The organism is Peribacillus sp. FSL H8-0477, from assembly GCF_038002765.1.
In the GTDB taxonomy this organism is placed as follows: Bacteria; Bacillota; Bacilli; order Bacillales; family DSM-1321; genus Peribacillus.
Map to the genome: position 1 here is coordinate 689,872 of NZ_JBBODE010000001.1, position 57,671 is coordinate 747,542.

Consider the following 57,671-nt stretch of genomic DNA (forward strand, 5'->3'; position numbering starts at 1 on the left):
AGAGCAGTTACTTATTTGGGCACTCGAGGATAATACTTACCGATTGTTTTACGAACAAATCGGCGGCAGTATAATTGAAACAACAACCATAGAAATCGATAAAAAAAGGTATATAGAAATCGGGTATGGCTGGGATTCTATTAAGGACTTACGTTCACAGTTATAAAAAAAACCGTATGATTGGTCATCATACGGACGTCACTTAGTTAGTGAAGTAAGAAATCTTCTTTACTGGAGCCATAGAAAAATAGTTGATGCAGCGGTCGTGTCATGACTACATACAAAAGTTTAATGTCTAATTCATTTTGCGAATCATATATCTCATCAAGGGATAACGCATACACAACATCAAATTCAAGCCCCTTTGCCAAATATGAAGGCAGGATCACAATGCTGTCCCTTGGAATTGAAGCATGCTCACCAAGCAGACAAAACCGCTTATCAAGCGGTCCAAGAAGTGAATACGCTTTTTCGCAATCAGCCAACGTCTTTGTGATAATCGCAAAGGTACGGAAACCTTTTTGATACTGCTCTTTGACTTGCTGCATTAATTCCTTTGGCCAACCAATCCTTGCTGTTGAATAAAAGCCGGGTTTTTCTCCGTGCCGGACCACCGGTTCTACCTGTGGAAAGTCGTATGGTAATTTTTTTAATAGCTTATTTGCTTCATTCATAATTTCGACTGTGGTCCGATAGCTTTTTTTCAATTCGGCATACGTTGCTCTTGGAAAAATCCCTTGCCTCACTTCATCCCAGGTTTCTAACCCCCGATAAGAATGAATCCCCTGAGCTAGATCACCAACAAGCGTAAACATATCTGTTTCGAGTGCTGTTTTTAACGCATACAAGGACAGAAAACTATAGTCCTGGGCTTCATCAATAATAATATTTTTAGCTCGTCTTTCCTTCATTACCCCAAAAAGCTTTGAATATAGATACAAAATCGGTCCCATATCCTCCACTTCATAGCTTTTATTGCTTTTGAGTTTACTTTGATAGAAACATATACGTTCAGCTTCCACTAGTGTAAGCCTTTCTCCGCTAAATGCTGCCAGCTTTTCAGGATCCTGAAAGAGTTCATCGTAGTACTCTAAAAGATTTTTAAGTTTGAATGGCTTAAAATACCCAGGTACTGCTTGACGAATCGCTTTCTTTATCTCTGCCTGCCTCTCTGTTTTCCGATCAAGGAATTTGGTTACATATTCTTTCCGGGTATCAGGATCAAGCCTCTTATTTAAAGCCTTCTCAATTTTTTGATCATAGAAATCTGTCACTCTATCTGTCATGTATTGTTTCTTAGAACTCACTTGTTTTTGCAAGAGATTTTTTAATTTGTCTATACGAGCACTTAGAGGTAAATACCAATAATCATTTTCGAGTAATTTTATAAATTTCTTAGCAGAGAATAACCGATACTTATCGCAGTAGAAATCTTCACTCGGGTGAAATCGACTGAAGATATCCTTCACAAATGAATCTAAAATGACCAAAAACGTATTCGATCCCTTTAAGCCGGAAATCCATAATGCTTCTTGCGTAATTTGGTCATCTTTTTCCAGAATATCGATCAGTTTGTTATCCTCACATACTTTTACTTTCTGTCCTATCGCATATTGAACATAGTCGGTAAAGGTAAATTGTTTAGCCCGTTCAACACCCAATTCGGGAAGCGCTTCCGAAATATAATCTAGAAAGAGATTACTTGGTGCCAATATCATTAAATCTCGTGCGTCAAACATTTCTTTATAGGTATAAATAAAATAGGAAATCCGATGTAGAGCAATGGTCGTTTTCCCACTGCCGGCAGCACCTTGAACAATAATCGGTTTATTCAGGTCCGCCCGAATAATTCTATTTTGCTCTTCTTGGATGGTAGAAACGATTTCTGTTAAACGATTGCTTGAGCTTTTCGAGAGTGATTCCTGCAATAATTCATCAGTAGTGGTTAAATCAATATCTCGAACCTCTTCAAGCTTGCCATTTTCAATCATCAGCTGCCTCTTAAGCGTAATCTCTCCTGCAAAACTCTCCCCTTCAGCCTGATAGACAACGTTCCCCAAGCGGCCCTCATAATAGAGGTTTGCAATGGGTGAACGCCAGTCAACAATTAATTGTTCCTGACTCTCACGCTGATAAAGCGAGGTTTTGCCAAAATAGAGTGATTCAAGATTCGTATCACCGTCACGATTAAAATCGACGCGGGCAAAATATGGTTTACGTTGAGCTTTCTTCAAGCTCTCAAGCTCTGTTTGTGACATTTCAAAAAAACTTGCCGTTGTTAGAAGCTCTGAATAAAGCCCGCCTTCTGTCCAGTCGGCATCTCCAAAAGCTTCTTGCATATTTTTTCTAAATTGATCCTTACTGCTCTCAGAGGTCTTAATAATTACCTCCATATATCGCTTCGTAAATTCTAAACGCTGCTCTTCTTCTTTAAATGGTGATTGCTGCTCCGTCATCGTGATCTCCTTTCTTATGTATAAATACTGGAGAATAAAACTTCGCAGCGGTGAAATGGATATACATATTATCAAAAAAATGACCGCTACACAATGAATTCTAGCAATTTTCAAAAAAAAAAACTCAATCGAGTTTTTTTACCTATAAATGCTGTTTACTAAAGTTTGATATCTTCCATGTATCATGCTGTCGAACAAATTCCAATCGTAGATGCTCCGTGTTGTCCCTTTCCGGCAGCACATCATAAACAAGCCTACCTGCCTCTAAATCTCCTTCTTCTTCACTTAATCTGACAAAGACTAACTCCTTATGATGATTGTCCTGCTCAAATGTTAAGGATTGTCCATTATTAAAGATAATACCTGATGCGTCTAACTGGGCATTTCCTGCTACTCTGCGTTTTAGTTCTTCCATATTTCTTTCTCTCATTGCCTGTAAGAAGAGGTACACATCTTCTTCTGCGCTTTCCGTTATTTCATAATTCCGTTTAAGACGATCAATTTCTTCCTCTAAATCTGCAATTTCTGCTTTTAAATCCAGATTTTCATCGAGTATTTTCACTTCTTGACTTTGTCTCTCTCTTTCAGGATTCGCTGTTGTTATACTACAGGAACAAAGGAAGAGCAAAGAAAAAATGAAACTGATAAAGCTCAATCTTTTAACCAAAAACCTCTCCCTCCATTCCATTTTTTTCTTATACTATATTAAACGTTTCAACAGTAAGAAAGTTTCGTTTTTTAGATATTTTTTCCCATTTATTGATAATAACTTTTGACATGGGTACTTTTTACTATATTTTTTTGCTATAATATGGGGGATTAGGAGGCGATTCATCTGGATCTATATCATTCTTTCCAAAAACAAATTTTGAGAAACTATTTTATCGGCTCCTTTTGTGCTGTATTTATTTTAGGAAGCCTGCTTATTTTTAAAACCATAGACCTTGTCCCTAGTGAAGTTTTTATTCTGATTGGGATTATGTGTGTCTCGTCCGTCATTATGATTATCTGTGAATTTTACCTTTATCAAATTCAAGTGGCTCCGATTCGGGAATACTTCAGCATGGATATTCCTTCAATTGAATTGGTAAACAGAGCTTATTCAACTGCTCAAGTTTATCCAATCAAAGCCGTCTATCGATCGTTTAGTGCTCATTTCTTGGGTATTTCTGTACCTGGAATTAGCCTTACAGCTCTATGTATCTACATGAACTTACTTAAGATACCCTATTCTTTTTTACTTTTATCCTTACTTGGAGCTCTTCTCATCACATCCATGCATGCATTAATCGAGTATTTTCTCTCTTTAAATGCCGTAAAACCAATCATTAACCATATAACGGTTACATCGAATCGATTAAATTCACATACCAATACGCTTAAAACCGGAGTTTTTTTAAGAATGCGCACCAAAATTCTTATCAGTTTCATATTCTTAACCATTTTTCCTGTCATGCTCTCTGGAATCATTTTATTAGCCAAATCGTATGAAGCTAATTTTTCCTTTTTAAAGGATTTCATCTGGACCGCCGTTTTTTTTGTTATTATTTTACTTCTTATTGCACTTGGCGGTGCCCTGCTGTTAACTAGCAATCTTCAAGAACCGATTGAAGAATTAAAAACCGGGATGCTTGCAGTAAAGAATGGCAAACTAGAAACCATTGAAAACCCTTATACAGATGAGTTTTCCCATCTTTTTTCGGGATTTAATCATATGGTTGACGCCATCAAAGAACATGATCAAAAAAATGAGGACCTGCTAAATAATATCTTCAGAATGCTTGCTGCTACTTTGGATGCCCGAGACCCTTATACAGCTGGACATTCAATCAGAGTGGCAGAATATGCAGGACTAATCGGAGAACAAGCGGGACTTGCTCCTGCACAGCTCGATCAATTACGAAAATCTGCACTCGTTCACGATATCGGAAAAATAGGCATTAAAGATGCCATTCTCTTAAAAACAGGAAAGCTGACTGATCATGAGTTTAACCAAATAAAACAACATCCTGCTATTGGTGCGGGAATCTTTGAACAGTATAATATGACGAATGAACTGCTTTCACTCGTACCCGGTATTAAGTATCACCATGAACGCTTTGATGGCAAAGGGTACCCCGAAGGCCTTTCTGGAGAAGACATCCCGTTGTTCGGACGGATCATCGCAGTGGCTGATGCCTATGATGCCATGACTTCGGATCGTACTTACCGGAACAGCATGAGTCCCCAAGAAGCCATTTCCATTTTAAGAGATGGAAAAGGCACACAATGGGACCCTGAATTTGCTCAGTTGTTTATTGACTTACAAGAAAAGGAACTTGAACGTCATAATCAAAACAGCCAAATTGCCTGGTAATCCTCACTCAAATCCGGAAAATATTTTTATCTATGCCGCTTCCATGTTATACTTTTATAGATATTGTTTTTTGGAGGAATGTATATAAATGATTACAGTAAATAATGTTGGCCTGCGATATGGTGATCGCAAGCTATTTGAAGATGTAAATATAAAGTTCACACCTGGCAATTGCTATGGTTTAATTGGAGCCAATGGAGCAGGTAAATCAACTTTCTTAAAAATATTATCAGGTGAAATTGAAGCTCAGAGCGGCGACGTTCATATGGGCCCAGGCGAACGCCTTGCCGTTTTAAAGCAAAATCACTTTGAATATGAAGAACATGAAGTTATGAAAGTAGTTATGATGGGCCATGAACGTTTGTACCAAGTCATGCAAGAGAAAGATGCCATCTATATGAAAGCTGATTTCACTGATGAAGATGGAATGAAGGCAGCTGAATTAGAAGGCGAATTTGCTGAACTTAATGGCTGGGAAGCTGAGCCTGAAGCAGCGATTCTTTTAAAAGGTCTTGGTATAACGGATGAACTTCATGATAAAAAAATGTCTGAACTAACAGGTGGAGACAAGGTTAAAGTATTACTTGCTCAAGCCCTATTTGGTAAACCAGATGTTCTTCTACTCGATGAGCCTACCAACCATCTTGATTTAAAAGCGATTCAGTGGCTTGAGGAATTCTTAATCGGTTTTGAAAACACTGTTATTGTTGTTTCCCATGACCGTCACTTCCTGAATAAAGTGTGTACACATATTGCCGATCTTGATTTCTCAAAAATTAAAGTTTATGTAGGTAACTATGATTTCTGGTATGAATCAAGCCAGCTTGCACAACGGTTAGCTCAAGATTCTAATAAGAAAAAAGAAGAAAAAATAAAAGAACTTCAAGCATTTGTTGCCCGTTTCAGCGCTAATGCATCTAAGTCTAAGCAAGCAACGTCAAGAAAGAAATCACTGGACAAAATCTCTTTAGATGATATCCAAGCTTCTTCTCGTCGTTATCCATTTGTTAACTTCACTCCTGACCGTGAAGTTGGTAATGATTTGCTGCAAGTCAATGGCATTTCAAAAACCATTAATGGTGAAAAAGTGCTTGATGATATTTCCTTTATTATGAATAAAGGAGACAAAATTGCACTTATTGGTAAAGATGAAAATGCACTATCAGCTCTATTTAAAATTCTAGCTGGTGAGATGGAACCTGACAGCGGAACGTTTAAATGGGGAATTACGACAACTCAAGCTTATTTACCGAAAGATAATGCTGAGTTTTTTGAAGGCTGCGACTTAACACTGGTTGATTGGCTGCGTCAATACTCTCCTCATGATGAAAGTGAAAACTTCTTACGGGGCTTCCTTGGCCGGATGCTATTTTCTGGTGAAGAGGTTCAAAAGAAAGCAAGCGTTCTGTCTGGTGGAGAAAAGGTCCGTTGTATGCTTTCCAAAGCTATGCTAGGCGGCGCTAACGTTCTTATGCTTGACGATCCTACCAACCATTTAGATTTAGAATCCATTACAGCATTGAACAATGGCTTGATCTCATTTAAGGGCTCTATGCTCTTCACTTCTCATGATCACCAGTTCATGCAAACCATTGCTAACCGTATTATTGAAATTACACCTAAAGGTATCATAGATAAACAAGTAACTTATGATGAATACCTAGAAAGTACTGAAATACAAAAACAAGTAGCTGAAATGTACAAATAAGTAACAGACAGAGGAGTCTCTTTTTTGAGGCTCCTCTTCTCTTTGTAAAAATGCACGTTTAACTCTCCTTAGATCTGGAATAATGAAAGAGTAAGGGGTGATCAAGTGGAATCTAGAGAAATTGAAAATGTATTCGAAGCTGCCGGTTATGACTTTTTATACCGTAATTTTCACTATCAAGTATATGTATCAGGACTATTCGAAAAAATTGATAATCCAGCACTATTAGAAAAATTCTTAGAATGCTATGGGTTCGAACCTGAACAGTCATTGATATTCGATGAATTTGCTTTCCATTTTCGGATATTCGAAAATTTGTACCATAAAAACAATTTAAAACATGATCCTGATTTTTATTGGCATTAACTTTTCATTTACTTAGTAACCACCATTTGCCATAATTAATTATGCTAATAGGTGGGAGAAATCGGTGTGAAAATAAAAAAGAAACGTAAAAAGCTTGATAAGAATACGATTTTTGAAACGTTAGGTGAATTTTTTGTTGACGTTGTGTTGGAAATCTTGATGCTTCCCTTCAAATTAATAGTGCGGGGATTAGTAAGGTTTTTTGATTGAAAAAAATGCCTGAGATTGACGGGAAGCAATAATCGTTAAACTTTCGCGGGAATTCACAAGGAAAGAGCTTGAGTTATTTCAAGCTCTTTTTTACTAGTTACTTTTGAGGATTATGATTGAATGAATTCAACCGCTTCTTTTAATAAATCAGTAAAATCAACAGGGAAGAAATGATCCAATCCCTCTATGACTATTAATTTGCATTGAAATTCATTTTCCTCAAAAAGTTTTACTAATTCAACGGTTTTATTGTAAAAAGGGTCCTTATCTCCCGTGATAATGCAGCCCTTAATTTTATTTCCATTCTCCACTAATAAACTTTCTAAAGAAGTCACATCCTGAATTGCAGGAATAACGGCTATAAATCCTTTTGTTCCAAGAATATTTCCATTTAAACTTAGTTCAATTGCTAATTTTCCGCCTTGCGATGCACCAGCAATAATATCCTGTTTTGTATTAAATGTTTCTTTAAAATTCCTGAATGATTCCTTAATTTCTTCAACTGCAATAATTTGATTGTCCCAGCAATAAGCATTGTATCCGAAGACCTGCGATGATTGCGGAAATGCAAAAAGAAAATCGTCTAACAAACTAGTGTCAAACCAATAAGGAGCGAAATATTTCACATTAGACCCCCGCCAATGCAAAGAAAATAATCCTAAATTTGATTGATCATTTCCGTAAGTAAACAGTTCGGGTGTTGATATAGGTTTGTGGTCTTCCAACATTTCCTTGCACTCATTAACTATTACTTTAAATTCTTCGATGTCTTGGAGGCTATGTAAATCTTGTTCACGAGTCAATGTCAAAGGATTCCACCATATTCCTTTTTGCAAACCCTCTTTAAGAGCTGCGATGGCGTTTTCTTGGTTTCCTTGAACAGAATAAACACAAGCCCTCCAAAAAATTATTTTATCTAGCCTTTCGGGAAATTCCACCTGTGCTCTTTCAATTAGTGAATGAACTTCATCGTATTTCCCTAGTTCAAATAAGCCAAAAAGGTCTTTTTGAAGTTCAACAAACTTTGTTTCCGACACGATATTCACCCTCCTCAATCTTTTTTTAAATCATACCATCATAAATAAAAAACTGACCTAAATATTTGAATTTTCCTATGAATCATTGATATATAACTACAAAAAAAACACATTAAAATTCATCTGAGAATTCTAATGTGTTTTTTTTAGTTAAAAGAAGAATGGATACCCAAATCCGCCATACAACGCTGGAGCAAGCAGTGTTCCTGCAGCAAGTCCGCCGACAAGCCCCGGACCAAATCCAGGTCCGAATCCACCAAATCCTCCACCATATCCGCCATACCCATAAGGTGGACGACCATACCCGTACGGTCTCCCGTACCCCCATGGTCTCCGCATATCGCTTGGATTCACATATATTTGTCTATATCCTGGATACATAATACGCCTCCTCAAAAGTCGTTCTCTCTCATACCTCCTTACAACCTATGTTTTTACGGGCTGCATTGCATAGGCATTACCACTAACTTTTTAAATTTTCTTGAGTAAATAACCTATTAATGCACAAAAGGGGAAAAGTCTCGACTCAGACTTTTCCCCTTTTTATGCCTATTCTTTCTCAAGTGCTGATGCTGTCGGTACTTTATCAATAATCTGTTGTTGTTCTTCTTTTGACAGCTGCGTGTACATGGTTCGTTTCCCAGCAAAGCTTTCAAGCATTTCTTTCACATCAATTCCTGAAGACTCTTTTAACGATTCTTGCAGTGTTGACATTAAGTTTGTTGCATAACCAGTCAGCTTATTCGCTCCGCTTCCATTCCCTGTATCAACAATCGAAATCTTATCGATATTCCCAAGAGGTGCGGCCACTTGTTTGGCGTATTCAGGAAGCATTTTCAAGATCATATCCATAACAGCTGCTTGACCGAATTGCTCAAACGCTTCTGCGATTTTCTGTTTCGCTTCAGCTTCTGCGATACCTTTTAATTGAATGATTTCCGCTTCCGTCGTACCTTGGGCTTTTTGTGCATCTGCTTTTGCTTGACCATCCAAACGGACTCGCTCTGATTCAGCTTTTGCTAATGCCTCAATCCGATATTTATTAGCATCCGCCTCGGTTATTTGCTTCATTTTTTCAGCCGAAGCCGCTTGTTCAACTGCATAACGATCGGCATCCGCTTTTTTCTTTACCTCTGAATCATATTGTTTTTCCCGACGAAGGATTTCTTTTTCTTCAAGTTCAATTTGCTTTTGCCGCTCAATAATTTTGATTTGCATTTCCTGTTCTGTTACTTCTTGTTTTGAGCGGGCTGTCTCAAGATCGTACGCTTGGTCAGCACGAGCCTTAGCGATATCCTGTTCACGACGAAATTCTGCAATCTTTAATTTATTAATTTTCTCAGCTTCTGCAATTTCAGTACCGCGTTCAAGCTCGGCACGCTGTGCATCCTTCGATGCTTCCGCACGTTTAATTCTCGTTTCTTTATCTGCTTCTGCAGTAGCGATATCAGCATCACGTTTAACTTGAGCAATTCTAGGTTTACCAAGAGAATCGAGATAGCCATTCTTATCACGAAGATCTTTAATCGTAAATGATACAATAATAAGTCCCATTTTAGCGAGATCTTGTGAGGCTACGCGCTGTACTTCCTGTGAAAATTTCTCGCGATTTTTATATATTTCTTCGACTGTCATTGAACCGAGAATAGACCGTAAATGTCCTTCAAGTACCTCACGAGCTTCCAATTCCCGTTCTTCCTTCAGCTTTCCAAGGAACTGCTCGGCTGCAGTAGCGATTTCACTAATCGTACTGCCAACTTTAATAATCGCTACACCGTCTGCCATAACTGGAACACCTTGCTCCGTGTAAACTTCTGGAGTGGAAACTTCTAGTTTACTAGATAATAAACTAAGTGGTGCCGCCTGTTGGAATACAGGCAACACGAACGCTCCGCCGCCACGAACTATTTTCACTTTGTTCCCTGACTCATCAACATGAACACTTTTACTGCCAAGATAACTTCCAGAAATAATTAAGGCCTCATCAGGACCTGCCGTACGATACTTCGTCACAAACACTCCGATTAAAGCAAGCAGAATGACGACCACTCCAACGACCACATAGATTAAATCAAACATATAAAAGCCCCCTAGTTAATATCTTCTATTTGTAAATAAGGTGTAACATATAAGATGCCATTTTTAACATCCACAATGAGCACCCTTGTTAAAGCAGGGATTCCCTCATTTTCGAAACTAGCAGCAGGTTTAGCAATTGAACCGCTGTTTCCTTCAATAAGCACTTCACCAAATCCATCTTCTGGAACAGAAGTAAGTACCCTGCCAACCCTTCCTTTCAGTGCCGACTCATGAAAGGAAAGTGATTCTTCTGCTGAAGCTAAGGGAATCAATACAAAAATATTTAGTAAACTAACAATTAATAAACTAATAAGTGCTGATAATCCGGCTGCCAAAAGCTCCTGCAAACTAGATACCTTTTCAAATATAAATCCTGAAGCACTAAAAACGGCCATAAAAGCTACAATCAATACAGGATTTAAAAAATCAGGACCATCTATTCCAGCAAAAACATCATTAAATAAAATTAGAAATAGAGTTAATCCCCCAGAGATTAGTAAGGTATACAAATAAACCGTTTCTAATGGTAAGCCAAACAGTTCCATTGATGATCACCCTTTACACTGCTAATTTGTTGAATAAACAGCTGATGATTGAACATCCCATTCTTCTTTCTCATTACAGCCTCCCCTTTCATTTCTGGATACTAGTATTTACGAATGAAAAATCAATAGGTTTCATAATTTACCAATTAATTTTCAAAATAATCTAACTTGTTATACGGTTTTTAATGACATGCTCACTCATGGGGGGTATTTCCTCTGGTTTTATGCTTCGCTAGCCAATATTCCCGTCTGGCAACACTGTATTCCCGTCTAGACCAAGCTTATTCCCGTCTGAACAATAGGTATTCCCGTCAAGAGGTGCTGTATTCCCGTCTGGGCTCTACTTTGGAGCAAGAAATACCCTATATGGTATGTGATTTTGGCTTTTTTGAAAATGGGTCGCTGTCTTTTGTTCTTCCTCCAGCTTGTAAAGCTTCCCTCTTGATTGGACTTCTCTAAATACCCGTTTTTAGAAAACACGCTCACTCATGGGGGGTATTCCTCTGTTTTTATGCTTCGCTTGCCAAAAATCCCGTCTGGCTGCGCTGTATTCCCGTCTAGACCAAGCTTATTCCCGTCTGAACAATAGATATTCCCGTCAGGAGGTGCTGTATTCCCGTCTGGGCTCTATTTTGGAGCAAGAAATACCCTATACGGTATGTAATTTTGGCTTTTTTTGAAAATGGGTCGCTGTCTTTTGTTCTTCCTCCAGTTTGTAAAGCTTCCCTCTTGATTGGACTTCCCCAATACCCTTTTTTAGAAAACACGCTGACTCAGGGGGGGATTTCCTCTATTTTTTTGCTTCGTTTGCCAATAATCCCGTCTGGTAACACTGTATTCCCGTCTAGGTCAAGCATATTCCCGTCTGAGCAATAGGTATTCCCGTCTCGAGGTGCTGTATTCCCGTCTGGCTCCTATTTCGAAGTGAAAATTACCCTAATGGGTATATAAATTTTGTTCTTTTAAACATACTGAATACTTGATAAGAGGACGTTTACATGTCGGGTTAAGCGTAGCGTATATTCACACAAAAAAAGCCGTCGAGGGTTTCTCGACGGCCACTTTGCATGATCAACCTTTACCAGCTTGGAAACCAGGATATTTGGTCATCCCGCCATCGGCATATAAGGTCATTCCTGTTACATAACTTGATTCTGTTGAAGCTAACCATACCGCACATGCCGCAATTTCCTCTGGTCTTCCGATATAACCCATTGGAATGAGGTCGATGACTTCTTGCTTAGCTTTAGGATCATTAAATTTTTCAGCATTGATTGGTGTATCAATTGCACCAGGTGAGATATTATTTACACGGATTCCTTTTGGTGCATATTCGAGCGCCAGCGTTTCAGTGAGCATCTTCACACCGCCCTTACTTGCTGCATAATGGGCAAAATGCGGCCAAGGAATTCTGTCATGTACCGAAGACATATTAATAATACTTCCTTTTATATCATGCTCTAGCATATAATCAATGGCATCTCGGCTGCCAAGGAAAACGCCTGTTAAATTAACATCGATCACTTTATTCCAATCTTCAAGCGTTAGCTTTTCAGATGGAACTTCGTTTTCCATTCCAGCGTTATTAATCATAATATCAATACTTCCAAATTTTTCTACAGCAAAATCAAGCAACCTCTTAATATCTTCTTCCTTTGTGACATCTCCTTTTAGTGCAGCCGCTTGACCGCCTGCTGCTTCAATAGTTTGAATGGTTTCTTCATAATCATGTTTATCTGAATGATAATTGAGGACTACTTTTGCTTTTTCTTTTCCAAATCTTTCAGCCATTGCTTTTCCTAATCCAGTACCCGCACCTGTAATAACCACGACTTTTCCATTTAAATCTTCATACATCCTTTATCTCTCCTACTCATTATTTTTTAGTAATACCAAGAACGACTCCCCCGGCAATAATCAGCGCACATCCGCTGATGACCAAGACCAACTGCTTCTTGGATTTTTTTTCGCCTAAGAGAAAAATTCCTCCAAGTGTCGATATGACAATACCCATCTGTGATAATGAAAAACCGACGGCAACCCCAACCTTAGGGTTTGCGAGCAATAACCCGATATTCCCGATTGCCCACATAATCCCAGCAAGGATATTACGGACAGCGTATTTATTAAATGGTTTATGTTTCATGGAAAGAATGAGCGATGCGGCCACCATACCTATTGCCTGCGGCAGGATCGCTGCCCAGCCATTTATATCAAACCATCTGATAATCACTACATACAACACATAACCGGCGGTGGATATAGCAAGAAAGGTAATTCCCTTTTTCATATTGCCTTTCTTCTCATCACTCTTACCGCCCATACCGGTTAAAACGACACCTGAAATAATTAAAAGAAGGGCAATGATTCCTAAAATGATTGTTGTTTGCGTACTCCATTCCTTAAATATAACTACTCCAAAGAAGGTTGTTCCTAAGAGCTGCAATCCAGTTGAAATAGGGACTGTCTTAGATACGCCTAAATGTTTCACACTATTAAATTGATTCAGTTGACCTAATGCCCAACCCATCCCAGATATAATTCCAATAACCCAGATTAACCCATCCATCTCAGGCTGTTTTACAAAAAACATCACAATTGAAAATAAGAAGGCTCCGACTGTAATTCCTAGAGTTTGAGCGTGTGCATTTCCGCCTAACTTTTCACTGACTAATACAAGGCTCCCCCACGTTATGGCTGGCAGCAGTGCATAAAAAATTCCATCCATTCCTATGTACCTTCTCTCACTGATTTTCTTTTTCACTTATATCGTTCTTCTTATATTCCCCGTTATGAGAAAAAGAAAACGCAATATAGGTTTTCTAAAATAATAATAATTTGATCAATACCTGATTGACAAAAATAGGTTTACATCTTAATCTATATGTAAACCTATTTTCATAATTAGTTTACATATAGAAAAGGAGATGAGAAAGTGAACCATCAATCTACTCATGAGAAATTAAAGACGATGATGATTATTTCTATTTTCACCGCTATTATTTGTATATTGGCTCAAGTGACCATCCCTCTGCCTATTGTCCCTATTACGGGTCAAACGTTAGCCATTGGCCTAGCCGCCACCATCTTAGGTTCAAGAAAAGGAACCTTAGCCGTTGGGTTATATTTAGTCTTAGGTGCTGTCGGCCTGCCCGTATTTGCTGGAATGAGCGGAGGCATCGGGATTATCGTTGGACCAACAGGCGGGTACCTGCTAAGTTATCTGCCTGTTGCCTTTTTAACCGGTTTTCTTTTAGAAAAAACCAATTTCACGATTTTCTATGGCATACTAGCGAACATAATTGGGATGATCCTTACACTTGTATTAGGTACCCTCTGGTTAAAAGTAACTCTATCACTCACATGGACTGCTGCATTCTACTCAGGTTCAGCCCCTTTCATCTTGGTAGGACTGTTAAAAGCCTTTTTAGCGGGATATCTTGGCATTACCATTTATCACCGCCTTAAGTCTGCTAGACTTCTCCCGGTGAACTCAAAAAAATCCAGCTCCTATTAAAAATAGGAGCTGGATTTTTCGTTATTTTTTCTTCATATATTCTCTTTCTGTTCCATCCGTAAAGGTTACATCAATTTCCAGCTTATCATAATCTTCATCTAAGTTAAATACCTTAGTGACTTCACTAAACACTTCTTCCTCAGACGTGTCTTTATCGAAAGTAAGTTTTTCTAGTTTCGGCATTAATTCATCCATTGCTTCATCGCCATGCAAGTGGGTATCCTTGAGTTCATCTTTAATCGATGCTTCTGTTTTATTATTTTCTGTATCATACTCCGCATTATATTCCTTATATTTCTTATTTTTCTCATCCACAAGATATTCTACATCAAGATCGAAATCTTGAAAGGAAATCGTAGATGTTTCTGCTGATTCTTCATTACCTGTATTATTTTCGGTTTGGTTTGTGTTATTTTCGGTTTGATCCGTATTGTCTGTCACATTAGGTTCTTTCACTTCGTCCTTATCGTTACAACCCGTTAACAAAAACATAGCAGCTGCTGGTACAGCTAAAACTTTTAATGATTTTTTCATCTATGATGCCTCCTAAAGTCAAATTCTATTTACTATTATTATTTCCCAAACTCTACCGAATAAACCAATTTATCAAAAATCGTGCAAAAAAACCGACAGAATTCGTCTACCGGTGTGTTTTATAGGTTGAGAGGGATGATATAAAAGAAAATCGTAAAGAAGTGTAAGATCGATCCTGAAAGAACAAACACATGCCAAATCGCATGATGAAAGGGAAATCCTCTCCATACATAAAAAATGGCCCCAACCGTATATAATAGTCCTCCTGCAATCAGAAGCTGCATCCCTGCTGCCGGTAAAATTTCTGTTAATGGCTTCCATGCAATCACGATCATCCATCCCATCGCAATATAGAGAACCGTTGAAAGATAGAGAAATCGTTTAACAAAAAATGTTTTGAACAATGTACCTGCTAACGCTACGATCCAAACAACCGCCAGTAGTGTCCAGCCAAGCTTACCATTTAAACTGTACATGATTGGTGTATATGTACCTGCAATAAAGAAATAAATGGCTGAATGATCGAATATCTCAAAAATATCCTTAGCTTTCCCTTGAGGAAAACTATGAACCAACGTTGAAGATATATATAAGCCCAACATGGATATCCCATAAATAACAGCTGCTGCTATATCCCCAGATGTCCCATATTTCGAGGATTGCAGAACTAGGAATACTAACGCAACTAAACTTAACAGCACACCAATTCCATGTGTAATTGCATTGACTAATTCTTCTTTATTTGAATAAACATGTGTATTTGCCACATATCTCAACCCCTGTTCCCACTGAACGAAGCACGTTCCGGATTAGTTATTATTGAACTTAAAGTATACTCTTTTTCACCACAGCATTAAAGAAAAGAATCGGAAAATAGATTGAACATTCTTTCTAATTAGATTACAATCTAATTAGATAAGCATAAAAGGAGGTACAGTCATGCAATTAAACAAACTCATTGCTTTTCACAAAACTGTCGGCGATGCGACCAGAATCCGTATATTAAGTCTCCTTGCCGCTGGTCCTAAAAATGGGCAGGCACTCGCTGGTATTCTAAGTCTCAGTCCTCCAACGATTTCACATCATTTAGCTAAACTAAAGGAAATAAATCTTGTCACAGATCGGAGGGATAAAAACACGATTTATTTTCACCTGAATGAATCCGTTCTACACCAATATTCGCAATCATTGCCACAATTAATTATTGGAAAGGATAAACCGATGACTATGGAAAATTCGCTTCAGCTTGAACACAGAAAAATTATAGACAATTTCTTCTCTGATGGCATGTTAAAAACGATACCAGCACAACGTAAGAAAAAAATGATTGTTCTCTATCATATAGCTGCCGGTCTTAAAATGGGTAGAAAATATACTGAAAAAGAAATCAATGAGTACATAACTCAGTTCCATCCAGATTACGCTACCATCCGTCGTGAGTTTATCGTTTCCCGTATCATGCACCGGGAAAATGCCATTTACGAACTAAACCCAAAAGAACTATGGGATGAAATCATCCAGTCATAAATTATTCAAAAAAAATCATCAGTCAGGGGATCCCTGCTGATGATTCTTTTTGAAGCTAAATCGCAAAATGATGACCGCCAATTACTCTTACAACCTTCAGCGTTCTCATCCACTTACTGTCTGAGATACTTGGATTATAAAAATAGAGTTCGTGATACGCATAATCCTGAATCGCGATGGCTTCATTCACTGCACGCTGCGCATCTTCACCGGCGGGGTGATTAATCGCGCCATCGTCGACCGGTGAAAATTGTCCTTTTTGATAAATAACATCTTTAATTGAATCAGGGAACGCTTCATCTTCAACCCGGTTCAATACTACGGCCGCAACTGCTACCTTGCCATTATATGGCTCACCCTTCGCCTCTGCATGAACAAGCCTGCCCAGCAGTTCCTTATGCGGCTCACTGATCACAGAAGGAATGGTAAACGTATCACCTGGGTTCGCAACATTATTTTCATTTTCATTTACATCTTTAAGAACTTGTATAGGCACACCATACATTTTAGCTATGTCCCAGATGCTTTCACCTTGTTTTACAGTATGTTTTTTTGTATTTTTGTTTGCTAGAGTTTCACTATTCATTGGAAATGTAAAGCCGAGTAGTAAGATTCCAAGAGTAACAGCAAAAACGAATGAAGTAAATGTTCTCATCTTGTCTCCTCCTTGTTAAGCATTTAACAAGGATAACAAACTCGACAAACAATTTCAGCGCTAAATTTTTACCAAGGAAACAGAGGAATTTATTCACATGGAATGCACGGAAAAACTTAACTCTGTACTTTACGTGCTTCCCATTCTTCACGTAGGATTCCCATGCGAATGGAATCATAATATTGACCGTTATAGTAGCGGCATTTACGCAGCCGCCCCTCTATCTGCATCCCTATTTTTTTTCCTACTGCAATCATTCGTTCATTCCCTGACCAGGTAGTTATCCCCACACGCGCAATTTCACTGAGTTGAGAAAATAAATAGTCTGTATATAAAGAGAGTGCTTCTGTACCAAATCCGCCCTGCCAATAGTTAGGCTTATAAATGGTAATCCCCATCTCCAGCCATCTTGTCGCCTCATTTTCCCAATAAAAAATCACCGTACCAATGACTTCTTCACCAACAAGAATAACCATTTGGGAATAAATCCCCATCGCTTCATCCATCATTAGTTCGTTTAGCTCTTGGTCATAATACATCTCAAAATCCGGACGATTAAATTCGTAATATGGAGCATCCCACTTTTTCCATTCTGGATTTTCTTCCCCATAGCGCAGGTTCCATAGTTCTGAAATATCTTGTGGTTGAACATTTCGTATACTAATTTTCTTTCCATCGATCCGTAAATTACTCAAACGCAAATTCCCCCAATTTGTTATTCTATCTTTTATTATTCAACAATAATACCTGCATTCCTGCTCATTGTTGAAATAATTCATCAGGACCTTACGATTTTAATAAATACTTGGCGCTCACGAGGTCCGTCAAATTCATAGAATTGAATCCCTTGCCATCTCCCTAAAAGCAATCTGCCTTTGTGAAGAATTACTTGTTGTGAGGAGCCGACTGTACTTGCTTTGAGATGGGCTGCTGTATTTCCCTCTTCATGCTGATCCAGCGTATGATTCCAAGGATATAATTCATCTAACCTTCTCATTACATCTGCTGCTACATCCGGGTCAGCATTTTCATTTATGGTAATCCCTGCAGTGGTATGCGGACAATAGATGACTACCATTCCTTCTTCTACAGCCGATTCATTAGTAAATGAAATAATTTCTGGAGTAAGGTCAATTACCTCATCTCTTTTGGTCGTATGAACTGTCATTTTTTTAAACATAGTTCTGCCTCCCTGTATACTAGTAGTAGTATTCCTTTACCCTATTTTAGCCAGAAAAATCAGCAAACCTCTCCTGCCTTTTTATTTCTCTATTCGTTTTTTATTTACATAGGCCGCCATTTCTGCAAACTCTCGTTCAAACTCTTTTATTTCACGCTTTGAAACCTGCCTATTACCATAACGGACATCTTGATAGATCGAGATTATTCTCTCTTTTGCACTCACACTATCATGAGGCAGCCTTGATAACCAGTGTGAAAATCCTTCCGCTTTTCGTCGAGCAAATGGTGCTGCTAGTTTCATTTCCCATCCATAAATTTTTTTACGAATCAAGTGGTGAGGAGGTTTACTCACCCTTTCTTCTGGTAAAGGTACCAGCTTGGTTTTCATTTTAGGAAGGACATTTACGGTCATTCCTAGTCCCCTTCTCTTTAGACGACGGCTGAGCAAGATGACAAATCCTAGTAACATTCCTCCAAATAAAAGGTAGCCGCCTATCATAGGGTCAGATGTCCCTGCCTCTTCATTCAAAAACATGCCCATCATGTCTTCAGAAGGTTCTTCTTTCATCTCTTCCTTTGTTTGGAGACCAAGCAATAGATCTACTCCATTATTCAGTACAGGACCAGTTACAAAAGCTGATCCTGTAAATACAACAAATAATAGATACTTACAGATGGCTAGGAAGGTTGGGAGCAGCATGTATATAAACATTCCTCCAGTTATGGCTGCGATACAGATGGTTAGTCGACTTCTTGCTAATTTAACTGTATGGCTTTCTAGTAAAATCAATAAGGCGGCAATCATCATGAAGAGACCCAGCATGACCCGATTGATCGCTAAACCCGACTGGCTGAGACAAACGAGTACAATTAATCCACAGAAGAGCGCTTTCTGTTTGTTGTTTTTACCACTCAAAAAAAGAATATAAAAAGATAAAGTGAATAAAATGGAATACGTAAATCCTGTATTAACTAAAAAGAAAATGAAGAAAAACACACTGCCTAAAAAACTAATTTTCAACCTGACTGTTTGTTTCATTGTTAACCACTGAACACCACATAGTAGAAGTATAAACAGACTAAACCATACCGAATGTATATCAGCGGATAAACCAATGACCAATAGAATAAGAAAATTATATAGAAAGAGCAGCATCGGTTCCCCCTCCTGATAACTGACCATGTTCATTGACAAAGACTACTTCACCCTGTAAATTGCCTCTTATGCCGGTACCGCCGACCAATATAGTTACAACGGATGGTGCTTGTGATTCATTAATATACGTAAGAAAAGCAATCTCTGAAAAGGGCACCCCGGAGGTAGACAGTTGAGCGAGCGCCGTTAACGATGCAGCCAGGTGCTCATTGCCTTCACGTAAATTAAGGGCAAGAGGCCTTCCCCCTTTAAACATATTGATAAATAATTCAAATGGCAGGTTTTTAGTAGTCATGTATTGACACAGAAAGGCTGTATAAGAGATTAAGTCTTCAAACCTCGAGTGAAAACGACGACCAGAAACAGACAAATTCAAACAAATAGTTACCCCGTTATGTGTGACAGGCTGATATTTTTTTGCCACCAGTTGCTGCATCCTTAAAGAAGCCTTCCAATGAATATGCCTAAAACTTTCATTTTCATACTGCTTAACCCCAGAAACAGCAGATGCATCCTCTAGATACGACAACCTGCTTTGCTGGCTGCCAGGCATTAGCCTTTCTAAACGTTGAATATTGCGAATAGGTTTAATCAACGGATACACGAGAATCTCCGTTTGCAGCGTCGGCAGTACAGGAAAGTAGATTGTACTCGTCCTAAACCAGTCATAGATAATCAATTCTACATTTTCCATTGTATAAAGTCCGCGCTTTTGAGGTCTGATTGAAAGCCGCCATTCAATAGAGTCTTTTGCCGGAATGAAGAACGGATATACCCGCCGGTCTGAAAGAACGCCGTCTCCAGATTCTATTAATACACCTTCTGTCTCAATTGTTTCATTTAATTCAAATGATAATTTCCCGCTTGGAATCGACAGTTTTGCATTATTTCGAACGCCGATCCCGATTACAACTTCATTCCCTGGAAAAACCCGATACCGTCGATTTTCATTTAATACTTGCATGGCTTTTGTTATACGAATTGTATAATAATGAACCATAATTGCGTATGTATAATAGATAAGAATACAAGTCATCACGACTGGGTGTTTTAAAAAAATCAGTTCCCAAACGAAGATAATGATTGTGCTCATAATCACTTTATCACTTAAGAAAAATGCCTTATCGATATGGGGGTTCCGCTTCATCGAGAGATCTCTACCGGCACATCGACTTCTTGAAGAATTTGTTCTGCAATCTCTCTGCGGCCAGATGTCAGTGCCCCTTCCATAGTTAACGTGATTCGATGGGAGGCTACCGCTGGAAAGACGAACTGAACATCCTCCGGTATACAATAGCTACGACCCATGTATAAAGCTTTTGCTTGTGAAGCCTTCAACAAAGCTAGTGAAGCACGAGGGCTAAGTCCAGTCTCGCAATACTTACTTGAACGTGTGGCAGCTGTTAACTGCAGAATGTAATCCTCTACAGGTTCACTCACAAGTATTCGCTTTGTTTCAACTTGTAAAACGAGTAATTCTTCCTGTGTGATACACACTGAAAGTGCATCAAGAGGTTGATGTTCACGAAACCGTCGAATGATGATTCGTTCTTCGTCCATTGAAGGGTAGCCGAGTGGAATACTCATAAAAAAACGGTCAAGTTGAGCATCTGGCAGTGGGAAGGTTCCCTGTGATTCCAACGGGTTTTGAGTAGCAATTACAATAAATGGAGAGGGCAGTTTAATCGTTTCACGATCGAGTGTTATTTGGCGCTCCTCCATTGCCTCTAATAAACTCGATTGTGTCCGCGGCAATGCACGGTTGATTTCATCAGCAAGCAAAATATTTGTGTAAACTGGTCCTAATCTTTTTTCAAAATCATTCGACTTAGGATTAAAATACTCTATGCCGGTAATATCACTTGGCAAAACATCGGGCGTGCATTGGATTCTAGTGAATTGTCCGCCCATGCTCTTAGCCAACGATTTGGCTAGCAGCGTCTTGCCTGTTCCTGGGACATCTTCAAGCAAGACATGCCCGTTACATAAGACCGATTCAATAAGCAGCTCAATAGCTGTTTCATTACCAACAAATACTTTCTGAATGTTCTTCTTCAGCTTCTGTAAAGATTCCATATTCGCACCCCAAAATTCCAATTTTTCTACATCTTTCTATCTTCGACGTATTAAAAGGAAATTCCTGTTATATCGAGGGAATGAACGGAAAAACCCCCGCAGGAAATTTTCCTGCGGGGGTTTACAACTATTTACCCTTGAAGTAACAGCTGTTCTGGATCTTCAAGTAAATCTTTAAGTGTAACAAGGAAGCCTACAGCTTCTTTTCCATCAACAATACGATGGTCGTAAGATAATGCAAGATACATCATTGGTCTGTTTTCAATAGCGTCTCCAACTGCGATTGGACGCATTTTGATTGTATGCATACCTAGAATCCCAACTTGCGGGGCATTAAGGATTGGTGTAGACAACAGAGAACCAAACGTTCCGCCATTTGTAATCGTAAATGTTCCGCCTGATAAGTCCGAGAGAGCAAGCTTATTATTACGAGCTTTCACTGCAAGGTCAGCAATGTCTTTTTCGATTTCACCAAAGCTCTTACGATCCGCATCACGAACGACAGGAACAACAAGGCCTTCGTCAGTTGATACGGCAACACCGATATCATAGAAGTTCTTTTTATGAATTTCATTTCCATTGATTTCAGCGTTAAGCAATGGATATTTCTTTAATGCTGCAATGACAGCTTTCGTAAAGAAAGACATAAATCCAAGTTTTGTATCATTATTTTTAATGAATGATTCTTTATGACGTTTACGCAGATCCATTACTGCTGTTAAATCAACTTCGTTAAAAGTAGTCAGCATCGCTGCTTCACTTTGTACTTGAACTAGTCGTTTAGCAATGGTCTGACGACGGCGAGACATTTTAATAATTTCAACACGGTCATCCTGCTTAGCCGGAGCTGCTTTAGGTGCAGGTGCTTGTGGAGCTGCTGCTTTAGGTGCTGCTGGAGCTGCACTAGCTGCTTCAACATCCTGTACGCGTACACGGCCTAAAGGATCCGTTACAGGTACCGCACTTAAATCAATCCCTTTTTCACGTGCCAGTTTACGTGCAGCTGGAGAAGCAATCACAGTTGATGTAGATTTCTCCTCTTGCTGTACTTCTGGAGCTGGGACGCTTTGTTCAGCTTTTGGCGCTTCTTCTTTTACTTCTTCAGCTTTAGGTGCTGCTTGTGGAGTCGCAGTTCCTTTGCCGCTTTCGTCAACAATGGCAATAGATTGTCCAACTAAAACGGTATCCCCTTCTTCAGCTAATAACTCTGTTAATGTCCCCGCATAATCAGAGATAATTTCGACATTTACCTTATCGGTTTCAAGTTCTAGAATGTATTCCCCTTTTTCAACCTGATCACCAGGCTGTTTCAACCATTGTGCGATGGCTCCCTCTGTTATTGATTCCGCTAATTCAGGTACTTTTACTTCAGCCATTTATTTCTCCCCCTCAATAGTACGTGTCGTTGCCTTAGATAAGATACGTTGTTGTTGTTTTTTATGGACAGTTGGATCTCCCTCAGAAGGACTTGATCTTCTCTTCCTGCCAACATACGATACCTCAAGCTCTTTTGGAGCTGCAGCATTGATACGTGGTTCTACAAAAGTCCAAGCCCCCATGTTCTTCGGCTCTTCTTGAACCCATAGAATTTCTTTAAGATTTTCATATTTTGTTAGTGCTTCTTTAATCCCATTGAATGGGAATGGGTAGATTTCTTCAATTGAAATAATCTGCAGCCATTCTTCATTCCCGTCTGAAGCTGCTTTTTCGCGTAATTCGACAGCAAGCTTACCTGTACAGAAGACGATACGTTCCACCGCTTCTGGATTTTCTCCCAGTCCGGTTGTCTCAATGAACGATTGGAATTGCCCTTCCGTAAATTCAGCAGCTTCTGAGGCCATGATTTGGTTTCTCAATAAGCTCTTCGGAGTCATCATAACAAGCGGGCGTACTTCATCCATTTCCAAAATTTTCGCTTGTCTTCTTAAAATATGGAAGTATTGTGCAGCAGAGCTAAGGTTGGCAACAGTCCAGTTGTTCTCTGCAGCCAATGATAAATACCGCTCTAAACGAGCACTTGAATGCTCAGGTCCTTGACCTTCATAGCCATGTGGCAGCAGCATGACAAGACCTGATTTTTGTCCCCATTTAGCACGGCCAGCCGCAATAAATTGGTCAAAAATCACTTGTGCTGTATTGGCAAAATCACCAAACTGTGCTTCCCAAATAACTAAGGTTTCAGGAGCAAAGACATTGTAGCCATATTCAAATGCAAGGACCGCTGTTTCAGTCAATGGACTATTATGAACAGCAAAAGATGCCTTCACTGAATCAAGTGTGTGAAGAGGAGAATACATCTGACCATTGACACTGTCATGCAGCATGATATTCCGCTGTGCAAAGGTACCGCGCTCCGAGTCCTGTCCGGATAAACGAATTGGCGTCCCATCTTTCAGGATTGTCGCGAAAGCTAGTGTTTCAGCGTGAGACCAATCAATTTTCCCGTTTTCTTCGAATGAATCGAGACGTCTTGAAAGAATGCGTCCTAACTTTTTGTTTACGCTAAAGCCTTCTGGCCATTCAACAAGCTTTTTATTAATTTCGATTAAATCATCTACAGGAACAGCCGTATCAATAATAGGAAGTCCCTTTTCAATATTTTTTGGTGTAATCAACTCAGCTATATCTTCTGGTTTATCACCTGAAACACGATCGTATGCTTTGGTTAATCTTTCATCGACCGATTCATTAAGACTCATTGTTTCTTCTTCAGTTAGGGCACCTGTTTCGATTAGGCGATTCTTGTACAACTCTTTAACCGTAAGATGCTTATGGATTTTCGCATACATTTCAGGCTGAGTAACTAAAGGCTCATCCATTTCGTTATGTCCGAAACGACGGTATCCGATTAAGTCGATAAGGAAGTCCTTCTTAAACTTCGTCCGGTATTGATGAGCAAGTGAAACCGCAGCAAGACACGCTTCTGGATCATCAGCATTGACATGAACAATTGGAACTTCAAAGCCTTTTGCCAAATCACTTGCATATTGGGTAGAACGAGAATCTTGGCTTTCTGTCGTAAAACCAATCATATTATTGGCAATGATATGAACCGTTCCGCCCGTTTTATATCCGCGCAGGCGGCTCATATTAAAGGTTTCGGGAACGATCCCTTCCCCTGGGAATGCCGCATCGCCATGGATTAGAATCGCTAATGATTTTGTAATATCTTGTTCAGGGAAACCTGCTTCCGTACGTGTTTCTTGAGCTGCACGAGAATAGCCTTCCACAATCGGACCGACAACTTCTAGATGACTCGGGTTATTGGCAAGAGTCAATCTTGCTTTTTGTGTACTATCTTTCGTAATTTGTTTATCCAGCCCTAAATGATATTTAACATCACCTGTCCAGCCGTCATTGATTCCAATGGAACCCTCAGACGGAACAAGATCCTTATTCGGAGAGTGTTGGAATTCAGAAAAAATAATTTCATATGGTTTGCCAAGGACGTGTGCAAGTACATTTAAACGCCCGCGATGCGCCATCGCTATATTGACATTTGATGTGCCATTTTGAACAGATTGTGAGATTAACTCATCAAGAATCGGTACTAACATATCGAGTCCCTCTATTGAGAATCTCTTTTGTCCGACATATGTACGATGAAGGAATTTCTCAAAGCCTTCTACTTCCATAAGTCGTTTTAATAATAAGCGTTTCTTTTCATTTTTTATCCTAGGGAACATTTTGCCTGATTCAACCATATCAAGAAGCCATTGTTTTTCTTCAAGATTATTTACATGTTGAAATTCAAAGGCAATGGTTTTTGTATAAAGCTGTTTTAAATAGACAAATGCTTGATAGCCGTCTTTTATTTCAGCTGGAGCCTCTGGACAAATAAATTCAGCCGGAATTTTTTTTAAATCGTCGGCTGTCAATCCATATCGTTCTAAATGGATAAGTACATTATCTAATGGTTCATCATTCAGCGGATTAATCTTGGAAGCTAAATGACCGTAAGCACGAATATTTTCAGAGAATTTTACTGCAGACATAATTTTTTTCATAGACAGTTCTTCACCTTTTGGTGCAGTAGAAACTTGTGGTGAAGAAACAGGACTGTGATTTGTTTGTTCACCCTCTGGCGGCGGTCCTGATTGTGCAAAAAATTCTTTTAATTCCGGATCAACCTCATCCGAATTTTCTTGATATAAATCGTATTGTTCCAAGACATACCCAAGGTTTGGACCAGAAAATGCTCTCCATGGGTCGTATGCAGCAGTCTTGTTGGTCATTTTTTATTAAACCCCCAAATTTTACTTAATATTTTTACTAACCGTTTTATCCATCCCCTAATGCCCATCCTTAACTACCTTTTTTTGGTAAATATATATAAAAATAGTTATTATTTCAAAAGATATGAATATTTAAAGGATAAAACGTTTTCAGATGTTATATTACCATGTTTTAAAGGAAATATCCAAAGGTTAAAATGGCAAGGAAACCATAATATTATATGTGAATTCTGCTTCACGTCATTTATTATAGCGTTTACATTCCTTTTTCCTGAAATAAGCCCTGTTTTTGCAAATTATTTATTTTAACAAAAGCTCCCTTCTAGTATACAGGAGTGTTCTCTATATTTTCCAGCACTAGCTATTTTAATGCACTTTAATCCTTCTATCCTCCTAAAATCTCCATGCAGTTAAACTTAAATTCCCATATTGATAGCTTCTATGCAGCAGTTTTGCCTGTTTCTCCTGATGTCCTAACCCCATTGCAATGATAAACGGAATAAAATGCTCCATAGTAGGCACTGCTAAACTAGCATATGGTGCTAGATTTTTAAAATTAAATAGTGATTCTATATCCCATTTAAGAACCTTATCTTCCAGCCATTCCTCAAATCGTATAGTCCACCCTTCTGCAACAGAAATATTATATTGAAATTGCTCCAAATTATGACTCGTACCACCGCTGCCAATAATTAAAACATCTTCCTCTCTTAATTTGGCAAGGGTTTTCCCAATCTCATATTGATAAGACAAAGGTAACTCTGGATTTATTGATAAGGCAATTACGGGAATGTCCGCATTTGGATACATGATTTTTAACGGTACCCATGCCCCGTGATCTAACCTGCGCGTATCATCGAGCACTGAATATATGCCAATTTTAGATAATAAAGTCATTATGTGATCGGAAAGCTCTATTTCCCCAGGTGCTGAGTATGTCATTTGATATAACTCATCAGGTCCCCCCGCAAAGTCATAAATAATACCATTTTGTCTGCAGGCAGTTACTGCCTGCTCTCCGCTCTCCCAATGTGCGCTGAAGATAAGGATTGCTGAAGGTCTTGGAAGCTGCTGTGCATAATTTTTCAAAAAATGTGTATACGGATTTTCCTCTGTAAGAAGCAGAGGTGTTCCATGGGCCAAAAACAACGAAGGTATCATGTTTCAAATCGAATCCTTTCAGTAACTGACTATCTGTTTCTTTTACCATCACCTACTTATTATAAACATATATTTAAATTCAAACAGACTTGACGTATTATGTCTTACGGACTTTCCCCAAATTGAACTTTTTCTGTGTATTCATTGATGGAGTCAAATTGATATCCTTTTGCTTTAAGTCCTGTAATAATGTCCGGCAGTGCGCGAACAGTATTCTTCATACTATTAATATCATGCAGGAGAATCACAATTTGTTCTTGATCTTTCGTACCGTTCAGAACATTTGAAACGATTGTTTGTTTACTGACAGATGGACTGTAGCCGTCTGTTGAATCAATATCCCAATCAAAATAAATGTACCCTCTTTTTTTAAGTTCAGATTTTATTGAAGCCAGCACTTCCTTTTTCGGACTGCGCTGCACTGCAAGATTCCTTGAACCGCCTGGAAAACGAACGATTCTTGACTGCACACCATACTTTTTCAGTATATTTTCTAAAAGACCCATATCTGCAAAATACTTATCCCTAGACCCATACACCACTTCATAATCGTGTGAGTAGGTATGTAAAGCTAATGTATGACCTCTTGCCGCCATTTCCTGATAAGCCACATCTGCGTACCCTTCCTCATTGCCCATAACAAAGAAAGTGGCTTTAACGTGATATTTATCTAAAATATCTAAAATCGGCAAAGTATTTAATGAAGGACCATCATCAAAGGTTAAATAAGCTGTCTTCTGCCCCTTATTTTGCCAACTCTGAACAAGGGGTTGAATCTCCTCTGGAATAAACTCCTCTTGATGCTGATTAGCTGCTGCAGTATCTAGCGTAAACACAAAAAAGAAACAAAGTAGTAAAAGTAAACTTTTCTTCATATGATTGCACCATCCTTTACTACTAAGTTGCACAGCACAAAGAATCTCATACAGAAAAATTGATTGTGATGATTTGCTGACGCTCTATTGTCCGAGGAATGGTCATTTGAAATAATCACTTAAGCAAGATTCAACGCATCATACATCACGTTTTACGTTCCCATTTGAACCCAACTGGCAGCATACATTAAATACTATTAAAATATACTATTTAAAGGAGTTTGATTAAACATTCACGAATTTATAGTGATATATAGAGAGGAGCATCAAATATGAACCCACCAATTGCTAAAAAAATTCCTCAAACATTCGAGTTACACGAGGACATTCGTCAAGATGACTATTATTGGCTGAATGATAAAACGAATCCTGAGGTAATCGCCTATTTAGAGGCAGAAAACAGTTATTACCATGAAGTAATGAAACCTTTAGAAAATTCCACAACAGAATTATATGAAGCGATGGCTGCACGTATCCCCGCATCAGAGAGTCAGGTGCCCGTTCAAAGCGGCCCTTATTTTTACTACATACGTCAGGAAAAAGAACTCCAGTACCCAATTTGCGCAAGAAAACATGCGATAAATCGCACTCAGTTAGCATCGGCCGATGAAGAAATTACATTAGATTTGAATACGCTCGCTTCTGACGACGATTATTTAAGCACAACGGATATTCGTATCTCAAACGATCATCGCTACCTTGCCTATCTAGAAAACCGAGATGGCACAGATAGCTATACTTTATTTGTGAAAGACTTACATACAGGTGAGTTACTTCAAGATGTTGTACCAAATGTATACATTTATAGTAGTGTTGAATGGAGTAATTGTGGAAAGTACATATATTATGTAACGTTAAACGACCTACAACGCCCGCATCAATTGTGGCGTCATGAAATTGGGACAGTTGTTACAGAAGATGTTCTATTACTAGAGGAAACAGATGTTACGTTTAACTTACTTATTTCGAAGTCACAAAGCAGCCGCTTCATCTTTGCGACTTCAAAATCAACGACAACAACAGAAGTTCAACTAATCGATGCAGACAATCCATTAACGGCACCTCGCTTATTCAACGCTCGCCGTGAAGGTGTTGAATACGATGTTGAGCATTGGGAAAATGATTTCGTCCTCTTAACAAATGAGAACGCATTGAACTTTACTCTGCTACGTTGTCCCGTAGAGAACCTATCTGCGCGCACACCTATTGTGTCTTACAACGAAGCATATTTCCTTGAAGGCATCTATCCATTCAAGCACCAAGTTTATGTAACAGGACGTGCAAATGGATTAGAGCAAGTATGGCGTGTAGAAGAAAATGCACTCGTTCAGCTTGAGTGGGACGAAGCGATTTATTCCGTTTCGATGATCCAAGAGCAAGATTATGAAACAACAGAAGTGCTCATTCACTATCAATCTTATACAACACCTAAAACGACAATCAGTATAGATATCGAATCTGGTGAACGACATGTACTGCAAGAAACACCTGTTACCGGTGATTATGACTGTACGCAATATGTTCAACAGCAAGTATGGGTACCTGCTGCTGATGGCGTCAATGTTCCAGTGATCCTTCATTATAAAAAAAATGCATTAGACAACGGTCCTGCGCCGCTTATTTTATCTGCTTATGGATCTTACGGCTACAGCAGCGATCCATTCTTTAGTGCCTACCGCATACCTGTGCTTGATAAAGGCGTGATTTTGGCCACTGCTCAAGTTCGAGGTGGTTCAGAACTTGGTCGATCTTGGTACTTTAACGGAAAAATGCAGCACAAGAAAAACACCTTCACAGATTTCATATCGGCTGCGGATCATTTAGTGCAAGAAGGCTTTACAACAACTGAGTTAATTGCAGGTCGTGGCGGTAGTGCGGGAGGCTTGCTCATTGGGGCTGTTTCTAATATGGCAGGGAACTCCTTTAAAGTCCTTGTCCCAGAAGTACCCTTCGTTGATATGATGACAACTATGCTAGACGAAACCATTCCATTAACAACGAGTGAATGGGATGAATGGGGGAATCCAAAAAATCGTGAAGATTATACCTATATGCGCTCATACAGTCCATACGATAATGTGGAAGCAAAATTATATCCGCATATGTATGTAACAACTGGCTTAAACGACCCGCGCGTTGGTTATTGGGAACCCGCGAAATGGGTTGCACGCCTACGCGAACTGAAAAAAGACGACCATACATTAGTTCTAAAAACAAACATGGGCGCAGGGCACTTCGGCGCATCCGGCCGCTTTAATCAACTGCGTGAGCTAGCAGAAGTCTACTCTTTTATTTTTAGCAAACTAGGCGTTTAAGTGAACAAATCATCTAACTCAAAAAAGGAGGTAATCAGATGGAGTTTTCTCCATGATTACCTCCTTTTTTGAGTTATAAAAACCCCTGCCAAGCAAAAGCATTTCATTGCGCGGAGCCGCGGCAGCTATTAAATAAGTTTATATGTCCCAAGATGTTTTTTTCAAAGCTATTTCGAATTTTCTAGTCCTGCAATTCCAAAACCTCCAGGTCCAGCATGGGTAGAAATCATTGCACCTGCTTGCATCCATGTTACATTTTCGAAGCCTGTTTCCTTAGTGATTTCATCCACTCGTCTCTTAATACTTTCATCAAGTCCGATAGAGTAGATTAAATACAGCTGTTTTCTATCAATATCATATTGGTCTAAGTAATCTCGCATGAGTTTTTCCGCAACTTTGCTCATATTCCCACGATATTTTTTAGTTGAAACAAGCTTTCCTTCTTTTAATTCGATGCAGGGCTTCACTTTTAACAAGGATCCTCCAATATAAGCTACGTTACTTACCCGTCCACCTGCTCTTAGAAAGTCTAAGCTGCCTGGAATGAAAGCAAACTTTGTTTTTGGAACCACGGATTCAATTTTTTCTATTAAGTTCACATGACTAATGGTAGGTTCTTCCTCAAGCATAGTTACTGCATACATGACGATTGCAGCTAATCCACCTGTGACGTTTAGCGTATCAATTAGGAAAAGATCTTCAAAATCTTTCGAGGCAATTAACGCACTTTGAAAGGAAGAAGATGCTTTTGACGTATATCCAATATGAATAATGATACTATCAGGAAACTTCACTCTAATTTTCGTAAATAACTCATGATACTCATATACATTTGTCGCTGTTGTGGATGGTATTTTTTTGGTACGACTATAATAATCAAAAACTTCCTCTACAGATAACTGCCCATCTAAATAATCTTTGTTATCCATGATGACGTGCATCGGCACTACTTGTATTTGATGTTTTTCAACCAGGTCTTCCGGTAAATCCGCTCCACTCTCTGTCGATAAAATAATCCTTCTCATTAGACATTCCTTTCAACTAACGCAGCCATTCCTGCGTACTTATTTATTTTAGTTATCCTAAACATACACCAAAAGGGTAAATTATCCAGTAAAATAATCAGAAAATTTACCTGAATAAAGAAAGATCCGCATTCGTTAAAGGTTTTCAAATCCTTTATCATCCTAAATATACACATATCTCTTCTTCCTCTAAAGAATTAACGATCATCTTTTTATCTACTACCGTTAAAAAATCAAACCAAGACCTACATTTTTTTGTTTCAAAAACGAGTTCTCTTGCTTCTCCTATGGTTCATTTCTTCTTCATTCAACGAATTTTTTTCCAATACAAAAAACCTCTCTTTCATTTAATTATACTAACTAAATGAAAGAAAGATTTTTATATGCTAAAGATAGTTTTATTCTTAGAATTGATTCTTAGCTCCAATTGAACCAAAACCCCACTGTACCCCTCATCACCGTTCTACATTAAAGTACCGAGCCTGTGGATGGGCAAATACCATGGCGGACACAGATGCTTCTGGATCCATCATACAACCTTCAGTTAACTGAATGCCCACATCTTCTGGTTTAAGCAAACGGAATAACTTTTCTTGATCTTCCAGATTTGGACAGGCTGGATAACCGAATGAAAAACGTTGACCGGTATATTTAGCAGCAAAACGGTCTTTCATCGTCATATCAATCGGATCACTGATATGAAGGTCATCCCGCATCAGCTGATGGAGCCGTTCCGCAAACCCCTCAGCTGTTTCTAATGCAAGTGACTGGATTGCATGGCTCTTTAAGAAGTCGCCTTCCACTTTCCATTTTTCAGCATACTTTCTAACATGCTTCCCAGCTGATACCACAAAAAATCCTGCATAATCCATCACTCCCGAGCTGACAGGTTTCAGGAAGTCAGCTAGGCATAAATTAGGGCTTGTTTCCTGCCGTGGAAAATCAAACATTTCGAGTATTTCATTATGGTTCTCTGGGTTGTATATAATTATTTTATTTCCATCACTCTGGGCAGGGAAAAATTGATATACGGCATTGATTGTATACTCTTCTTGATTCTGTAAAAACGTGATTAATTCATCTACTAAGTGATTTAGAGCAACTGCCTTGTTGTCGCCTGCTTTAATCAGCTCAGCTACCTTCCCTTTCAACCCCAAGTGATGCCCAATTAACATCTGTCTATTAATATAAGGACCCACCAGTTTGTATGGATAATTCCGCAGAACATGGCGATTTAGGTCAACTGGTTTTTGCACTGGTGCAGGTTCGATTGCAGGTGATGTAGAGAGTTTTGGTTTGGGTTTAGGCAGCGCAGCAGCGGCAATTGCGTTTTCTTTTGCTTTTTGACGTCTGCTTTCATGCTGTTCAAGGAAAATCACTTTTTTCTCATCATCATGCAACGAGTTGGCCGTTGCAAGTCCGTCCATAGCATCTTTAGAATAAATTACGGATCCTCCATATTCAGGAGAAATCTTGAAATCGGTAAATTTACGTGACAGCGCAGCACCTCCTACCAGTATCGGTAAGTCAATATCCGCCTGCTTTAAATCTTGAGCAGTGAGTACCATTTGCTGAGCCGATTTAACAAGTAATCCAGAGAGGCCTATTGCGGTCGGTTGATGAAGCCTTACCGCTTCAACAATACTTTGTGACCCTACCTTTATCCCTAAATCAACTACCTCATAACCATTATTGGAAAGAATAATTTCGACTAAGTTTTTTCCTATATCATGGACATCACCCTTTACTGTTGCAAGCAGAATCTTCCCTTTTTTACTGCTTTGGGCTTCTGCTGTCATATACGGTTCAAGATGGGCAACTGCAGCTTTCATCGCCTCCGCACTTTGAAGCACTTCGGCAACAATCAGCTGATTATCATTAAACAAACGACCCACTTCACTCATTCCATCCATTAACGGACCATTAATGATTTCAAGCGGTGCCTTTCCTTCCTGAAGAATGAGATCTAAATCAGGAACAAGGCCTTCCTTTGTACCTTCAATAATATAATTAGCCAGCCTTTCGTTAAGAGGAAGCTTTGCGATGTTTTCCTTTTTATCTGCTTTTTTGCCTCGGTAAAATTCTGTGAATTGAGCTAGCGCTTTGTCTGTTGTTTTAAAAAGCAGTTCCTCAGCGAGCGTGACTTCATCTGCCGGGATGGAGGCAAACCGCTCAAGTTTTTCAGTATTCACGATGGCATAATCGAGCCCTGCCTTTGTACAATGATAGAGATAAACGGCATTAAGTATTTCTCGTCCTCTTCCTGGTAGACCGAAAGAAACATTTGATATTCCAAGTATAGTCTGGCAGTCCGGCAGATTCTCTTTAATCATTTGAATTCCTTTTACCGTTTCTAAGGCAGAACCAATATACTGTTCGTCCCCAGTCCCTACTGGAAAGACCAATGGATCAAAAATAAGGTCCTTTGGATTGAGCTTATATTTATTGACAAGTAAGTCTACTGAACGTTTGGCAATTTCAAGTTTTCGTTCGGCACTAACAGCCATTCCTACTTCATCAATGGTCCCGACAACAACCGCCGCTCCATATTGATGAATAAGGGGGACAATTTTTTCAAATCTCTCCTCCCCATCCTCTAAATTGATGGAGTTTATGATCGCTTTCCCTTGAGAATGTTTCAACGCTTGTTCAAGCACCGCTTCATCTGTTGTATCTATCACCAATGGCACTTTAATTTTTTTTACGACCTCAGTGACAAATTCCTTCATATCACCGAGTTCATCGCCATCAGGATCTGCCAGACAAATATCAATCACATGTGCCCCTTTTTTCACTTGAGCGCGGGCTATTTCAGCCGCTTGTTCATACTGTTTACCGCGAATTAATTCCTTGAATTTCCTTGAACCAATCACATTCGTCCGTTCTCCGACGAATAGAGGACGCATGGAGTCATCATATAGCAATGGTTCAATTCCACTTACGGCATGCGTATGCGGCTCATCAGGGAGCGTCCTAGGCCTAATATCTCTTATCGCAGCGGATAATTTTTCAATATGTGCGGGTGTAGTGCCACAGCAGCCGCCGATGATATTGATCCAGCCTTTTTCTGCAAATTGTTTCATTTTTTGAGCAAGTGAGTCCGGCGTTTCATGATAATGTCCTTCTTCATCCGGCAGTCCTGCATTGGGGTAACAACTGACGGCTGAATTAGATAACCCAGCGAGTGTTCGAATATGGTCAATCATAAATTCCGGACCTGTTGCACAATTTAGACCGACTGCTAGTGGCTTCATGTGCTCACATGAGAGATAAAAAGCTTCAATCGATTGACCTGCAAGTGTGGTTCCCATCGGTTCAATGGTTCCTGAAATAATGATTGGAATTTCTTTACCAACTTGTTTGAAAGCTTGTTTAATCCCTGAAAATGCAGCCTTCACATTTAACATATCTTGACATGTTTCCACTAGAAGTAAATCAACACCTCCGTCAATTAGCCCGCGGGCCTGTTCTTCATATGAAGCGGTTAAGCCGTCAAATGTAGTACCGCCAGTAACCGAAAGCGTTTTTGTTGTCGGTCCCATGGAACCTGCCGTATAACGCGGCCATTCAGCCGTAGAGTAAGTCTCGCAGGCCTTACAGGCAAGTTCGGCAGATCGTTTATTTAGTTCATAAGCAAGGCTGCCAAGATTGTATTCATCGAGCACAATATCCGTTGCCCCGAATGTATTCGTCTCAATGATATCTGCTCCTGCTTTTAGATAGGCTTCGTGAATAGATTGAATAGTATCTGGGATCGTAATGGATAAATATTCATTACACCCTTCAAATTCTTCTCCTCCAAAATCTTCTGCTGTCAAATTTTCATTTTGAATCATCGTTCCCATTGCTCCATCTAAGAGGAGAATCTTTTGAGATAGTACTTCATTTATCGTAGGTTTATTCATGTTCTTTCACCTCTGCTGGTTTCTCTTTGTCTGTTGTGCGGATATATTGTGTAAGCTGTGCCGTCATGTCGTATCGTAAAAATGGAGTGATTAAATAGATTCCTTTAAATCTCTCCATTGTTGCATCAATCAATTCCTTAGCAATAGCATTTGCTTCGATCTTCGCTTTAACTGGATCGTTTCCAGCTGAAGCCATTGCTGCTCGTACTGAATCCGGTAATTTAATTCCTGGGATTTCATTGTGAATAAATTCGGCATTCCGTGAGCTTGTCAAAGGCATAACGCCTAGAAAAATAGGTGTATCTAAGTGTTTGGTAGCTTGATAGACATCTTCAATTTGACTTGTGGAATAAATAGGCTGCGTTAAAAAGGATTGTGCTCCGCAAGCTATTTTCTTTTCAAGCCTTTGAACGGCTTTATCTAAGTATTTCACATTTGGGTTAAAAGCCGCAGCAATTTTAAAATTAGTCCGCTGTCCCAAACTTTGACCTGAGTAAGATAAACCTTCATTAAATTGTTTGATTAAGCTGATTAAATCAAATGAGGATAAATCATAGACAGATGTGGCCCCCGGAAAATCTCCAATTTTAGAAGGATCTCCAGTAATAACCAGTACTTCATTTAATCCAAGTGTCTGTAAGCCCATTAAGTGAGATTGCAGGCCAATTAGATTTCGATCTCGACAGGTAATGTGAATGAGCGGATTCATATTGAGCTCATTTTTCATCTTAATCCCAAGAGCCAAATTGCTGATTCGCGGACTTGCAAGTGAATTATCTGCCAGTGTGACCGAATCTACACCAGCATCCCGTAAACATGATGATCCCGCCATAAATGCCTCTATTCCTAGTTTCTTAGGCGGATCCAATTCGACCAAAATGGTTCGTTTTGTTTTGGCCTGCAGATGAATGGCTGGTATTTGATCCTTTTTATCGACTTCAATAATCTCAATTTGAGGGGCCTTACTAGCTTTTTCCTTTATCGGGCTCAATGTTCCCAGCGCTTTTTTTACCGCTCCGATATGCTTAGGTGTTGTCCCACAACAACCCCCGATAATTGATGCACCCTGTTCACGTAATTTCAACGCACTTGAGCCGAAATATTCTGGTACAGCCTCATAGACAAGTCGGCCATCGACGTATTCCGGAAGGCTGGCGTTCGGGTACACGGCAATGCCTGCATTTTTAGGCAGCGGTACTTCTTCTAACGAACGTATCATATGATGCGGACCTAATCGACAGTTCAATCCGACAACGTCTGCCCCCAAAGCATCTAGTCTTGAAAAGGCTTCATTGAGATGGAGACCATTTTGCAGATACCCTATCTCATGCAGCGAAACATTTGCGATAATAGGGAGCCCTGTTTCTTTTCTGGCAATCTGGAGTACGGTTTCCAGCTCCTCTAAATCGTAATAGGTCTCAAGGATTAATCCATCGGGTCCTTCCATTAATAAGCTGTACAGCTGCTCTCTAAAGCTCCGTTTTATTTCTTCTATATCCAAATCATTTTTACGAATACTCCGCAGTGCTCCAATGGTCCCAAAAACAAATGCTTGTTTGGATGCAGCTTTTTTAGCTAGTTCTACACCTTTACGGTTAATAACACTCACTTCATCTTCTAAGCCATACCGTTTTAATTTATGATAGTTGGCACCATAGGTATTAGATTGAAGAATATCAGCTCCCGCAGCGGCATAGGCACGGTGAATCGCCTCAATTTGATTAGGGTCTGTCGTATTCATTTCCTCGTAGCAATGATCGATTCCATGTGAATATAATAGTGTTCCCATTGCTCCTTCCCCAACCAAAACCCTTTTTGATAATTCTTGGCGAAAATCCATCTATGCACATCTCCTCGTTTTGTCCTTTCTAGGTTAGAAAGAATCATGTCATTTAGCATTATATGAAGAAAAATAAAAAAAGCCATCTTTAAAGAAGAAGGCTTTTTCTGAAACATTCTCCTCATCTATCAAGCACCGCTTGCTGGATTTAGCACCTTTGCCGTAGCCGGTTGCTGAAGCTTCAAAGGGCCAGTCCCTCCACTTCTCTCGATAAGATTCCTATGAAATTTTCTAGAATTCGTTTAGATAATATATCTAATTTACATGAATAATAAGAAAATTACAATAGTTTATTAACGATTATTCAGCAGCTGTTTAAAAAAACGTCAGAAGTTTAATTACTTCCCTAGAGGTAAATATATAAATAGAACCGCAGAATAGCTGGAGGTGAAAGAATGCTGGAAATTATAGCAAAGCAGTTTCGAAAACCAGAAGGATTGCTAGGGAAAATTGTCGGCAGGATTATGTCCATGGATAATCGAAAGATCAATACATGGACCCTGAATAGGCTGCAAATTAAACCTGGGGACATTATTTTAGAAATTGGATTTGGACCGGGTGCTGCAATTGAAGAAATGTTTAAGAGACAACGAAATGTACGGATTGATGGTATAGATCTCTCACATGATATGCTGAAGGCTGCTTCTACACGAAATTTGGATGCCTTAAAAAAGAAAAAACTACGTTTATTCGAAGGAGATCTTTTAGAAATTGAAGAGGATTTTTATCAGTATGACAAAGTTGTCTCGGTTAATAACTATCCATTATGGAAAGACAAACAGAATTCTCTTAAGCGAATATATCAACTGATGAAGCATAATGGCATCATTGCCATTACTGTCCAACCACGGGAGGATGACGCATCCCGAAAAAAGACATTTGCTCATGCACATGAAATCGAACAAGCATTATACCTTGCTGGATTCCGTAATATTTCAGTGAAATTCAAAAAAATAGCACCAGAACTTACTGTCTGTGTTACAGCTGTTTGTAAAAAATAGACGACTCGAAGTTGGGGATTTACACCCCAACTTTTCTATGTTTTATCCTTACTGCTCCATCCGTGCAAGTCGTTTTTTTTCGACTCTCATTTTCCAATCGTCTGCTAGTGAACCGAGCATCAGCATCCCTTCGATGTCAGTCTGATTCCCTTCATTATGAAGAAGTATTCGATTTCCCCGTTCGACTGTATAGGCTTCTTGAACTCTTTCCTTTAGGATGATGTCTGATTCACCTTCAATCGTACCTTCTTCGATCACCCTGGCAAAATACCCGGTGTACCCTGTTTCCATAGTCCTTTTCAAAAAAGTTGGGACTTCATTAAAATGTGAAATAGTCGCACAAGGAATTCTACCTTGACAGATTTCTACTATACTCGTACCTATTTGATAAATATCTCCGAAATAAACCTCAGATTCTTTCATGCCTGATACAGTTAAATTTTCTCCAAAGGCCGGCCTTTTCAGAACTTTATTGAATTCCTTCTCCCATTGAAGATAATGCTCATTTGGATAGAAACATACTGCCCGATCGACACCGCCATGATGTCTCATATTACCTACACCATCTCCGTTAAACCCTCTATAAGACAGATCGATTTTTTGAACAGCTTGTTTATCCATTCCTGTAATTAAAGATCTGCCTGACAACGTTTTAAGCTTAGGTTCACCAATATGTATCCCTTTAATTTTTCGTGTACTCATAAACCATTCCCCCTGCCTATTTAACCTCTTACCGAAAAGGATTGTCTTGAACGATCCTATTATGTTATTATAAATTTACAATATCTAGTTGACTAGCTGCAAATTCAACTAGATATTGATTATATTCATTTTCTCTGCTAATTATGAAACGAAATTTAAAGGGGGAGCATCTGCTCCCCCTTTTTTCTGCTGATTATTTAAATAATTGTGCTGCTTTAACCGCTTTTTTCCAACCGCCGTATAATTCTTCACGATTTTCTTCATCCATGCTTGGTACGAACTCCTTCTCAAGTTTCCATTGTGCAGCAATTTCGGTGGAATCCTTCCAATAGCCTGTTGCCAATCCTGCTAAATAGGCCGCTCCTAGTGCCGTCGTTTCATTGATCGCGGGGCGTTCTACTTCTACAGACAGCATATCGCTTTGGAATTGCATCAAGAAATTATTCTTGACTACTCCACCGTCTACACGCAGCTTTTTCAAATGGATTCCTGAGTCGGCTTCCATCACATCAAGCACATCCCGAGCCTGATAGGCAAGCGATTCAAGCGTTGCTCTGATAAAATGTTCCTTAGTGGTCCCTCTTGTTAGACCAAATACAGAACCTCTGACATCACTGTCCCAATAGGGAGTTCCTAAACCCACAAACGCTGGTACTACATAAACACCATCAGAAGAGGTAACTTTATAGCAATATTCTTCACTATCACTGGTATCTTTCAGCATTCGCATCCCGTCTCTCAGCCATTGTACAGCCGATCCGGCAACAAACACACTTCCCTCCAAAGCATAGGTTACTTTCCCATCTATCCCCCAAGCAATTGTGGTAAGCAGTCCATGTTTTGACTCAACCGCTTTATTGCCGGTATTCATCAGCATGAAGCAGCCTGTTCCATACGTATTTTTCCCCATTCCTGACTCGAAACAAGCTTGTCCAAACAATGCTGCTTGCTGATCACCGGCAGCTCCTGCAAGGGGAATTTGCTGTCCAAAGAAATGCGTTTCATCTGTACAGCCGTAAATCTCAGAAGATGACTTCACTTCAGGAAGCATTGATTTAGGAATATCGAGAATTTTAAGCAATTCCTCATCCCACTGAAGATCATGGATATTAAACATCAATGTCCTTGAAGCATTCGAATAATCAGTCACATGAGCCTTACCAGCAGAAAGTCTCCATATCAACCATGTATCAATGGTTCCAAACAATAACTCACCGTTTTCAGCTTGTTCTCTAGCTCCTTCGACATGATCCAGTATCCATTTCACCTTGGTCCCTGAAAAATATGAATCTAGCCGAAGACCTGTTTTTTTTCTAAATGTTTCTTCATAACCTGCTTCTTTTAGATCTGTACAGATGCTCGCTGTTTGGCGTGATTGCCAAACAATTGCATGATAAATTGGCTTTCCAGTTTTTTTATTCCAAACGACTGTAGTTTCTCTTTGATTCGTAATCCCAATACTATCGATTTGTATTGGTTTTATATCACTATCGGACAAACATGTTGCAATAACAGCTAAAACGGATCCCCAAATTTCGTTAGCGTCATGCTCCACCCAACCCGGCTCAGGAAAATACTGTTTAAATTCTTGTTGTGACACATGAACCATTTCCCCTGCTTTATTGAATAAAATGGCTCTTGTACTTGTCGTACCTTGATCAATCGAAAGTATATATTTCTCCACTTCATTACAACCCCTTACACAATTTCTTCCTGTATGATTGTAGAAGATTTCTTATATTTAAGCAAAGAATATGTTTTTGATATAATAAAAACCGAACGAATTGGCTCGTCCGGTTCCTACCATTATTAGGCTTCTTTTTTTCTGGGGGCAGCTTTTTTACGTGTGCCGGTTTTTTTGGTCTTACCGGCTGGTTTTGTCCGGTCAATTGACGCCTGTAAGGCAGCCATCAAGTCTGTCACATTGGATGCAGCTTGCTTCGGCTGCTTGGCACTGACCACTTTTTCCCCAGTCTTTTTCGATTCAATCAGTTCCATTAATGCTGTCCGGTATTCATCATGATATTTATCTGGTACAAAGTCTGTCGTTAATTGATCAATCAGCATAATCGCCGTATCGAGTTCTTTCTTCACGACATTTTCTCCTGATGGAATATTTGGCACATCTTCCGTTTGCCGTACTTCATCCGGATAATGAATGGTTTCCATCAAAAGTGTTTGATCAAGTACGCGTATCACAGCTAAACTTTCCTTCGAGCGTATCATAATTTTCGCCAATCCAACTTTCCCTGAAGTCTCCAGGGCTTGTCGCAATAACGAATAAGCTTTACTTCCTCCATCATTAGGAGACATATAGTAGCTTCTGTTAAAATAGATTGGATCAATTTCTGTAATCTTAACAAAATCGATAATTTCAACCGCTTTATCTTCATTTTCTTTTTTCAGTTGAGCTAACTCCTCATCTTCAAGCACAACAAACTTTCCTTTCGTATATTCATATGCTCTGACGATATCGTCTTTTCCCACTTCCTTTTTACAAACGGGGCAGACTTTTTCATATTTTATTGGTGAATGACATTCCTTATGCAATGTTCGTAAGGAAATATCTTTATCTTCAGTAGCTGCATGGAGTTTAATTGGAATATTAACTAATCCAAAGCTAATGCTCCCCTTCCAAATTGTATGCATCGTGTCACCCTTTTCATAGATTTATTGGTTACCTCAATTTTCTCCAAATTCAAAGGAAGTTATTCTTTATATCTTGGATTGATTTTTTCATGATGTGGAAACACTATTTAAGAAGATAAAGGGAGGAATCTATATTGAAACCAATGCTGCCCACCTATCGAGAGGATGCTCCCAAGGGGACAGACTGGCTTTTTGAACCGAAATATGATGGATTTCGCGCGATATTAACCCTGTCAAACCATCATATTTCTTTAATAAGCAGAAATGGAAAAGAGTTATTACCACAATTTCCTGAAATTGAAGCGTTTGTCAACTCCATCATTCCTACTATAGAAAAGGAGCTGCCACTCGTATTTGACGGAGAATTAGTCTGGCTGGAAAACCCTTATAAATCTAATTTCATGCACATGCAGTGGCGAGGACGACTGCGGAATGCCGAATTAATTTCAAAGGCTGTGACTCTGTCTCCATGTACCCTGCTTGCCTTTGATTTATTACAGATAAAAGGCAAAAGCATCATGGATTTGCCTTATGTAAAACGAAAAAGCCTTCTCTTCGGTCTTGGTCAAAAACAGAAGCTGCCATTAGTGCCAGAGCCTAAGCATGATGCAAGAATACAACTTGTCCCAAACAACAAAACGTTCGACTTCATAAAAGAGCAGGTACTGCTTCACGATGGAGAGGGAATTGTCGCGAAAAACGCTCAAAGTTCTTGGCAAGAAGGGAAGCGTACTGAAAACTGGTATAAATTAAAAAATTGGCGAACCGTAACTTGTTTCATCACCGCTCTCGATAAAGAAAATGAATATTTGACGTGCGGCGTCTATAAAGATGACGAAATCGTTAAAATTGGACAAGTAAAAAATGGAATCAAACCTACAGAAAAAGAAATCATTCGTACCCTTGTGAAAAACAATGCACATTCAGAAGATGACCGCTATTACTTCATGGACCCTTCTCTTTGTATCTCTGTTCATTTTCTGCATGCCTATGATCAAGACCATCTAAGGGAACCGCAGTTTGACCGCTTCGTCCTCGATCAAGTTCCCCAGAATTGTACATGGGAAGCATTCACAGCGGCTCAATATACCTTTCCAGAAACCGTAACGGTAACCTCCCCAGATAAACCGATTTGGGAATTACCTACACAAATCGTGACCAAAGTGGATTATTTGCAATACCTGCGGATTACTTCAAGTCGGTTTCTCCCGTATCTTCAAAATCGTTCACTTACCTCGATTCGTTATCCGCATGGCGTACTAGGCGGCGAACGTTTTTTCCAAAAAAATGTACCTGAATATGCACCCGATTTTGTGAAGACTGTGCTAGAGTCTGATCATGAAGCCATTCTTTGTAATGATCTTCAGACATTACTCTGGCTCGGAAATCAGCTGGCTATCGAATTTCACACCCCTTTTCAGAAATCAGGAAAGATAATGCCAGAGGAACTCATCCTAGATCTTGATCCGCCAGGACATGATCACTTCCATTTAGCCATCAAAGCCGCTCTCATTATTAAAGGCACATTGGATACATTAAATATTTCAGCCTTTGTTAAAACATCTGGAAATCGAGGACTACAGGTGCATATTCCCTTACCAGCAGACGTTTTTTCATACAATGACACAAGAATGTTCACCGAATTTTTAGGCGACTACATAACAGGAGCTTATCCAGATGATTTCACGACCGAACGAATGATCAAAAAAAGAGGCACTAGGCTCTATCTCGATTTTGTCCAACATCATGAAGGAAAAACACTAATTGCCCCCTATTCACCACGCGGCAATGACTTTGCAGGTGTCGCAACACCTCTTTATTGGGACGAACTCCAAGATGACATCCAAATTACGGACTACACGATTCTTACTGTCCCAGAAAGAATTAGAAAACTCGGCTGTCCTTTTGCCGAAATGGAGAAAGTACGATCCCATCAGCCTTTCGGAGAAGTCCTCGCCTTTTTAAAGCAAAACGGCCTTAGGCCGCCTGAGAATTGAACAAAATAAGACCAGCCTCTGTGAAAAGAGTCTGGTCTTTATTCATCTTCTACTACTGAGGAGGAACTTTTTTATCATCGTTCTCAAAAGCCTACTAAAACGATAGTTAACTCTTAACGTTCTTTATTTTTTTTTGTTCCTTTTCTACTAATTTAGTTTCTTTTTCTTTTTCTTTTTTTGATAAACTTTTATCTGCCTTAATATTTTTTAATTGCTTATCCAAAATTTTTATTTTCAAAGGAACGTCTCTTGTCTTTTTAGCAAAGCTATATGCTTCCTTCGAATTACCCTCTTCAAGTAAGCCGTTCGCCGCCAGAACATTTGCTCTTTCACTATCCTTCAATTCATCACCAGCAAGGGCGGTAACCTGTTGATAGTTCTTCTCCAGCCATGCTTGCTCAAGAAGAATCTCCGGCTCCATGGTTTCAATAGAAAGAAGTGCCTTGTTCGCCTCTTCCGATTTCAGCTTAACGAGTCCTTTTGCTGCCTGGACTTGAAGGGATGAATCTAGTTCAGCAGCTTTCATTAAACTGTCAGGAGTATTGAGAGCTAAATATAGATTCGCTAATACTTTTTTGTCATCATCAGATGGCCTTTTAATCGCTTCAAACGCTTGAATCGCTTCTTCATTTTTTCTCATAGCTGTCAATTGATAAGCAGCTAAATGGTCCTCTTTTTCATCCAATTCGATTTGGAGTTTCTTCTCAATTTTCTTTTTCTCCTCCAAATTTGATGCCGAAGCAACTGAGTTTGGCTTTACTTGAAGAATATAACTACTTAGCAAACCAATAATTAATCCCAGTACTAAGAAACCAGCTCCAGACAGCCAGAGCACCTTCCTAGATTTATTGGTAGAAATTGATAGTGTTTCCTCAGAGGTTAAAGATAAATTAGGTTTCATTGCCGGAATGGATAAATCCGGTCCAGATTTTATAAAATTCATGCTATTTTTCTGTTCATTTGATTTGTGTTTTTCTTTAGTAGATTTTAAATTGGATGAAGATTCAGTACGCTTAGTGTTGATTTCAGAAAAATCTTTAGCTAGAAACACTTCAATATCTTTTAATGATTTAGCTTTTGCCAGCTGATTCAACGCTCTATCATTAAAAGAATTCAAGGGAATACCATTATTCAGCAAATCGAAATAAGGCATACCAGAAAAAATGGATAAAATGATACACTTTATTTGATAAACAAATACCTTACCATCCTCTTGTTCAGGTGGAAGTACCGATCTGATACCTCTATAAATAAATTTTACTTTACCGTCCTGATTACAGTAAATATTCTCAGGATGCATATACGTAGTAAATTGTGTTCCCTCTATTTTCTTTACACTAATTATTCCCTGTGCAAATTTTTGTTTCATGTACATTGAGCTGTCAGCCCATGTTTCCAATGGCTGAAAACCTTCTTCAAGATGGTAATGTAAAACAATCTGATTTGGTTTCAATTCCTGTTTCGTACAGGACAAAAAGAGAGAATCTTGTTTTTCTAATTCCTTTAATTGTTCCAAATCCTGAACATTTGTTTCTTTTAACGGGATTTCCATGACTAGTCCTTCACTACTTTTAAACAGTACACCATGTGGTAGCAACACCTGATTTGCCAAAAGAAACACTCCTTTAGATTTTTACAATACTTAGAAGCTGAACATGAAATAACGGAAAAAAGTGTCTGCCGTCAAACCAATTAAGATAGCGAAAATACCATAGATTGCAACGATTCCATAAAAAGAATCGATTTTAGCTGTAGTCAGGGTTACAAATGAATAGAAAGTAAGAATGATGGCTGCCTGAATAATACACAGGAACAGCAAAGTAATAAAACCAAGAATGAAATCTACTCCAGTAAACGAAAAGAAAAAGAATAGAACTGAAATTGCAAGCGGTACCGTAAGTAATGATCCAAACCTTCCCAATACGCTATGGAAAGACACATTTGACCCAAACATTGCCTTCAAGACGGCAAACACAATACCAGCTGCAGCAAGAAATCCAATGATTCCATAAAAAAGGACTGTAAAGAAGGTTTCAAAGAATGGTGTTCGATAGCCAAAAAAGTCCGTCCAACCACTTGTCCAAAGACTGATCTTAATATATCCTCCAAGTGCTAGCAGTAAAGATATGAATCCAATCGTGATATATCCATAAACAAAGTCTAGAGGTCCACTTTTTTGTGCTCTTGCTAATGGAGCATTTAGGTTTTCCCGAATAAACTGCCAATAACTACTGACCGTCTCTTTAATCTTTCCACTAGGTGGTTTGCCCCCTATTGATTCTCGTTTGGATTCAACATGACCTAGGTCAAGATCTGCTGAAGTTTCCCCTGCATTAGGCTGCTTTTTCACTTCAGATACCGTATCAAAAGCAGGCAGTCCACATTTAATACAATATTTCTCACTTGCCTTCATTTCATGTCCACAATTTGCGCACTTCATATCCTTCAACACCCTTTTCTTTTTTAACGATTTATTTGATCACTAATAATATATAAAACAACTCCCAAAAAGAAAGAAATTGCAACAATATATTTCACTGCCATCCATTCTGTTCCGACAAATATAGTGGTTGCTCTTTTAATTTCTTCCTTCGCCTTGATAAGCAGCTCCCTAGTTTTGTCTGCAGATTGCACCCTGTCGTCCGGATTTGTTTTGACTAACAACTTGATGCATTGCTTTAAACTCTTCGTCAAACCTTTTCGCAGCTCCCCAACTGGTTTTTGTGAAATATACACATATCTACCGCCAGTCAATAGATAATACATGAGTGCCCCTAAAGAAAAAAGATCTGTTCGAGCGTCGGATTGTCTTTTTTCAAATTGTTCAGGTGCAGCAAATCCAACAGTTCCAATTTGAACTGTATCCTTAAGCTGATTATGTACGTATTTCCGTGCGATTCCAAAATCAATTAACTTAATCGCCCCTTCATTGGTAATCATTATATTAGCTGGTTTTAAATCTCGATAGATAATAGGATTCGGCTTTCTCGTGTGCAGATAGTGGAGAACCTCACTTATGGTTATACCTATTTGTATAACTTCCTCTTGATTCATTATGCTTTCTTGCTGTTCAAAACATTCCTGAAGCGGTTGCCCATTAATATATTCCTGAACGAGATAGAAATAACGATTATCTTCAGAAGAGAAAAAGTCCACAATTTGAGGAAGGGCAGGATGATCTAATTCACTTAAAATTTTTGCTTCTGAAAATAACCTTCTCGAGATCTTTCTAGTCATATCAGCCACTTTTATTGCTACTAAGGTCTGCTTGTCTATTTCAACAGCTAGGTAGACAATAGACATGCCCCCAGCTCCTATTTCCTTCACAATCTGATATTGATTTTTTAGTATTTCACCCTTCTTTAGATGGATATCATGTTTACTCATTTAGTTAACCCCGCGATTTAATTTTAAAAAGGAAAAAAATGATGATTTTTTCTCGCTAATCTCATCCTTTTCAAAAATGTTGCGCAGCAACAAGACTGTAATATTGTCACGTGTTCCTGAATAGTTCGCTAACTTAACAAGATAATCCGCCATAGTCTGTAAGTCTGTATATTCTTTTTCTAGACCACAAAGGGTCTCCGTTATTTCCTCATTTGAAAACATAGAATAAAAACCATCGCTGCAGAGCAAAAATAAATCACTAGACTGATAACTTCCCATTTGTTCCCATGACATTACATCTTTTTTAATCCCCAAACATTGAGTTAATACATTCCTTTTTTTATGGTTTCTTGCTTCCTCTTTTGTGAGTCGGCCTTTTTTAACTTCCTGTCCTACCCAAGAGTGGTCGTCTGTTAGTTGTATAATCTCGCCTTCTATATCCAGCGCCTCAGTATTCTGTAGGCGCAATACTTCTTCTACCTGTGATTTTTGTTTAGAACGAAAATAATTTTGAAAACCTACACCTCCTGCTTTTATCTGATATATACGACTATCACCAACATGAGAAACTGCATAATTTCCTTTATATAGAACTAAGATTGATAGAGTTGTACCCGATTTCCCCTCAAATTGAAGTAAATTTTTATTGATTTTCTGCAGTAAAATCTTCATTTCTTTCATTATATTTTTCAGTGGATGATTTTTTTTCAAAACTCTTTGAAGATGATTTCCCCACCATTCTTCAAGCATGCTTACGGCTTTTTGACTAGCCGCATCTCCACGATCATAACCACCCATTCCATCTGCAATAGCGACCATCGTAAATTCTGTCGTACCATTTTCCTCGAATTGTTTTATAAAATAAAAATCTTCATTCCTTTTTTTTACCGGACCAGTATGAGTAGACAAGCCAATCTGCCAGTATTGATTTGGAATCATTCAGCTCTACTCCCATTTAAAGTGATAATCAATCTTACCCAGGGATATTACATCCCCACTATTTAATGCATAAATTTTATAGGGAACTATATTTTCACCATTTAATTTAGAACCATTTTTGGATCCCAAATCCTTTAATCCATAGCTATCCTCAATCCTAATTAGTTCTATATGCATTCTTGAGACTCCAACTGTGTCCTCCATATAATTAACTGAATCAGTGCTGCGGCCAATGGTAAAATGATCTTCATTAATGATAATCTCTTCTAGATCTCCATTTCTCTCAACCTCTAATACTGGGCGACTGTAAGTAACCTTTTCCTCATCACTAGAATTCTCCTCTTCTAATAGCACTGTATCATCGCTCTCAAATTGCAAATTAGTATCAACAAATCTACGTTTAGTTGTACTAAAAGGTATAGGTGCAGGTACTTCCATTCTAGTATCACTTACAGACAATGAGCTCACTGAATTTTGAATTTCAAAGACAGGCTGAATGTTTGATTCAGTCTCTGTGGGTTCGGGTGGAGCGAATACATTGCTAGTGTATGTCCGGTCCCCTGAGACTGCCTGCATATTATATGGATAAGATGGCATTGACTCTTTATTCATAGTTGAGATAGGTTTTTCTTGTACTTCTCTTTCCTGTACAGCCTTTTGCTTAATTTCGTTTACACCTTCTGTCTGCTTACGCGGTCTTTTAAAAAGAAAGAAAATTGTACTCACTGTGATTACTGCCGTTAAGCTGGCAGAAACATATAACATTACCTGACTAGGAATGATTTCATAAACCTTCCATACAATCACTAAAAGTAAAATAGCAAAGATTGAAATATAGAATTTAGGATTCTTCTGTTCACTCTGTGGCTGCTCTTTTTCCTTCTTTTTCGTTTTCTTATTTTGCTTAGGCTGAATCTTATCGGTTTCCATTATTTGTAATTGCCCTTGTTGTTGAGCATGTATGGGCTGAGACTGCTCCAGCACAGTCCGATGTTCTGCTTGTCCATGAGTATGAAGGTCTGGTTGAGAATATCCCTGTTGAGGAGCCATATATGGGGCAGGTCGAAGCTGCTGTAGATTCATTAAAAGCTCTTTTAATCCATTAACGCTAAATGAAGGATCTTTTACATAACTAACCAGATGTTTCTTTTCACTGCCTTGGAAACCCTCAATTTGTTGAGAGACCGCAAGCAAGAGTTCCTTAATTTCATCAAGTGTCGTTTTTTCTTTTTCAAAAAATTTCACTGGTACATAAGTTAAATAAAGCTGCTGTGGTTCTTTACCTATATAAATAAACGATTCTTTTAAAATATATTGATGTTCATCCAACATATACAATTTACTCTTTTCTAATGTAGTCAAAATGTTAATAAAAAGCTGATAAAACTCATATGAAGTAAACGTATGCACTTTAAGATAAGCATCTAATGTCCGTTTCGATGTAATATCATAATATAATTTTATATTGAAATCCATTTCTTCTATAGATAGTTGAAGGAGGTTTGGAATCTGATTTGACTGCATCATCCTCACTTGGAGAGGGATCAACGCCTCATCCGTTAGCTGTTCTCCATTTTTTTCATTAAACATTAAATAATGTCCGTTCTTTTGCTGGAAATCATAACCTAAATCATAGACTATTGACTTCATCGTTATTCCCCCTTTGTTCATTTAATACAGAGTATAATAGTAGTAAGTTGTTATTACTGCCGGAATTACTGCATACATAAACGGAAAACGTGTACCTTTTTCAGCTTTAAAATTTTCAAGGTCGGTAAAATCCCTAGAAAGGTACGAGCCTATCAATGCAAAAAGGGCTGCTGTCATTTTCCTTAAAAAAGTTCTAGTGAACAATAAAATAAAAATTCCGATAATACCTCCGAAAATTATGGAATACATCATTAGATAAAGGACCAACTCAACACCAACAATCGCACCAATTGCAGCAAACAGCTTGACATCACCTGCTCCCATCGCACGAAATAAATAAAGGATGAGGAAAATTAAACCGGCAGCCAGTAAGCCAAGCATAGAAAAAACAAGTCCAGATACTCCACTTACAATCATATGAAACATCAGCCCAAACACCATCCCAGAAAGAGTGAACCAATTGGGAAGCCGGCTGTGTCGAACATCAAGGTATAAAGCAATAAGTAAATAGCCAAATAAACAATAATCAGAAATTTGCAGCTGCAACTATGTTCACCTCCTTATGCTCCTGCCCAGAGACGCTCATAGGCTCTTTTTTGCAAAACAATTTTTTTATTGATAAATGGGGCCACAATTTTCATTTCATAGGTAACTACAATTCCGATATACGCATCCCCGCCGCCAAAACTGTTTGGCAGCTCCACTTTTTCTATTTTTAGTTTTCCTTTGCCAGCTAATCCATCATGGTGAGAGGCATCAAATTTATTCTGTGCAGGCTTCTCCAGCACAGATCCAGCGAGTGAGCCGAGAATATTGGTAATATCTATGTTGAATTCACTTAAAACCAAGTTCCCAATTTTCTTTGCTTGCTCCAGATTCAAAACATCACCTGTGTAATTCTTAATTTTCGAATCAATAAATGCCTCACCTGAATCTTTCATCAAGACTGCAGGGTAGACATGGGTAGCAATCACTTCTGCAGTTTCACTAGCTGCCTTCTTTAAAGCCATATCGACGATAGAGATTCGAATGATGGTTGCCATGAACACGATAAATAGTAGAAAAAAAGGCATCACCATTGCAGCTTCTAGTGTTAAACTCCCATCCTCGCATCTTCGAAATCTTTTTAACACTAAGCTTACCTCCTCCCTTTTTGTTAGCTCCATAATAAATTCAGTTTCAAAACTCTGCTTAACGAAACGGATAAAGTTTATAGGCAAGATGAAATTAAATAGTGTGTTGGCAGGCGATTTATTACTTGCCCAGCTATTTTGGGCGATTATTTCACTTCACTATTCTGAGTGACCTAGTTTACACAAGCGGAATAATGTAGAAACTTAAATTGGAGAGTTATTCTGTTTCAGTCTTTTCAAAAGTCCAAATTGCATTATTGTAAATAACACCTGCTCCAAATAACCCTCTATCTACCAATAAATAATAAGGTTCAACTTCTTCACCATCAAAAACCGCTTGCCCACTTGCAGACTCTCCCGGTTTTAGAGTCCCTGTAAGTTCATCTATACTATCAAAAAATGCTGAATCATTAGGCATTCCTTGTCCTTTCAAATCACTAGTTAACTCCAAACTGTTGATAGGATCTAGAGCATTTATATTTGTATCACCTACATTTTTCACTGTCATTTCAACAATAAAGAAGTATTTTTGCAAAGGTTTTTCACCATCAATTTCATTAGCTTTTTTTATTGAATTGACAGTAACTTCAAATTTACCCAACGTATTTTGAATAGTTGCAGTATCACCAATTTTAAGATTTTTTTGATCTTTAGGGGTTCCAGCATTTTTCTTACTAACTTTCTCTGTTTCTTTATCCGTTTCTCCCCCTGACTTTTGATCACTATTCTTCTCTTCTGATGAGGGATCTTCCTTTTCAGAAACTTCCCCATTATCTTTCTCATCATTCGACTTTGAAGGAGTTTCTAGTTTGTCGTTTTCTGTACTTGAAGAACAAGCCCCTAATACCCCTAAACTCATTAATATTAGCCCTATTATAGTAAATAATCTCTTCATAGATCGTAAGCCTCCATCATCAGTTTTAATAAGAATAATTTACTTTTTCGTTAATATAATAACGGTTGTTTACCACCGTTCCTTTTAGTACAGCAGTTTTTCCTAATAATCCAGTTACGCTTGGTAAAAACCATAACTTTACAGAAGCAGTTACTTCCCCTGAGATATATGTAGGAAGTTTTGTTAAGTCAGATTTCGTACTGTGTTCAATTACCGCCATTGTACGGGGTATCTTGCTTCCTTCATCATGCATGAACAAAAATAATCGAAGGTAATCTCTATAACTAGTCTGAAATCTTAATTTCCCAAAAAACCTTATTGGTTTTCCCAGTTGAATTGTCCTCATATCCTCAGCAGTTTTTATAATAGCAGTTGATAATGCAAATGCCCATGCATACGGACCAGCTAGGGTTCCAGGTTTAGAAAATGCATCCAAGAGATTAATAGCAAACCGAAACGCAAATAGTTCTGTCATGGCCGCCGCATAATTGGCTCCTGATGAATGTAAGCCATACGTAATATACTCAACTTGATTATTCTCGAGTAATCCCGCTTCTGCTCCGCTTTTTGAAAAATCATGGCTTTTAAAATGATTTAGAATATATTCGTTAATGTACGCTTTATCACGAGAATTGATTAAGATATCACCAATAGACTTAAAAATCATGTCAACAATACTCATTGCATCCTTAGCAAAATCATCTGGATTTTCTTTATTGAATTCACTTTTACTTGCTTCGATTGCTCCTTTATATTTGCTTAATAAAGCTTTGAGCTCATCATAGGCTGTCTGATCGCCCATTACTGCCTTTGCTTCATTTATCACTTTGTCCAAATCATCGATAGCCTTGTCCAGCTCATCTTCTGCTTTTTCTTCTTCTTCTTTGGTCGCTTCATCTCTATTAGTTTCTACTCCCTCAATCATGGCTAACGCCTCATCAACAAACCCTTTTGTCTTCGTCTGTCTGCTGCTCAAATTTTGCGATTGTGTTGTCAATAAACTCCTTGATGCGTCCTTTAGTCTTGAACTACTCGTAAAAGACTCAAAGTTTTTTATGTATGGTACTAACCCATTATCACCCTCTGCAGCAGTAATAGCCTGATTAATTTTCTCTTTCAAATCAATAAAAAATGATTCCTCCATGACAAAGTCAGTAATTTTTTCTCTCATATTAGCTAAATCACCAGACCCAGGAGCACCTGAAACTGGATTCGCCGCTCCACGTGACGCTTCGATTGCATTGGCATAATCCTGTTCAGCTTGATCACGATTTTCTGCTATTTTATCAATAATTTTCGTATTAAAACCCTCAGCCTCTTCCAGAAGTTTCAGTGCATCCTTTAAATCATCTCTTACTGCTTCGGCCTTCATATTCATTTTTTCTGTAAGAGCTGCGACATTTTTCTCGAAATCTTTCGCTTTTTTTTGCTTGTCAGCGTTCTCTTCTTCCTCTTCTCCTTCCTCATCTCCTTCAAGTGGGACAACAATATCAAGATATTCATCAATTTGAGCAACAATGTCCTTGACATTATTTACTTTGGGAAAGGAAGAGTTTGCATCGCCTTTGATGAGGGTTTCTAAATCATTTGCATTTCCAGCTGCAGCCTTGAGCTTATTTTTCACCTCTTCTAATTTTTCGTCCCGCTTTTTCGCATTTTTGCTGATATCGGCTATGATATCTGTAAGAGCAGAAACTTCCTTAACAGCATCAGAAACGGAGAGAAATCCTTCTATAAGTGACTTTCCGATTTCCATAGGGGCCTTGTATTTCATATCTTCAAGGATCTGATACTCAATCGTGTTTTTATTTGAAAGCATTTTACCATCGTCTACAGTAGTCGTAACTTGCCCATCGACTGGTGCTGTATCAACAAAACGAAAATAATCTCCTTCTTCTTGCTTCAGGTTTTCCTCAAACACCTTTTGAAAAATATCATTGGCCCCTTCTTGGCCGCCTTCAAAACCAAATAATCCATAAGATTTAACATCCTGATTGTAGGAAGACATAGTAGATCGTATCGCTGCTTTCGCCGCCTGGTCTGCATCTCGTTCAGCTGCCATTATTCGAATAAAATCAATTAATACAGCATTAAAAACAAAAAGGAGAAGGGTAATAATGATTGCATAGATAGTGACTGCTCCATTTTCATCGATAACAAATTTATGAAAGCCTCTTTTTACCCATTTCATTCTTTCCTTCTCCTTTTCTAAATATATTGCTTTAAACTATTTTTTTTTACTTTTAAATTGTGTAATGTACCCTTTGTATTCGAGTGTTTCTTTAGATAAATAAATAACAAAATCAGTATTTCTAATAAATTCCACTGGCTCTGTTACAGCCCGGCTAGCTTGTGCCTGCATGATATTCATCCCAAATAATTTCTCAACGGTTGGTGGAAGATACAAAGGCTGCTTCAGGGAGACAACAATACTATTCAATCCTTTATTACTTATTAACCCATTTGAATAGCGAACCTCCCCAGTAACCCCCCCCGGTATGTTAGTAACCAACTCAGAATGAAGTTTTTTACCGATCAAAGGATCCTCTCCTCCAAAGTCTAATTCGAACTTGGATAGAATACTGTTACTCGTCAAGCGCCAATATAACCCATCTCCATTATCAGTAGTATATTGACTAAATGCTCCCGTCTTAACATCCTTAGAACTATTACTCCAGACAAATGCTACATTATCCGCAATTCGATTTGCTTCAAATTGAAGAATGGATTTATAGTAGATGACTAGACTAAAGAAGATAAGACTCATCGTGATGATCAGAATCATTGGGAAAATCATCGAAGCTTCTATGGTGAAATTACCAGAATCACTTTTAATGAATGTTTTAACTGTTCTTTTCTGATATCTTTCCACGTTTACCACTTTCCATCTTCGTATTATTATTCGCCTTGGAATTGTGTAACTTTTCCATCACCAAAATTTAATAGACTAGTAACCCAACTCGTGATTTTTTCTCTAAATGCTAAAGCAATTACGACAATAACAGCAATAATTAACATCATTTCAAGTGTTTGTAAACCTTCTTCGTCATTCCAAAATTTTGATAACCAACTAGAAAATTGTTTCATTTTAATTCCTCCATATAATTTTTTTTATAATATTGATATTGCCGGATAACCTACAATAATCATCATGGCAATAAAAATCAAGATTAGTGGAAATACGAGCTTCGATGAGGCTTCTTCCCCCTTGGTTCTGGAAATACTTTTCCTTTTTTCCCATAGGACTGTTGATAATTCTCGAAGTGAAATTATTAGATCCTGACCGCCTTTTCGGTAGTTAAGCAGGACCGTAGTAGTAAATAGAGACACTTCCTGTATTCCGCATTTTTTGCTAAATTCATTCATGACATGTCCGAAAGGTTCATTGCTGGTAAGTTTATTCACTGTCACCTTTAGTTCTGCGTATAAAGGTGAGTCATTTTCACCTTTCATCTCAACACAGCGGACAATCGCTTGTTGAACTGTTTCTCCTGCATTAACGAGAAGGATAATTTTATTCACCAATTCAGGCAGCTCAAGGAGGATCTTATTCTTTCGATCTTTTTCCTTATTCGATAATTGGTTGATCATAATCACTGGAATGATAAATGTAAATATACAGCCTGCTAAGAACATAACATGGTCGCCTGAAGAGAGTAAGGCAATCAGAAATGATCCAAGAAAGCAAACTAGTACAATAGAAATGAGTTGAGCGATAAACATGCGCGTATGTTTCAAGGCTTCTCTGCTTCCATGTAAACCAATCATCTTCTGTTGTATATTAGAGACCTGAGTATGAAACCGCTCCATGATCAACCATTTATTCATAATATAAAGAGACACTGGAGCCATAAATAGTAAGGAATATTGCCCGTTCATTTCAGTTATAAAGTCATCGTATTTGTTTCGAGAAACAACTGAAAGAATAAAATATACAACAATAAGCGCCAGCACCAATACCCCATATATAGCCATATCCATCACACCTTAATATTCATAATTCTTTGGCTCAGCCAATATGAGAGTACAAGTAATCCAAGACATACGGTCATTATAATTGGCCCTAAGTTGGACCAGTTATAGAGAGGAGCTAAATAATCACCTGATGAGTATTTTAACAAAGCGATCATTCCGATAGGCATGACTGTCAGGATCCTTGATTCAAATTTCTTTTGGGCAATCATAATTTGGACCTCTTGCTGTATCTCGACCTTTTCTCCAATTATGTCAGCTGTTCTTCTAATGACTTCAACTAAATTACCACCTGTTCGTTTACAGGTAATAAACACATCAGCAAAATTCATAATGTCCTCAAGATCTGAACGATTTGCAAAATCCCGAATTGCTCTCTCAATTGTTTCACCATTTTCCACCCTGCGATTGATGATTTCAAATTCACGTATAATATGCGTGTTAGGGTCCGGATAAAGCATTTTGAGGTCGAAGACAACTTCTCTAAAACTATTTTCAATCGAACGTCCCGCAGCAAGTGAGGAAGATAGAGAGGCAATGGCCTCTTTAAACTGGACCGAAAGTTTATCCTTTCGCTGAAAAAGTAATGAATGTTTCCTCATTTTAGGGAACAGAAGTCCTAGACTACTCAAAACGAAAGCAATAACCATATTTTCATAGAAAAGCATACCTAATAGGAATAACGCAATCATCGCAATTGCTGCATAAAGAGTAAATTCTTTAACTGTCAAGTGATACTCAGAATAATCTATCAAGTGTTTATCTACATTTCTAATTCGTTTCTTTGCAGTTTCTTCCTTAATTTCTCTCGCTTTTTTTGCAAAACTTGTTTCGATAGTTGCAGCTGGCTGACCTTCCACTATCGCTTTCTTTTCAGCTTCTTTCTTTTTATAGTTTATAAAGAAGTAAATTCCAAATATTACAGGGAGCAAGAGCAGGATCAACATGTCTTGATTCATCTTTTCACCTCCTCCTATTAATTATTTGTCGTAGATCCCAGCCATTTTCAATTTAGTAATTGATTGCAGTTTATTTTTTGTAGGCAGAAGCTGACCGATAATTTTGCCATCAGCATCTTCCCCTTCCTCAATAAATTCAAAAAGAGGATTGATTTGTATTTCACCATTTTCTATTCCTATCAGCTCACTGATTGAGACAATTTTTCTCGAATGATCCCTTAGTCTGGATAAATGAACCATAATATCAATAGCAGAGCTGATTTGCTGACGAATGACCTGCACGGGAAGACTCGCCCCGCTCAACACCATTGTTTCTAAACGACTAAGCATATCTGTTGTTGAATTAGCATGACCTGTTGATAATGATCCATCATGCCCTGTATTCATAGCCTGCAGCATATCAAGTGCTTCCGCTCCCCGAACCTCACCAACGATTATTCGGTTTGGGCGCATGCGTAGAGAAGTCTTGATTAAATCACGAATACCAATTTCCCCGCGGCCCTCTGTATTAGCATTTCTTGTTTCCAAACTAACTAGATTTGGTACATTCTTAATTTGTAATTCAGCAGAATCTTCAATCGTTAGTATCCTTTCATCCCTCGGAATAAAATTTGATAAAACGTTCAAAAATGTGGTTTTACCTGAACCAGTTCCACCACCGATAAATATGTTATATTTGGCTTCCACTAGATCCCTTAAGAATTCGGCTGCTTCATTGGTGATAGCTCCTTTTTCAACTAAATCTTCAATTGTAAGAGGTCTTTCGGGAAACTTCCGTATTGTAATGGCAGGACCTTTCAGCGAAATCGGTGGAAGAACAACGTTCACCCTTGAACCATCGTGCAGCCTTGCATCGACGATTGGCGTTGATTCATTGACCACCCGATCTACTTTCGAAACAATTGATTGAATAATATCCTCTAACTTTTGTTGACTTTCAAAAAAAATGTCGACCTTAGAGACTTCCCCATTTCTTTCAATAAAAATTTCTTCATGGCTGTTCACCATAATTTCGGTGATTGACTTATCATCAATAAGCGGCTGTAACACGTCATACCCCCGGAAAGCATTGAAAATCCTATCTACGAGCCAATGCATCTGTGCTGAGTTAAGTTTATTTGTATGTGAATAGTCAAAAACCGCTGCCTCAATATATTCCATTAGTTCATCATTAGGTATGGAATGCATGAGGTCTAGTGTTTCTCTCAATGACTGGATGATGTCCTTTACAATTTTTTCATCAATCAATTTGGACACCTGCCTGATTTCTTTCAGTTAGTTCATTTGTAATGGTCATCAACTCTTTTGTATAAAGCGGATGATAATATATTTGATTTCTCCCAGTGACTTGGGCCCATTCCTGAACATATGGAAGGTAGCCATGTATTGGGAGATTAAAGGATCTGAATTCTTCCGGAAAGTACCCAGTGAAACGATTGACAATAAAAACCGCTTTTCCTTCTATTAAATGAGGATGATCAAACAGCTCCTGCTGCAGTTGAAGCATATGGGCCGTTTTATAAAAACTTTGAACATCATTATTCAGCAGCCACATAATCTGGTGACTTTCTTCAAATGCTGCTAAGGTAAACTCATGAACTGAACTATCTAGATCGATAAGAATGTA

51 protein-coding genes and 1 riboswitch (2 of these 52 only partly in view) are annotated in these 57,671 nt (G+C 38.6%); of the genes, 10 read left to right on the forward strand and 41 right to left on the reverse strand.

Going from position 1 to position 57,671, the window contains the following annotated elements:
* Positions 1–166, forward strand: partial view of a GNAT family N-acetyltransferase gene (locus MHI18_RS03580; protein ID WP_340846043.1) — the 3' end only. It extends 365 nt beyond the left edge of the window; 166 of the gene's 531 nt are visible here — the last part of the coding sequence; the start codon falls outside the window, past its left edge; its stop codon occupies positions 164–166.
* A 40-nt stretch (positions 167–206) separates the two neighbouring features.
* On the opposite strand, the gene MHI18_RS03585 is transcribed toward MHI18_RS03580, so the two are convergent.
* Positions 207–2,456 carry a HelD family protein gene (locus MHI18_RS03585; protein WP_340846044.1) on the reverse strand — a complete coding sequence of 750 codons (2,250 nt, stop codon included), beginning with the start codon at positions 2,454–2,456 and terminating at the stop codon, positions 207–209.
* Between the two features lie 142 nt (positions 2,457–2,598).
* Entirely contained in the window at positions 2,599–3,123 is a 525-nt protein-coding gene (locus MHI18_RS03590; protein ID WP_340846045.1) for a hypothetical protein, read from the reverse strand.
* A gap of 396 nt (positions 3,124–3,519) precedes the next feature.
* On the opposite strand from MHI18_RS03590, the gene MHI18_RS03595 reads away from it, so the two are divergent.
* From MHI18_RS03595 to MHI18_RS03610, 4 genes are all read left to right on the forward strand, one after another.
* Positions 3,520–4,812, forward strand: coding sequence for an HD domain-containing phosphohydrolase (locus tag MHI18_RS03595; protein WP_340846046.1), 1,293 nt, complete (start codon positions 3,520–3,522; stop codon positions 4,810–4,812).
* Between the two features lie 88 nt (positions 4,813–4,900).
* On the forward strand, positions 4,901–6,520 hold the full coding sequence (locus tag MHI18_RS03600) for an ABC-F family ATP-binding cassette domain-containing protein (protein ID WP_340846047.1): 1,620 nt from the start codon (positions 4,901–4,903) through the stop codon (positions 6,518–6,520).
* A 105-nt stretch (positions 6,521–6,625) separates the two neighbouring features.
* Complete coding sequence (locus MHI18_RS03605) at positions 6,626–6,886, forward strand: hypothetical protein (protein WP_340846048.1); 261 nt, start codon at positions 6,626–6,628, stop codon at positions 6,884–6,886.
* 66 nt (positions 6,887–6,952) lie between these two features.
* Positions 6,953–7,096 carry a hypothetical protein gene (locus MHI18_RS03610; protein WP_340846049.1) on the forward strand — a complete coding sequence of 48 codons (144 nt, stop codon included), beginning with the start codon at positions 6,953–6,955 and terminating at the stop codon, positions 7,094–7,096.
* A 110-nt stretch (positions 7,097–7,206) separates the two neighbouring features.
* Here MHI18_RS03610 and MHI18_RS03615 read toward each other — a convergent pair whose 3' ends face one another.
* The 6 genes from MHI18_RS03615 to MHI18_RS03640 form a co-directional block, all read right to left on the reverse strand.
* On the reverse strand, positions 7,207–8,133 hold the full coding sequence (locus MHI18_RS03615) for a DUF3089 domain-containing protein (RefSeq protein WP_340846050.1): 927 nt from the start codon (positions 8,131–8,133) through the stop codon (positions 7,207–7,209).
* Positions 8,134–8,283: 150 nt separating this feature from the next.
* On the reverse strand, positions 8,284–8,514 hold the full coding sequence (locus MHI18_RS03620) for a spore coat protein (RefSeq protein ID WP_340846051.1): 231 nt from the start codon (positions 8,512–8,514) through the stop codon (positions 8,284–8,286).
* Positions 8,515–8,682: 168 nt separating this feature from the next.
* Positions 8,683–10,212: a flotillin family protein gene (locus tag MHI18_RS03625; protein WP_340846052.1), complete on the reverse strand. Its 1,530-nt coding sequence runs from the start codon at positions 10,210–10,212 to the stop codon at positions 8,683–8,685.
* 11 nt (positions 10,213–10,223) lie between these two features.
* Positions 10,224–10,757, reverse strand: a complete 534-nt coding sequence (locus tag MHI18_RS03630; RefSeq protein WP_340846053.1) for an NfeD family protein — start codon at positions 10,755–10,757, stop codon at positions 10,224–10,226.
* Positions 10,758–11,828: 1,071 nt separating this feature from the next.
* Positions 11,829–12,614 (reverse strand): glucose-1-dehydrogenase, encoded by a 786-nt coding sequence (locus MHI18_RS03635; RefSeq protein WP_340846054.1) that lies wholly within the window; start codon positions 12,612–12,614, stop codon positions 11,829–11,831.
* Positions 12,615–12,633: 19 nt separating this feature from the next.
* Positions 12,634–13,485 (reverse strand): GRP family sugar transporter, encoded by an 852-nt coding sequence (locus MHI18_RS03640; protein ID WP_340846055.1) that lies wholly within the window; start codon positions 13,483–13,485, stop codon positions 12,634–12,636.
* Between the two features lie 207 nt (positions 13,486–13,692).
* Here MHI18_RS03640 and MHI18_RS03645 point away from each other — a divergent pair, with 207 nt between their 5' ends.
* The gene (locus tag MHI18_RS03645) at positions 13,693–14,274 is read left to right on the forward strand and encodes a biotin transporter BioY (protein ID WP_340846056.1); all 582 of its coding nucleotides are present in this window, start codon (positions 13,693–13,695) and stop codon (positions 14,272–14,274) included.
* A 21-nt stretch (positions 14,275–14,295) separates the two neighbouring features.
* Here the strand turns inward: MHI18_RS03645 and MHI18_RS03650 are convergent, their stop codons facing one another.
* Together MHI18_RS03650 and trhA are read right to left on the reverse strand one after the other, a co-directional pair.
* Positions 14,296–14,808 carry a YusW family protein gene (locus MHI18_RS03650; protein ID WP_340846057.1) on the reverse strand — a complete coding sequence of 171 codons (513 nt, stop codon included), beginning with the start codon at positions 14,806–14,808 and terminating at the stop codon, positions 14,296–14,298.
* Between the two features lie 119 nt (positions 14,809–14,927).
* Complete coding sequence (trhA, locus tag MHI18_RS03655) at positions 14,928–15,575, reverse strand: PAQR family membrane homeostasis protein TrhA (RefSeq protein ID WP_340846058.1); 648 nt, start codon at positions 15,573–15,575, stop codon at positions 14,928–14,930.
* Positions 15,576–15,747: 172 nt separating this feature from the next.
* On the opposite strand from trhA, the gene MHI18_RS03660 reads away from it, so the two are divergent.
* On the forward strand, positions 15,748–16,335 hold the full coding sequence (locus MHI18_RS03660; protein WP_340846059.1) for a DUF2087 domain-containing protein: 588 nt from the start codon (positions 15,748–15,750) through the stop codon (positions 16,333–16,335).
* Between the two features lie 55 nt (positions 16,336–16,390).
* On the opposite strand, the gene MHI18_RS03665 is transcribed toward MHI18_RS03660, so the two are convergent.
* The 10 genes from MHI18_RS03665 to MHI18_RS03710 all read right to left on the reverse strand — a co-directional run bounded on the left by MHI18_RS03665 (position 16,391) and on the right by MHI18_RS03710 (position 27,675).
* A complete protein-coding gene (locus tag MHI18_RS03665) occupies positions 16,391–16,990 on the reverse strand; it encodes a cell wall hydrolase (protein WP_340846060.1) in 600 nt (199 codons plus the stop codon).
* A 116-nt stretch (positions 16,991–17,106) separates the two neighbouring features.
* On the reverse strand, positions 17,107–17,691 hold the full coding sequence (locus tag MHI18_RS03670; RefSeq protein ID WP_445669946.1) for a GNAT family N-acetyltransferase: 585 nt from the start codon (positions 17,689–17,691) through the stop codon (positions 17,107–17,109).
* A 77-nt stretch (positions 17,692–17,768) separates the two neighbouring features.
* The gene (locus tag MHI18_RS03675; protein WP_340846062.1) at positions 17,769–18,170 is read right to left on the reverse strand and encodes a secondary thiamine-phosphate synthase enzyme YjbQ; all 402 of its coding nucleotides are present in this window, start codon (positions 18,168–18,170) and stop codon (positions 17,769–17,771) included.
* Between the two features lie 81 nt (positions 18,171–18,251).
* Positions 18,252–19,328, reverse strand: coding sequence for a hypothetical protein (locus MHI18_RS03680; protein WP_340846063.1), 1,077 nt, complete (start codon positions 19,326–19,328; stop codon positions 18,252–18,254).
* A complete protein-coding gene (locus MHI18_RS03685; protein WP_340846064.1) occupies positions 19,309–20,475 on the reverse strand; it encodes a DUF58 domain-containing protein in 1,167 nt (388 codons plus the stop codon). Before MHI18_RS03685 ends, MHI18_RS03680 begins: the two co-directional genes overlap by 20 nt.
* A complete protein-coding gene (locus MHI18_RS03690) occupies positions 20,472–21,404 on the reverse strand; it encodes an AAA family ATPase (RefSeq protein WP_340846065.1) in 933 nt (310 codons plus the stop codon). The genes MHI18_RS03685 and MHI18_RS03690 overlap by 4 nt, the downstream gene beginning before the upstream one ends.
* Before the next feature lie 131 nt (positions 21,405–21,535).
* Complete coding sequence (gene odhB / locus MHI18_RS03695; RefSeq protein ID WP_340846066.1) at positions 21,536–22,780, reverse strand: 2-oxoglutarate dehydrogenase complex dihydrolipoyllysine-residue succinyltransferase; 1,245 nt, start codon at positions 22,778–22,780, stop codon at positions 21,536–21,538.
* Entirely contained in the window at positions 22,781–25,639 is a 2,859-nt protein-coding gene (gene sucA / locus MHI18_RS03700) for a 2-oxoglutarate dehydrogenase E1 component (protein ID WP_340846067.1), read from the reverse strand.
* A 393-nt stretch (positions 25,640–26,032) separates the two neighbouring features.
* Positions 26,033–26,800 carry a DODA-type extradiol aromatic ring-opening family dioxygenase gene (locus MHI18_RS03705; protein WP_340846068.1) on the reverse strand — a complete coding sequence of 256 codons (768 nt, stop codon included), beginning with the start codon at positions 26,798–26,800 and terminating at the stop codon, positions 26,033–26,035.
* A 104-nt stretch (positions 26,801–26,904) separates the two neighbouring features.
* Entirely contained in the window at positions 26,905–27,675 is a 771-nt protein-coding gene (locus tag MHI18_RS03710; protein WP_340846069.1) for a polysaccharide deacetylase family protein, read from the reverse strand.
* 272 nt (positions 27,676–27,947) lie between these two features.
* On the opposite strand from MHI18_RS03710, the gene MHI18_RS03715 reads away from it, so the two are divergent.
* Positions 27,948–29,990 (forward strand): S9 family peptidase, encoded by a 2,043-nt coding sequence (locus MHI18_RS03715; protein ID WP_340846070.1) that lies wholly within the window; start codon positions 27,948–27,950, stop codon positions 29,988–29,990.
* Between the two features lie 167 nt (positions 29,991–30,157).
* On the opposite strand, the gene MHI18_RS03720 is transcribed toward MHI18_RS03715, so the two are convergent.
* From MHI18_RS03720 to MHI18_RS03730, 3 genes are all read right to left on the reverse strand, one after another.
* On the reverse strand, positions 30,158–31,015 hold the full coding sequence (locus MHI18_RS03720) for a DegV family protein (protein ID WP_340846071.1): 858 nt from the start codon (positions 31,013–31,015) through the stop codon (positions 30,158–30,160).
* A gap of 455 nt (positions 31,016–31,470) precedes the next feature.
* Positions 31,471–34,920 carry a methionine synthase gene (gene metH / locus MHI18_RS03725; protein ID WP_340846072.1) on the reverse strand — a complete coding sequence of 1,150 codons (3,450 nt, stop codon included), beginning with the start codon at positions 34,918–34,920 and terminating at the stop codon, positions 31,471–31,473.
* The gene (locus MHI18_RS03730) at positions 34,913–36,760 is read right to left on the reverse strand and encodes a bifunctional homocysteine S-methyltransferase/methylenetetrahydrofolate reductase (RefSeq protein ID WP_340846073.1); all 1,848 of its coding nucleotides are present in this window, start codon (positions 36,758–36,760) and stop codon (positions 34,913–34,915) included. The genes metH and MHI18_RS03730 overlap by 8 nt, the downstream gene beginning before the upstream one ends.
* Positions 36,761–36,878: 118 nt before the next feature.
* A riboswitch (SAM riboswitch) is annotated at positions 36,879–36,977 on the reverse strand.
* A 178-nt stretch (positions 36,978–37,155) separates the two neighbouring features.
* On the opposite strand from MHI18_RS03730, the gene MHI18_RS03735 reads away from it, so the two are divergent.
* Entirely contained in the window at positions 37,156–37,761 is a 606-nt protein-coding gene (locus MHI18_RS03735) for a class I SAM-dependent methyltransferase (RefSeq protein ID WP_340846074.1), read from the forward strand.
* A 48-nt stretch (positions 37,762–37,809) separates the two neighbouring features.
* Here MHI18_RS03735 and MHI18_RS03740 read toward each other — a convergent pair whose 3' ends face one another.
* The 3 genes from MHI18_RS03740 to ku form a co-directional block, all read right to left on the reverse strand.
* Positions 37,810–38,463, reverse strand: a complete 654-nt coding sequence (locus MHI18_RS03740) for an MOSC domain-containing protein (RefSeq protein WP_340846075.1) — start codon at positions 38,461–38,463, stop codon at positions 37,810–37,812.
* 193 nt (positions 38,464–38,656) lie between these two features.
* A complete protein-coding gene (gene glpK / locus MHI18_RS03745) occupies positions 38,657–40,147 on the reverse strand; it encodes a glycerol kinase GlpK (RefSeq protein WP_340846076.1) in 1,491 nt (496 codons plus the stop codon).
* A gap of 125 nt (positions 40,148–40,272) precedes the next feature.
* Positions 40,273–41,112: a non-homologous end joining protein Ku gene (gene ku / locus MHI18_RS03750; protein ID WP_340846077.1), complete on the reverse strand. Its 840-nt coding sequence runs from the start codon at positions 41,110–41,112 to the stop codon at positions 40,273–40,275.
* Between the two features lie 143 nt (positions 41,113–41,255).
* Between ku and MHI18_RS03755 the strand changes: the two genes are divergently transcribed.
* A complete protein-coding gene (locus MHI18_RS03755; protein ID WP_340847559.1) occupies positions 41,256–43,109 on the forward strand; it encodes a DNA ligase D in 1,854 nt (617 codons plus the stop codon).
* A 106-nt stretch (positions 43,110–43,215) separates the two neighbouring features.
* Here MHI18_RS03755 and MHI18_RS03760 read toward each other — a convergent pair whose 3' ends face one another.
* The 15 genes from MHI18_RS03760 to MHI18_RS03830 form a co-directional block, all read right to left on the reverse strand.
* The gene (locus tag MHI18_RS03760; protein WP_340846078.1) at positions 43,216–44,721 is read right to left on the reverse strand and encodes a type VII secretion protein EssB/YukC; all 1,506 of its coding nucleotides are present in this window, start codon (positions 44,719–44,721) and stop codon (positions 43,216–43,218) included.
* A gap of 30 nt (positions 44,722–44,751) precedes the next feature.
* Complete coding sequence (locus tag MHI18_RS03765; protein ID WP_340846079.1) at positions 44,752–45,549, reverse strand: zinc ribbon domain-containing protein; 798 nt, start codon at positions 45,547–45,549, stop codon at positions 44,752–44,754.
* A 23-nt stretch (positions 45,550–45,572) separates the two neighbouring features.
* Positions 45,573–46,496 (reverse strand): serine/threonine protein kinase, encoded by a 924-nt coding sequence (locus MHI18_RS03770; RefSeq protein ID WP_340846080.1) that lies wholly within the window; start codon positions 46,494–46,496, stop codon positions 45,573–45,575.
* On the reverse strand, positions 46,497–47,435 hold the full coding sequence (locus tag MHI18_RS03775; RefSeq protein WP_340846081.1) for a PP2C family protein-serine/threonine phosphatase: 939 nt from the start codon (positions 47,433–47,435) through the stop codon (positions 46,497–46,499). It abuts the gene before it with no gap.
* 6 nt (positions 47,436–47,441) lie between these two features.
* Positions 47,442–49,085, reverse strand: a complete 1,644-nt coding sequence (locus MHI18_RS03780) for a DUF6382 domain-containing protein (protein ID WP_340846082.1) — start codon at positions 49,083–49,085, stop codon at positions 47,442–47,444.
* 21 nt (positions 49,086–49,106) lie between these two features.
* A complete protein-coding gene (locus MHI18_RS03785; RefSeq protein ID WP_340846083.1) occupies positions 49,107–49,631 on the reverse strand; it encodes an A24 family peptidase in 525 nt (174 codons plus the stop codon).
* 14 nt (positions 49,632–49,645) lie between these two features.
* A complete protein-coding gene (locus MHI18_RS03790; RefSeq protein WP_340846084.1) occupies positions 49,646–50,218 on the reverse strand; it encodes a TadE/TadG family type IV pilus assembly protein in 573 nt (190 codons plus the stop codon).
* Between the two features lie 217 nt (positions 50,219–50,435).
* The gene (locus tag MHI18_RS03795; RefSeq protein WP_340846085.1) at positions 50,436–51,113 is read right to left on the reverse strand and encodes a DUF4352 domain-containing protein; all 678 of its coding nucleotides are present in this window, start codon (positions 51,111–51,113) and stop codon (positions 50,436–50,438) included.
* 25 nt (positions 51,114–51,138) lie between these two features.
* Positions 51,139–53,304: a DUF5702 domain-containing protein gene (locus MHI18_RS03800; RefSeq protein ID WP_340846086.1), complete on the reverse strand. Its 2,166-nt coding sequence runs from the start codon at positions 53,302–53,304 to the stop codon at positions 51,139–51,141.
* A gap of 36 nt (positions 53,305–53,340) precedes the next feature.
* A complete protein-coding gene (locus tag MHI18_RS03805) occupies positions 53,341–53,985 on the reverse strand; it encodes a TadE/TadG family type IV pilus assembly protein (RefSeq protein ID WP_340846087.1) in 645 nt (214 codons plus the stop codon).
* A 26-nt stretch (positions 53,986–54,011) separates the two neighbouring features.
* Positions 54,012–54,200, reverse strand: coding sequence for a Flp1 family type IVb pilin (locus tag MHI18_RS03810; protein WP_340846088.1), 189 nt, complete (start codon positions 54,198–54,200; stop codon positions 54,012–54,014).
* A gap of 24 nt (positions 54,201–54,224) precedes the next feature.
* Positions 54,225–55,088 (reverse strand): type II secretion system F family protein, encoded by an 864-nt coding sequence (locus MHI18_RS03815; RefSeq protein ID WP_340846089.1) that lies wholly within the window; start codon positions 55,086–55,088, stop codon positions 54,225–54,227.
* A gap of 5 nt (positions 55,089–55,093) precedes the next feature.
* Complete coding sequence (locus MHI18_RS03820; RefSeq protein ID WP_340846090.1) at positions 55,094–56,044, reverse strand: type II secretion system F family protein; 951 nt, start codon at positions 56,042–56,044, stop codon at positions 55,094–55,096.
* 21 nt (positions 56,045–56,065) lie between these two features.
* The gene (locus MHI18_RS03825; protein WP_445669947.1) at positions 56,066–57,292 is read right to left on the reverse strand and encodes a CpaF family protein; all 1,227 of its coding nucleotides are present in this window, start codon (positions 57,290–57,292) and stop codon (positions 56,066–56,068) included.
* Positions 57,285–57,671: the end of an AAA family ATPase gene (locus MHI18_RS03830; protein WP_340846091.1), read on the reverse strand. 735 nt of this gene lie beyond the right edge of the window; only the last 387 of its 1,122 coding nucleotides appear in the window; its start codon lies beyond the right edge, outside the window; the stop codon is at positions 57,285–57,287. The genes MHI18_RS03825 and MHI18_RS03830 overlap by 8 nt, the downstream gene beginning before the upstream one ends.

Coding starts and splice junctions, on each gene's coding strand:
- MHI18_RS03680 (WP_340846063.1), bottom strand. CDS start 19,328: ATGCTGCTCTTTCTATATAATTTTCTTATTCTATTGGTCATTGGTTTA.
- MHI18_RS03595 (WP_340846046.1), top strand. CDS start 3,520: ATGGATATTCCTTCAATTGAATTGGTAAACAGAGCTTATTCAACTGCT.
- MHI18_RS03600 (WP_340846047.1), top strand. CDS start 4,901: ATGATTACAGTAAATAATGTTGGCCTGCGATATGGTGATCGCAAGCTA.
- MHI18_RS03640 (WP_340846055.1), bottom strand. CDS start 13,485: ATGGATGGAATTTTTTATGCACTGCTGCCAGCCATAACGTGGGGGAGC.
- MHI18_RS03620 (WP_340846051.1), bottom strand. CDS start 8,514: ATGTATCCAGGATATAGACAAATATATGTGAATCCAAGCGATATGCGG.
- MHI18_RS03740 (WP_340846075.1), bottom strand. CDS start 38,463: ATGAGTACACGAAAAATTAAAGGGATACATATTGGTGAACCTAAGCTT.
- MHI18_RS03635 (WP_340846054.1), bottom strand. CDS start 12,614: ATGTATGAAGATTTAAATGGAAAAGTCGTGGTTATTACAGGTGCGGGT.
- MHI18_RS03690 (WP_340846065.1), bottom strand. CDS start 21,404: ATGGAATCTTTACAGAAGCTGAAGAAGAACATTCAGAAAGTATTTGTT.
- MHI18_RS03755 (WP_340847559.1), top strand. CDS start 41,256: ATGCTGCCCACCTATCGAGAGGATGCTCCCAAGGGGACAGACTGGCTT.
- MHI18_RS03715 (WP_340846070.1), top strand. CDS start 27,948: ATGAACCCACCAATTGCTAAAAAAATTCCTCAAACATTCGAGTTACAC.
- MHI18_RS03625 (WP_340846052.1), bottom strand. CDS start 10,212: ATGTTTGATTTAATCTATGTGGTCGTTGGAGTGGTCGTCATTCTGCTT.
- MHI18_RS03770 (WP_340846080.1), bottom strand. CDS start 46,496: ATGAGTAAACATGATATCCATCTAAAGAAGGGTGAAATACTAAAAAAT.
- odhB (WP_340846066.1), bottom strand. CDS start 22,780: ATGGCTGAAGTAAAAGTACCTGAATTAGCGGAATCAATAACAGAGGGA.
- MHI18_RS03730 (WP_340846073.1), bottom strand. CDS start 36,760: ATGGATTTTCGCCAAGAATTATCAAAAAGGGTTTTGGTTGGGGAAGGA.
- MHI18_RS03820 (WP_340846090.1), bottom strand. CDS start 56,044: ATGAATCAAGACATGTTGATCCTGCTCTTGCTCCCTGTAATATTTGGA.
- MHI18_RS03810 (WP_340846088.1), bottom strand. CDS start 54,200: ATGAAACAATTTTCTAGTTGGTTATCAAAATTTTGGAATGACGAAGAA.
- MHI18_RS03685 (WP_340846064.1), bottom strand. CDS start 20,475: ATGAAGCGGAACCCCCATATCGATAAGGCATTTTTCTTAAGTGATAAA.
- MHI18_RS03710 (WP_340846069.1), bottom strand. CDS start 27,675: ATGAAGAAAAGTTTACTTTTACTACTTTGTTTCTTTTTTGTGTTTACG.
- ku (WP_340846077.1), bottom strand. CDS start 41,112: ATGCATACAATTTGGAAGGGGAGCATTAGCTTTGGATTAGTTAATATT.
- MHI18_RS03660 (WP_340846059.1), top strand. CDS start 15,748: ATGCAATTAAACAAACTCATTGCTTTTCACAAAACTGTCGGCGATGCG.
- MHI18_RS03585 (WP_340846044.1), bottom strand. CDS start 2,456: ATGACGGAGCAGCAATCACCATTTAAAGAAGAAGAGCAGCGTTTAGAA.
- metH (WP_340846072.1), bottom strand. CDS start 34,920: ATGAATAAACCTACGATAAATGAAGTACTATCTCAAAAGATTCTCCTC.
- MHI18_RS03775 (WP_340846081.1), bottom strand. CDS start 47,435: ATGATTCCAAATCAATACTGGCAGATTGGCTTGTCTACTCATACTGGT.
- MHI18_RS03800 (WP_340846086.1), bottom strand. CDS start 53,304: ATGAAATGGGTAAAAAGAGGCTTTCATAAATTTGTTATCGATGAAAAT.
- MHI18_RS03665 (WP_340846060.1), bottom strand. CDS start 16,990: ATGAGAACATTTACTTCATTCGTTTTTGCTGTTACTCTTGGAATCTTA.
- MHI18_RS03630 (WP_340846053.1), bottom strand. CDS start 10,757: ATGGAACTGTTTGGCTTACCATTAGAAACGGTTTATTTGTATACCTTA.
- MHI18_RS03650 (WP_340846057.1), bottom strand. CDS start 14,808: ATGAAAAAATCATTAAAAGTTTTAGCTGTACCAGCAGCTGCTATGTTT.
- MHI18_RS03720 (WP_340846071.1), bottom strand. CDS start 31,015: ATGAGAAGGATTATTTTATCGACAGAGAGTGGAGCGGATTTACCGGAA.
- MHI18_RS03780 (WP_340846082.1), bottom strand. CDS start 49,085: ATGAAGTCAATAGTCTATGATTTAGGTTATGATTTCCAGCAAAAGAAC.
- MHI18_RS03705 (WP_340846068.1), bottom strand. CDS start 26,800: ATGATACCTTCGTTGTTTTTGGCCCATGGAACACCTCTGCTTCTTACA.
- MHI18_RS03815 (WP_340846089.1), bottom strand. CDS start 55,088: ATGGCTATATATGGGGTATTGGTGCTGGCGCTTATTGTTGTATATTTT.
- MHI18_RS03765 (WP_340846079.1), bottom strand. CDS start 45,549: ATGAAGTGCGCAAATTGTGGACATGAAATGAAGGCAAGTGAGAAATAT.
- sucA (WP_340846067.1), bottom strand. CDS start 25,639: ATGACCAACAAGACTGCTGCATACGACCCATGGAGAGCATTTTCTGGT.
- MHI18_RS03675 (WP_340846062.1), bottom strand. CDS start 18,170: ATGTTTAAAAAAATGACAGTTCATACGACCAAAAGAGATGAGGTAATT.
- MHI18_RS03795 (WP_340846085.1), bottom strand. CDS start 51,113: ATGAAGAGATTATTTACTATAATAGGGCTAATATTAATGAGTTTAGGG.
- MHI18_RS03735 (WP_340846074.1), top strand. CDS start 37,156: ATGCTGGAAATTATAGCAAAGCAGTTTCGAAAACCAGAAGGATTGCTA.